General features: G+C 72.9%; 48 protein-coding genes, 2 tRNA genes and 1 rRNA gene. 16 read left to right on the top strand and 35 right to left on the bottom strand.

The window, feature by feature from the left end; translation table 11 throughout:
• Positions 1-15: 15 nt before the first annotated feature.
• Positions 16-2,655, bottom strand: a complete 2,640-nt coding sequence (locus ACIRD3_RS14740) for a valine--tRNA ligase (RefSeq protein ID WP_402215689.1) — start codon at positions 2,653-2,655, stop codon at positions 16-18.
• Between the two features lie 192 nt (positions 2,656-2,847).
• Between ACIRD3_RS14740 and ACIRD3_RS14735 the strand changes: the two genes are divergently transcribed.
• On the top strand, positions 2,848-3,651 hold the full coding sequence (locus ACIRD3_RS14735; protein WP_402215686.1) for a hypothetical protein: 804 nt from the start codon (positions 2,848-2,850) through the stop codon (positions 3,649-3,651).
• Positions 3,652-3,732: 81 nt separating this feature from the next.
• On the opposite strand, the gene clpX is transcribed toward ACIRD3_RS14735, so the two are convergent.
• From clpX to ACIRD3_RS14710, 5 genes are all read right to left on the bottom strand, one after another.
• Positions 3,733-5,022 carry an ATP-dependent Clp protease ATP-binding subunit ClpX gene (clpX, locus tag ACIRD3_RS14730; RefSeq protein ID WP_045696864.1) on the bottom strand — a complete coding sequence of 430 codons (1,290 nt, stop codon included), beginning with the start codon at positions 5,020-5,022 and terminating at the stop codon, positions 3,733-3,735.
• Between the two features lie 282 nt (positions 5,023-5,304).
• Positions 5,305-5,967 (bottom strand): ATP-dependent Clp protease proteolytic subunit, encoded by a 663-nt coding sequence (locus tag ACIRD3_RS14725; protein WP_391489865.1) that lies wholly within the window; start codon positions 5,965-5,967, stop codon positions 5,305-5,307.
• A 56-nt stretch (positions 5,968-6,023) separates the two neighbouring features.
• Positions 6,024-6,641, bottom strand: coding sequence for an ATP-dependent Clp protease proteolytic subunit (locus ACIRD3_RS14720; protein ID WP_046386806.1), 618 nt, complete (start codon positions 6,639-6,641; stop codon positions 6,024-6,026).
• A 268-nt stretch (positions 6,642-6,909) separates the two neighbouring features.
• The gene (gene tig, locus ACIRD3_RS14715) at positions 6,910-8,283 is read right to left on the bottom strand and encodes a trigger factor (RefSeq protein WP_402215682.1); all 1,374 of its coding nucleotides are present in this window, start codon (positions 8,281-8,283) and stop codon (positions 6,910-6,912) included.
• A 293-nt stretch (positions 8,284-8,576) separates the two neighbouring features.
• Positions 8,577-8,650, bottom strand: a tRNA-Pro gene (locus ACIRD3_RS14710).
• Positions 8,651-8,861: 211 nt separating this feature from the next.
• On the opposite strand from ACIRD3_RS14710, the gene ACIRD3_RS14705 reads away from it, so the two are divergent.
• Positions 8,862-8,932: transfer RNA gene (locus tag ACIRD3_RS14705), tRNA-Gly, on the top strand.
• A gap of 77 nt (positions 8,933-9,009) precedes the next feature.
• Here the strand turns inward: ACIRD3_RS14705 and ACIRD3_RS14700 are convergent.
• Positions 9,010-9,579 (bottom strand): hypothetical protein, encoded by a 570-nt coding sequence (locus tag ACIRD3_RS14700; RefSeq protein ID WP_402215679.1) that lies wholly within the window; start codon positions 9,577-9,579, stop codon positions 9,010-9,012.
• A 190-nt stretch (positions 9,580-9,769) separates the two neighbouring features.
• Here ACIRD3_RS14700 and ACIRD3_RS14695 point away from each other — a divergent pair, with 190 nt between their 5' ends.
• On the top strand, positions 9,770-10,561 hold the full coding sequence (locus ACIRD3_RS14695) for a DUF6348 family protein (RefSeq protein ID WP_402215676.1): 792 nt from the start codon (positions 9,770-9,772) through the stop codon (positions 10,559-10,561).
• A 3-nt stretch (positions 10,562-10,564) separates the two neighbouring features.
• On the opposite strand, the gene ACIRD3_RS14690 is transcribed toward ACIRD3_RS14695, so the two are convergent.
• The 4 genes from ACIRD3_RS14690 to ACIRD3_RS14675 form a co-directional block, all read right to left on the bottom strand.
• The gene (locus ACIRD3_RS14690; protein WP_030058274.1) at positions 10,565-10,762 is read right to left on the bottom strand and encodes a hypothetical protein; all 198 of its coding nucleotides are present in this window, start codon (positions 10,760-10,762) and stop codon (positions 10,565-10,567) included.
• Positions 10,763-11,295: 533 nt separating this feature from the next.
• Positions 11,296-12,435 carry a PP2C family protein-serine/threonine phosphatase gene (locus ACIRD3_RS14685; protein ID WP_402215673.1) on the bottom strand — a complete coding sequence of 380 codons (1,140 nt, stop codon included), beginning with the start codon at positions 12,433-12,435 and terminating at the stop codon, positions 11,296-11,298.
• A 396-nt stretch (positions 12,436-12,831) separates the two neighbouring features.
• On the bottom strand, positions 12,832-13,317 hold the full coding sequence (locus ACIRD3_RS14680) for a ribose-5-phosphate isomerase (protein WP_402215670.1): 486 nt from the start codon (positions 13,315-13,317) through the stop codon (positions 12,832-12,834).
• 67 nt (positions 13,318-13,384) lie between these two features.
• Entirely contained in the window at positions 13,385-13,984 is a 600-nt protein-coding gene (locus ACIRD3_RS14675; RefSeq protein ID WP_402215668.1) for a biotin transporter BioY, read from the bottom strand.
• A gap of 266 nt (positions 13,985-14,250) precedes the next feature.
• Between ACIRD3_RS14675 and ACIRD3_RS14670 the strand changes: the two genes are divergently transcribed.
• The gene (locus ACIRD3_RS14670) at positions 14,251-15,678 is read left to right on the top strand and encodes an amino acid permease (RefSeq protein ID WP_402215666.1); all 1,428 of its coding nucleotides are present in this window, start codon (positions 14,251-14,253) and stop codon (positions 15,676-15,678) included.
• A gap of 95 nt (positions 15,679-15,773) precedes the next feature.
• Here ACIRD3_RS14670 and ACIRD3_RS14665 read toward each other — a convergent pair whose 3' ends face one another.
• Positions 15,774-16,406 (bottom strand): DsbA family protein, encoded by a 633-nt coding sequence (locus ACIRD3_RS14665; protein WP_402215663.1) that lies wholly within the window; start codon positions 16,404-16,406, stop codon positions 15,774-15,776.
• 230 nt (positions 16,407-16,636) lie between these two features.
• On the opposite strand from ACIRD3_RS14665, the gene pepN reads away from it, so the two are divergent.
• Positions 16,637-19,228, top strand: coding sequence for an aminopeptidase N (gene pepN, locus ACIRD3_RS14660; protein ID WP_402215660.1), 2,592 nt, complete (start codon positions 16,637-16,639; stop codon positions 19,226-19,228).
• A gap of 188 nt (positions 19,229-19,416) precedes the next feature.
• Here the strand turns inward: pepN and ACIRD3_RS14655 are convergent, their stop codons facing one another.
• From ACIRD3_RS14655 to ACIRD3_RS14640, 4 genes are all read right to left on the bottom strand, one after another.
• Positions 19,417-20,727 (bottom strand): glycoside hydrolase family 18 protein, encoded by a 1,311-nt coding sequence (locus ACIRD3_RS14655; RefSeq protein ID WP_402215658.1) that lies wholly within the window; start codon positions 20,725-20,727, stop codon positions 19,417-19,419.
• A 151-nt stretch (positions 20,728-20,878) separates the two neighbouring features.
• Positions 20,879-23,524 (bottom strand): aconitate hydratase AcnA, encoded by a 2,646-nt coding sequence (acnA, locus tag ACIRD3_RS14650; RefSeq protein ID WP_402215655.1) that lies wholly within the window; start codon positions 23,522-23,524, stop codon positions 20,879-20,881.
• 183 nt (positions 23,525-23,707) lie between these two features.
• Positions 23,708-23,863, bottom strand: a complete 156-nt coding sequence (locus tag ACIRD3_RS14645; RefSeq protein WP_402215652.1) for a hypothetical protein — start codon at positions 23,861-23,863, stop codon at positions 23,708-23,710.
• Positions 23,860-24,897 (bottom strand): hypothetical protein, encoded by a 1,038-nt coding sequence (locus ACIRD3_RS14640; RefSeq protein ID WP_402215649.1) that lies wholly within the window; start codon positions 24,895-24,897, stop codon positions 23,860-23,862. Before ACIRD3_RS14640 ends, ACIRD3_RS14645 begins: the two co-directional genes overlap by 4 nt.
• Before the next feature lie 29 nt (positions 24,898-24,926).
• Between ACIRD3_RS14640 and ACIRD3_RS14635 the strand changes: the two genes are divergently transcribed.
• The 5 genes from ACIRD3_RS14635 (at position 24,927) to ACIRD3_RS14615 (ending at position 28,264) form a co-directional block, all read left to right on the top strand.
• On the top strand, positions 24,927-25,289 hold the full coding sequence (locus tag ACIRD3_RS14635; RefSeq protein ID WP_402215646.1) for a hypothetical protein: 363 nt from the start codon (positions 24,927-24,929) through the stop codon (positions 25,287-25,289).
• Between the two features lie 127 nt (positions 25,290-25,416).
• Positions 25,417-25,944, top strand: coding sequence for a SigE family RNA polymerase sigma factor (locus ACIRD3_RS14630; protein ID WP_402215643.1), 528 nt, complete (start codon positions 25,417-25,419; stop codon positions 25,942-25,944).
• Between the two features lie 47 nt (positions 25,945-25,991).
• Positions 25,992-27,038 carry a hypothetical protein gene (locus tag ACIRD3_RS14625; RefSeq protein ID WP_402215640.1) on the top strand — a complete coding sequence of 349 codons (1,047 nt, stop codon included), beginning with the start codon at positions 25,992-25,994 and terminating at the stop codon, positions 27,036-27,038.
• A gap of 60 nt (positions 27,039-27,098) precedes the next feature.
• Positions 27,099-27,506, top strand: a complete 408-nt coding sequence (locus tag ACIRD3_RS14620; protein WP_402215637.1) for a type II toxin-antitoxin system VapC family toxin — start codon at positions 27,099-27,101, stop codon at positions 27,504-27,506.
• A gap of 224 nt (positions 27,507-27,730) precedes the next feature.
• A complete protein-coding gene (locus ACIRD3_RS14615) occupies positions 27,731-28,264 on the top strand; it encodes a superoxide dismutase family protein (protein WP_402215634.1) in 534 nt (177 codons plus the stop codon).
• Between the two features lie 39 nt (positions 28,265-28,303).
• Here ACIRD3_RS14615 and argF read toward each other — a convergent pair whose 3' ends face one another.
• The 3 genes from argF to ACIRD3_RS14600 all read right to left on the bottom strand — a co-directional run bounded on the left by argF (position 28,304) and on the right by ACIRD3_RS14600 (position 33,820).
• Positions 28,304-29,305 (bottom strand): ornithine carbamoyltransferase, encoded by a 1,002-nt coding sequence (gene argF / locus ACIRD3_RS14610; protein ID WP_402215632.1) that lies wholly within the window; start codon positions 29,303-29,305, stop codon positions 28,304-28,306.
• A gap of 238 nt (positions 29,306-29,543) precedes the next feature.
• Positions 29,544-32,147 carry a polynucleotide kinase-phosphatase gene (locus tag ACIRD3_RS14605; protein ID WP_402215629.1) on the bottom strand — a complete coding sequence of 868 codons (2,604 nt, stop codon included), beginning with the start codon at positions 32,145-32,147 and terminating at the stop codon, positions 29,544-29,546.
• Positions 32,144-33,820 carry a 3' terminal RNA ribose 2'-O-methyltransferase Hen1 gene (locus ACIRD3_RS14600; protein WP_402215627.1) on the bottom strand — a complete coding sequence of 559 codons (1,677 nt, stop codon included), beginning with the start codon at positions 33,818-33,820 and terminating at the stop codon, positions 32,144-32,146. The genes ACIRD3_RS14605 and ACIRD3_RS14600 overlap by 4 nt, the downstream gene beginning before the upstream one ends.
• Positions 33,821-33,967: 147 nt before the next feature.
• Here ACIRD3_RS14600 and dapD point away from each other — a divergent pair, with 147 nt between their 5' ends.
• Positions 33,968-34,972: a 2,3,4,5-tetrahydropyridine-2,6-dicarboxylate N-succinyltransferase gene (gene dapD / locus ACIRD3_RS14595; RefSeq protein ID WP_402215625.1), complete on the top strand. Its 1,005-nt coding sequence runs from the start codon at positions 33,968-33,970 to the stop codon at positions 34,970-34,972.
• 188 nt (positions 34,973-35,160) lie between these two features.
• Here the strand turns inward: dapD and helR are convergent, their stop codons facing one another.
• Entirely contained in the window at positions 35,161-37,332 is a 2,172-nt protein-coding gene (gene helR / locus ACIRD3_RS14590) for an RNA polymerase recycling motor ATPase HelR (RefSeq protein WP_402215622.1), read from the bottom strand.
• Positions 37,333-37,658: 326 nt separating this feature from the next.
• On the opposite strand from helR, the gene ACIRD3_RS14585 reads away from it, so the two are divergent.
• On the top strand, positions 37,659-37,895 hold the full coding sequence (locus tag ACIRD3_RS14585) for a hypothetical protein (protein ID WP_402215620.1): 237 nt from the start codon (positions 37,659-37,661) through the stop codon (positions 37,893-37,895).
• On the opposite strand, the gene ACIRD3_RS14580 is transcribed toward ACIRD3_RS14585, so the two are convergent.
• The 6 genes from ACIRD3_RS14580 to ACIRD3_RS14555 all read right to left on the bottom strand — a co-directional run bounded on the left by ACIRD3_RS14580 (position 37,841) and on the right by ACIRD3_RS14555 (position 43,581).
• Positions 37,841-38,554: a DUF6099 family protein gene (locus tag ACIRD3_RS14580; RefSeq protein WP_402215617.1), complete on the bottom strand. Its 714-nt coding sequence runs from the start codon at positions 38,552-38,554 to the stop codon at positions 37,841-37,843. The genes ACIRD3_RS14585 and ACIRD3_RS14580 overlap by 55 nt on opposite strands.
• A 248-nt stretch (positions 38,555-38,802) precedes the next feature.
• Positions 38,803-39,177, bottom strand: a complete 375-nt coding sequence (locus tag ACIRD3_RS14575) for a nucleotide pyrophosphohydrolase (protein WP_402215614.1) — start codon at positions 39,175-39,177, stop codon at positions 38,803-38,805.
• On the bottom strand, positions 39,174-40,589 hold the full coding sequence (locus tag ACIRD3_RS14570; protein WP_402215611.1) for an AAA family ATPase: 1,416 nt from the start codon (positions 40,587-40,589) through the stop codon (positions 39,174-39,176). Before ACIRD3_RS14570 ends, ACIRD3_RS14575 begins: the two co-directional genes overlap by 4 nt.
• Before the next feature lie 262 nt (positions 40,590-40,851).
• Entirely contained in the window at positions 40,852-41,709 is an 858-nt protein-coding gene (locus tag ACIRD3_RS14565) for a putative RNA methyltransferase (RefSeq protein ID WP_402215608.1), read from the bottom strand.
• A 97-nt stretch (positions 41,710-41,806) separates the two neighbouring features.
• Positions 41,807-42,679 (bottom strand): RimK family alpha-L-glutamate ligase, encoded by an 873-nt coding sequence (locus ACIRD3_RS14560; protein ID WP_402215605.1) that lies wholly within the window; start codon positions 42,677-42,679, stop codon positions 41,807-41,809.
• Complete coding sequence (locus tag ACIRD3_RS14555; protein WP_402215603.1) at positions 42,676-43,581, bottom strand: RimK family alpha-L-glutamate ligase; 906 nt, start codon at positions 43,579-43,581, stop codon at positions 42,676-42,678. The genes ACIRD3_RS14560 and ACIRD3_RS14555 overlap by 4 nt, the downstream gene beginning before the upstream one ends.
• 226 nt (positions 43,582-43,807) lie before the next feature.
• Between ACIRD3_RS14555 and ACIRD3_RS14550 the strand changes: the two genes are divergently transcribed.
• A complete protein-coding gene (locus ACIRD3_RS14550; RefSeq protein ID WP_402215600.1) occupies positions 43,808-44,665 on the top strand; it encodes a GNAT family N-acetyltransferase in 858 nt (285 codons plus the stop codon).
• 70 nt (positions 44,666-44,735) lie between these two features.
• Here the strand turns inward: ACIRD3_RS14550 and ACIRD3_RS14545 are convergent, their stop codons facing one another.
• Both ACIRD3_RS14545 and ACIRD3_RS14540 read right to left on the bottom strand, forming a co-directional pair.
• Positions 44,736-45,164: a fic family toxin-antitoxin system, toxin component gene (locus tag ACIRD3_RS14545; RefSeq protein WP_402215597.1), complete on the bottom strand. Its 429-nt coding sequence runs from the start codon at positions 45,162-45,164 to the stop codon at positions 44,736-44,738.
• Positions 45,161-45,397, bottom strand: a complete 237-nt coding sequence (locus tag ACIRD3_RS14540; protein WP_350526055.1) for a toxin-antitoxin system HicB family antitoxin — start codon at positions 45,395-45,397, stop codon at positions 45,161-45,163. Before ACIRD3_RS14540 ends, ACIRD3_RS14545 begins: the two co-directional genes overlap by 4 nt.
• 314 nt (positions 45,398-45,711) lie before the next feature.
• Here ACIRD3_RS14540 and ACIRD3_RS14535 point away from each other — a divergent pair, with 314 nt between their 5' ends.
• Complete coding sequence (locus ACIRD3_RS14535; RefSeq protein ID WP_402215594.1) at positions 45,712-45,906, top strand: hypothetical protein; 195 nt, start codon at positions 45,712-45,714, stop codon at positions 45,904-45,906.
• An 85-nt stretch (positions 45,907-45,991) separates the two neighbouring features.
• On the opposite strand, the gene ACIRD3_RS14530 is transcribed toward ACIRD3_RS14535, so the two are convergent.
• The gene (locus ACIRD3_RS14530; RefSeq protein WP_402216336.1) at positions 45,992-47,338 is read right to left on the bottom strand and encodes a class I SAM-dependent RNA methyltransferase; all 1,347 of its coding nucleotides are present in this window, start codon (positions 47,336-47,338) and stop codon (positions 45,992-45,994) included.
• A gap of 353 nt (positions 47,339-47,691) precedes the next feature.
• Positions 47,692-49,767, bottom strand: coding sequence for an APC family permease (locus tag ACIRD3_RS14525; RefSeq protein WP_402216334.1), 2,076 nt, complete (start codon positions 49,765-49,767; stop codon positions 47,692-47,694).
• 247 nt (positions 49,768-50,014) lie between these two features.
• On the opposite strand from ACIRD3_RS14525, the gene ACIRD3_RS14520 reads away from it, so the two are divergent.
• Positions 50,015-50,683 (top strand): potassium channel family protein, encoded by a 669-nt coding sequence (locus ACIRD3_RS14520; RefSeq protein WP_402215591.1) that lies wholly within the window; start codon positions 50,015-50,017, stop codon positions 50,681-50,683.
• Positions 50,683-51,354, top strand: coding sequence for a TrkA family potassium uptake protein (locus ACIRD3_RS14515; RefSeq protein ID WP_030060763.1), 672 nt, complete (start codon positions 50,683-50,685; stop codon positions 51,352-51,354). Before ACIRD3_RS14520 ends, ACIRD3_RS14515 begins: the two co-directional genes overlap by 1 nt.
• A 146-nt stretch (positions 51,355-51,500) precedes the next feature.
• Here the strand turns inward: ACIRD3_RS14515 and ACIRD3_RS14510 are convergent, their stop codons facing one another.
• The 5 genes from ACIRD3_RS14510 to rrf form a co-directional block, all read right to left on the bottom strand.
• Positions 51,501-52,235, bottom strand: a complete 735-nt coding sequence (locus ACIRD3_RS14510) for a DUF3159 domain-containing protein (protein ID WP_402215588.1) — start codon at positions 52,233-52,235, stop codon at positions 51,501-51,503.
• A gap of 2 nt (positions 52,236-52,237) precedes the next feature.
• Positions 52,238-52,645 (bottom strand): OB-fold nucleic acid binding domain-containing protein, encoded by a 408-nt coding sequence (locus ACIRD3_RS14505; RefSeq protein ID WP_402215585.1) that lies wholly within the window; start codon positions 52,643-52,645, stop codon positions 52,238-52,240.
• Between the two features lie 65 nt (positions 52,646-52,710).
• Complete coding sequence (locus tag ACIRD3_RS14500; RefSeq protein ID WP_049657530.1) at positions 52,711-53,391, bottom strand: response regulator; 681 nt, start codon at positions 53,389-53,391, stop codon at positions 52,711-52,713.
• Positions 53,392-53,497: 106 nt separating this feature from the next.
• Positions 53,498-56,104: an ATP-binding protein gene (locus ACIRD3_RS14495; protein WP_402215582.1), complete on the bottom strand. Its 2,607-nt coding sequence runs from the start codon at positions 56,102-56,104 to the stop codon at positions 53,498-53,500.
• A 245-nt stretch (positions 56,105-56,349) separates the two neighbouring features.
• Positions 56,350-56,435: ribosomal RNA gene (gene rrf, locus ACIRD3_RS14490) — 5S ribosomal RNA — on the bottom strand; the annotation flags it as partial.

Below are 56,435 nucleotides of genomic sequence, written 5' to 3'. Positions count from 1 at the left end.
CCGGGCCGGTACGGCTCAGCCCTGCGGCAGCGCCGCGAGCTGGGCGGTGATCCGGGCGATGTCGGCCTCGGCGGCCTCCTGGCGCGCCTTGATCTTGGCGACCACCTCGTCCGGCGCCTTGGCGAGGAACGCCTCGTTGCCGAGCTTGGCGGTGGTCTGGGCCTTCTCCTTCTCGGCGGCCGCGAGGTCCTTGGCGAGGCGCTTGCGCTCCGCCGCGACGTCGATGGTGCCGGAGAGGTCCAGCGCGACGGTGGCGCCGGCGACCGGCAGCGAGGCGGTGGCCGCGAAGCCCTCCTCGGGGACGGTCAGCCGCAGCAGCGAGCGGATCGCGTCCTCGTGGGCGGCGAGCGAGGTGCCGTCCAGCCCGAGCTTCGCCGGGACGCGCTGGCCCGGCTTGAGGCCCTGGTCCGTACGGAACCGGCGGACCTCGGTGACGACCTGCTGCAGGGTGGCGATCTCCGCCTCGGCCGCGGCGTCGCGGAAGCCGCTGTCGGTCGGCCAGTCGGCGATGACGACGGACTCCGCGCCGGTGAGCGTGGTCCACAGCGTCTCGGTGACGAACGGCACGATCGGGTGCAGCAGGCGCAGCGTGACGTCCAGGACCTCGCCGAGCACCCGGCGCGCGGCGTCGGCCTGCGGGCCGCCCTTGGCCAGGGTGGTCTTGGAGAGCTCGACGTACCAGTCGAAGACCTCGTCCCAGGCGAAGTGGTAGAGCGCCTCGGAGAGCTTGGAGAACTGGTAGTCCTCGTACAGCCCGTCCACCTCGGCGACGGTGCTGTTCAGCCGCGACAGGATCCAGCGGTCGCTCGCGGTCAGCTCCTCCGGCGCGGGCAGCGGGCCCTCGACGGTGGCGCCGTTCATCAGCGCGAAGCGGGTGGCGTTCCAGATCTTGTTGGCGAAGTTGCGGGCCGCCTGGACCCAGTCCTCGCCGATCGGCACGTCGACGCCCGGGTTGGCACCGCGCGCCAGCGTGAAGCGCAGCGCGTCGGAGCCGTACTTGTCCATCCAGTCCAGCGGGTTGACGACGTTGCCGAAGGACTTCGACATCTTCTTGCCGTTCTGGTCACGGACCATGCCGTGCAGCGCGATGGTGTGGAACGGCGGGGTGCCGTCCATCGCGTAGAGACCGAACATCATCATCCGGGCGACCCAGAAGAACAGGATGTCGTAGCCGGTGACCAGGACGGAGTTCGGGTAGAACTTCGCGAGGCTCTCGGTCTGCTCCGGCCAGCCGAGCGTGGAGAACGGCCACAGGCCGGAGGAGAACCAGGTGTCCAGGACGTCGGTGTCCTGGTGCCAGCCCTCGCCGGCGGGCGGCTGCTCGTCGGGGCCGACGCAGACGACCTCGCCGTTCGGGCCGTACCAGACCGGGATGCGGTGGCCCCACCACAGCTGGCGCGAGATGCACCAGTCGTGCAGGTTGTCGACCCAGTCGAAGTACCGCTTCTCCATCTCCTGCGGGTGGATCTTGACCTTGCCGTCGCGGACGGCGTCACCGGCGGCCTGGGCGAGCGGGCCGACCTTGACCCACCACTGCATGGACAGCCGCGGCTCGATCGTGGTCTTGCAGCGCGAGCAGTGGCCCACCGAGTGGACGTACGGGCGCTTCTCGGCGACGATCCGGCCCTCGGCCCGCAGCGCGGCGACGATCGCCGAGCGGGCCTCCAGGCGGTCCAGGCCGAGGAAGGGGCCGTGCACGGTGATGACGGCGTGCTCGTCCATGACGGCGATGTTCGGCAGGTTGTGCCGCTGGCCGATCTCGAAGTCGTTCGGGTCGTGCGCGGGCGTCACCTTGACGGCGCCGGTGCCGAACTCCGGGTCGACGTGGGCGTCGGCGACGATCGGGATCCGGCGGCCGGTCAGCGGCAGCTCGATCTCGGTGCCGACCAGGTGCTTGTAGCGCTCGTCCTCCGGGTGGACGGCGACCGCGGTGTCGCCCAGCATCGTCTCGGCGCGCGTGGTGGCGACGACGATGGCGTTCTCGCCCTCGCCGTAGCGGATCGAGACCAGCTCGCCGTCGTCGTCCTGGTACTCCACCTCGATGTCCGAGATGGCGGTCAGGCAGCGCGGGCACCAGTTGATGATGCGCTCGGCGCGGTAGATCAGCTCGTCGTCGAAGAGCTTCTTGAAGATGGTCTGGACGGCCTGGGACAGGCCCTCGTCCATGGTGAAGCGCTCGCGGGACCAGTCCACGCCGTCGCCCAGGCGCCGCATCTGGCCGGAGATCTGGCCGCCGGACTCCGCCTTCCACTTCCAGACGCGCTCGACGAAGGCCTCGCGGCCCAGGTCGTGGCGGGACTTGCCCTCCTTGGCGAGCTCGCGCTCGACCACGTTCTGGGTGGCGATGCCGGCGTGGTCCATGCCGGGCTGCCACAGGGCCTCGTAGCCCTGCATGCGCTTGCGGCGGACCAGGGCGTCGATCAGCGTGTGCTCGAAGGCGTGGCCCAGGTGCAGGCTGCCGGTGACGTTGGGCGGGGGGATGACGATGGTGAACGGCGGCTTGTCGCTCTTCGCGTCGGCGCTGAAGTACCCACGCTCCACCCAGCGCTCGTACAGCTCGCCCTCTACGTCCGCCGGGGTGTAGGTCGTCGGGAGGGTGGCTGCTTCGTCCCCGGCGGAGGTGCTCACGGGGCGCTGGTTCGTCGTGTCGGTCACGACGCACAGTTTACGTAACCGTGGGGGCGGGTTACGAACCGCTTTCGGTCCGTGGACGCGCCGCGCCCGGGCGGGCCCGGGACGGTCACCGTGCGGTAGCGTGCGCGGGCGACTCGTCCGGTTGACCGGACGTGCACGGATCGACTCCACACCACGACAGGCCGCGGGTGCGGCGGGGGAGCACAGACGCAGATGTACGGCCAGGGACAGCAGTATCCGCAGGGACAGCCGCAGCCTTACGGGGGCCAGCCGCAGTACGGCCAGCCGCCGCAGCAGCCCTACGGCGCCCCGCAGCCCCAGTACGGCTACCCGCCGCAGCAGCCCTACGGCGCGCCCCAGCAGCCGTACGGCGTGCCGCCGCAGGCGCCCTACGGGCAGCCCGGCTACCCGGCGGCCCCGCCGCCGCAGAAGGGCAAGGGCGGCCTGGTGATCGGACTGGTGATCGGCGCGCTGGTGCTGGGCGGCGGCGGCTTCGCCGCGTGGAAGTTCCTCGGCGCAGACTCGGGCGGCAAGTACAAGATCACGTCGCCGCAGACCCTGGCCGACGGCTACGTCCAGAAGTCGTCCAAGGAGCAGGCCGCCGACATGAGCAAGCCCGAGGCGTCCAAGCTCGGCTCGGACCTCCACGTGCTGGTGGCCAGCTACAGCAAGGGCTCGGACGCGATGGACACCTTCTCGGTGGTCGGCGTCTACGGCGACCTCAACGACCCCGGGCAGATCATCGAGGACTCCAAGAAGGACAGCGGCGGCATGTCCCTCTCGATGACCGACTTCCCGGCGCAGGACGCCAACAACTCCTCGGCGAAGCTCTCCTGCGGCACGTCGACCGTGCTCGGCAAGCCCGGCCCGACGATCTGCGTGTGGGCGGACAAGTCCACCACCGGCCGGGTCTCGTTCACCAAGGTCAGCCTGAACGGCGGCGGCCAGCCGCTCACCGCGGAGCAGGCGGCCGCCAAGACCCGGACCATCCGCGACGCCATGGTCGTGGCCAGGTAGCACCCGCGCCGCACGGCGTCCGCAGCGAACGGAGGGGCCCCGCACCGGATCGGTGCGGGGCCCCTCCGTTCGCTGCGGACGTCAGGCGCTCTTCTCGCGGCGCTCGCGCTTGATCATGTCGCGCGGGACGAGGGTGGGGATGGCGTGCTTGGACACCACGTCCCCGGTGACCACCACGCGGGCGACGTCCTGGCGCGAGGGGACCTCGTACATCACGGACATCAGCACCTCCTCCATGATGGCCCGCAGCCCGCGCGCGCCGGTGCCGCGCAGGATCGCCTGGTCGGCGATCGCCTCCAGCGCGTCCCGGGAGAACTCCAGCTCCACGCCGTCCAGTTCGAAGAGCTTGCGGTACTGCTTGACCAGCGCGTTGCGCGGCTCGGTGAGGATCTGCAGCAGCGCCTCGCGGTCCAGGTTGTGCACGCTGGTGATCACCGGCAGACGGCCGATGAACTCGGGGATCATGCCGAACTTCACCAGGTCCTCGGGCATCACCTGGCGGAAGTGGTCGCTGGCGTCCGACTCCCGCTTGGAACGGATGTTGGCGCCGAAGCCGATGCCCTTGGCACCCGCGCGGCCCTCGATGATCCGCTCCAGGCCGGCGAACGCGCCGCCGACGATGAACAGCACGTTGGTGGTGTCGATCTGGATGAACTCCTGGTGCGGGTGCTTGCGCCCGCCCTGCGGCGGCACCGACGCGGTGGTGCCCTCCAGGATCTTCAGCAGGGCCTGCTGCACGCCCTCGCCGGAGACGTCCCGGGTGATCGACGGGTTCTCGCTCTTGCGGGCGACCTTGTCGATCTCGTCGATGTAGATGATCCCGGTCTCGGCCTTCTTGACGTCGTAGTCGGCCGCCTGGATCAGCTTGAGCAGGATGTTCTCGACGTCCTCGCCGACGTAGCCGGCCTCGGTCAGCGCGGTGGCGTCCGCGATCGCGAACGGCACGTTGAGCATCCGGGCCAGGGTCTGCGCCAGCAGCGTCTTGCCGGAGCCGGTGGGGCCCAGCAGCAGGATGTTGGACTTGGCCAGCTCGATGGCGTCCTCGCGGCCGTTGCCGCCGCTGCGCCCCGCCTCGCCCGCCTGGACGCGCTTGTAGTGGTTGTAGACGGCCACCGACAGCGCCTTCTTGGCGAGGTCCTGGCCGACCACGTACTGGTCCAGGAACTCGTAGATCTCGCGCGGCTTCGGGAGTTCCTCGAAGCGCACCTCGGAGGTCTCGGCGAGTTCCTCCTCGATGATCTCGTTGCACAGGTCGATGCACTCGTCGCAGATGTACACGCCTGGGCCGGCGATCAGCTTCTTCACCTGCTTCTGGGACTTGCCGCAGAACGAGCACTTGAGCAGGTCGCCACCGTCTCCGATGCGTGCCACGAGGTGCTTCCCCTTCGCCAGGGGCCCCGCGGGGGTTCCGGGGCCTGGTGCTGTGGACCGTCAACGCCGACGGCGCTCGGTCTCGCTATCCGACGGTACTCTGCCGGGCCCGTGATTCCGTCCTCTTCGCCGGGTCTGCCCTACGCCCTGGGCGAATTGATACCGAACAGATGCCGTGGCCCGGACCCCGCCGATGGGTGGGGGCGGGACGCGCACCGACGGTGCGCGTCCCGCCCCGGTGGGCCCTCCGCGCCCGCGGACGGACCCGGAGGACGGCCGGCCTCAGGAGGTCAGCGAGGTCTTGCGGGTGGAGATGATCTGGTCGACCAGGCCGTACTCGACGGCCTCCTCGGCGGTGAGGATCTTGTCGCGCTCGATGTCGTCGCGCACCTGCTCCACCGACTTGTTGGAGTGCTTGGACAGCATCTCCTCCAGCTGCTCGCGCATCCGGAAGATCTCCTTCGCCTGGATCTCCAGGTCGGACACCTGACCGCGGCCGGTCTCGGTGTACGGCTGGTGGATCAGGATCCGGGCGTTCGGCAGCGCCATCCGCTTGCCGGGGGTGCCGGCGGCGAGCAGCACGGCCGCGGCGGAGGCCGCCTGGCCCATGCAGACCGTGGTGATGTCCGGCTTCACGTACTGCATGGTGTCGTAGATGGCCGTCAGGGCCGTGAACGAGCCGCCGGGCGAGTTGATGTACATCTGGATCTCGCGGTCCGGGTCCATCGACTCCAGGCACAGCAGCTGCGCCATGATGTCGTTCGCCGAGACGTCGTCCACCTGCGAGCCGAGGAAGATGATGCGCTCCTCGAACAGCTTGGCGTACGGGTCGTACTCACGGATGCCCTGGGTGGTGCGCTCGACGAAGCGCGGGACGATGTAGCGGCCCTCGGCGCGCATGTCCTCGACGCGGGCCTGGGCGGCCGACAGGCTGGGGATGTTCATGGGGGTTCTAGTCCTCCGGGGCGTTGTGGCTGTGGTCTCGTGGGCCGGGCCGAGGCTCAGGCGCCCGTGCCGCCGCCGCCGGGGACGTCCGCGGCGCTGTGCATGATCGCGTCGATGAGGCCGTACTCCAGGGCCTCCTCGGGGGTGAACCAGCGGTCGCGGTCGGAGTCCCTGGTGATCTGCTCGAAGGACTGGCCGCTGTGGAAGGCGATCAGCTCGGACATCCGCTTCTTGGTGCGGAGCAGCTGCTCGGCCTGGATGCGGATGTCGGTGGCGGAGCCGCCGAGGCCCGCGGAGGGCTGGTGCATCAGGATGTTGGCGTTCGGCAGCGAGAAGCGCTTGCCCTTGGCGCCGGCGGTCAGCAGGAACTGACCCATCGAGGCGGCCATGCCCATCGCGATGGTGACGACGTCGTTCTTGATGTACTGCATGGTGTCGTAGATCGCCATGCCGGCCGAGATCGAGCCGCCCGGGGAGTTGATGTAGAGGAAGATGTCCTTTTCCGGGTCCGCGGCCAGCAGCAGCAGCTGGGCGGTGATCTTGTTGGCGATGTCGTCGTCGACCTGCTGGCCGAGGAAGATGATCCGCTCGTTCAGCAGCCGGTTGTAGACCTGGTCGCCAAGGCCGCCGAGCACGTCACCAGCGGCGGCGTGCGGCGCCATCGGGCCAGGCATCTGCATCTGCGGGAACGTCACTTAGCCACCTGCTCAGTCGATTTGGACGGTCGCTCGACGGCCGTCACGGTGTCGCACAGCTTCCGGGTATCACGTCGTGATTGTTGCTGTCCAAGGACCCTAACGCGCAGGCCGGGCCGCAGAATCCCTCACGCAGAACTGTTCGCTGTGAGCGCAGGGTCGCGGCGGCCCCCGGGCGGGAACACGGCGGGCCCGGACACCTTGACGGCGTCCGGGCCCGCTGCGTGCCTCAGGGGGCTACCGGGGCTCAGGCCTCGGTCTTCTCCTCGGCGGCCTCGACGGTCTCGGCCGTCTCGTCCTCGTCGTCGAAGTTGATCTCGTTGCCCTCGGTGTCGACGACCTTGGCGGCCTCGACCACGGTGGCCAGGGCCTTGCCGCGGGCGACCTCGCCGACCAGCAGCGGCACCTGGCCACCCTGGACGACCTGCTGCGCGAACTGGTCGGGGGTGAGGCCCGAGCCGGCGGCGCGGCGGATGAGGTGCTCGGTCAGCTCCTCCTGGTTAACACCCAGCTCCTCGTTGGCGACGATCTGGTCCAGGACGAACTGGGTCTTGATGCCCTTCTTCGCCTGCTCCTCGATCTCCGCGTCCCACTCCTCGCGGGTCTTGCCCTGGGTCTCCAGGTAGGTGTCGAGGTTCAGGCCCATCGGCTCCAGCTGGTGGTGCTCGACGTTGTGCTTGCGGGTCTGGATCTCGTCCGCGAGCAGCTTCTCGGGGTACTCGATGTCGACCAGCGCGAGGAGGGCGTCCAGCACCTTCTCCTGGGCCTGGGTGGCCTGGTCGTACTCCTTCATGCGCTCCAGGCGCTTGCGGGAGTCGCCGCGCAGCTCCTCCAGGGTGTCGAACTCGCTGGCCAGCTGGGCGAACTCGTCGTCCAGCTCCGGCAGCTCCTTCTCCTGGACGGCGGTGACGGTGACGGTGACCTCGGAGGTCTTGCCCGCCTGGGTGCCACCCTTGAGCTCGGTCTCGAAGGTCTTCTCCTCGCCGGCCGACAGGCCGACGACGGCCTCGTCGATGCCGTCGATCAGACGGCCCGAGCCGATCTCGTAGCTCACGCCGGTGGCGGTGCCGTCCTCCGGCACCTCACCGTCGACCTTGGCGACCAGGTCCACGACCACGATGTCGCCGGCGGCCGCGGCGCGCTCGACGTCCTTGACCGAGGAGAAGCGCTCGCGCAGCTGCTCCAGCGACTTCTCGACGTCCTCGTCGGAGACGGCGATCGGGTCGACGGTCACCTCGATGGAGGAGAACTCCGGCAGGGTGATCTCGGGGCGGACGTCCACCTCGGCGGTGAACTTCAGGTCACCGCCGTCGGCGATCTTCTCGACACCCTCGATGTTGGTGATGTCGGGCTGGCCGAGGACCTCGATCTTGCCCTCGTCGACGGCCTGCGTGTAGAAGCGCGGCAGGGCGTCGTTGACGGCCTCCTCCAGCACGGCACCACGGCCGAAGCGCTGGTCGATGACGCGAGCCGGGATCTTGCCCTTGCGGAAGCCCGGAACCGTGACCTGCTGGTTGATCTTCTTGTACGCCGCGTCGAGGCTGGGCTTGAGCTCCTCGAAGGGCACCTCGACGGTGAGTCGAACCCGGGTCGGGTTCAGAGTCTCGACGGCGCTCTTCACGGTTAGGTCTCCTAGGGGCTTGCGGTCAGGTTGTCTCCGCCCGGCCCCGCCGCCCGGCCGGAGCCGTACGGGTGGGTCGGACGAGACGGGCGATGGGCGGTTGGAGCTGCATCTCCCGTGGGGTGGACGGTGAGCTTGACTCCTCGCCCTCGTGCGGTTGACCTGGGTGGACGCCACAGGGACTACCGCCAGCGTCCCATCCTACCGGTACCACGAAAGGCGGACGCCAGGCGCCACCGTACCGGCTGAACAGAACAGGGCCCCGCCCCGGTGGGCGAGACCCTGCCGCACTGTCGGGGTGACCGGATTCGAACCGACGGCCTTCCGCTCCCAAAGCGGACGCGCTACCAAACTGCGCCACACCCCGTGGTGCCGAGAGGAAGCGTACACGGCGGGCCTGTTCGGCTCGCCGACTATTTCCGCCCCGGCGCGACAGGGACTTCGCGGGCCTCCGGGCCGGGTGTGCGGGGGCCGCGCGGAAAGCGTCGCGGGGGGCCGCGCGGAAAGCGGTGTGCACGCGGGCGGCCGGACCAGGTAGGCTGTCCCCCGAACTTCCGGCCGCCACGGCTGGGGGTCGCGCGGGCGTAGCTCAATGGTAGAGCCCTAGTCTTCCAAACTAGTCACGCGAGTTCGATTCTCGTCGCCCGCTCTTCGTCCGGCCCCGGTGCGCACCACGCGCACCGGGGCCGGTTGCGTTTCCGGCGGCCGTACGGGTGTCGGCGCCGCTCACAGCCCGAGGCGGGCGGCCCGGGCCGCGGCCCGGTCGAGCAGTTGGTGGACGTCGCCCTCCCGGGTGGTGGGGCGGTCGTTGAACTCGTCCGGGGAGCGCGCCGGGCGGCCGGTGCCGTGCAGCACCTCCATCAGCTGGACCCGGGCGGTGCGGACGGTGGCCGGGGTGCCGTAGCCGTGCGCCAGCACCGCGGCCTGGGCGCCGAGCAGGCAGACCCGGCCGGCCTCGTCCCACATCGCGCCCTGCAGCCAGCCGTGGGCGCCGATGTAGCGGGAGGCGAGCCGCAGGTGGTCGGCCGCGGTGACCGGGACGGGACGGGCGGGGCGGCGCAGCGCCCGGTCGAGCAGGGTGGCCCTGGGCAGCGGGTGGCCGGCGTACCAGGGGCTGGTGGTGGTGCCGTACGGACAGACGTACGGCACGGGGGTGCGGGCGGGGCCGGGCAGCGAGGCGAGGTAGGCCTCGATCTCGGCGACCAGGCCGGAGCCGTCCGGGCGGATCGGGAGCGGGCCGATCGGGAGCGGGCGGGCCGGGAGCGGAGGGGGCGTCAGGTCGGTGGTGCGGGGCATGCGGGTTCTCCGGGCGGACGGTGCGAGGGTTCCGCTGCCCAAAGTGGGGCATTCAGCACATTTCCGCGACCGGAGGGCCGGGACGTCCGGACGGTTTCCCGGTTGGGTGCCGGGCCGATAGCCTCGGCGGCGTTCGAGCGCAGTTCGAGCGCGAGCTCAGCGGCCGCGCTCCCGATGTGGAGGAGTCCCGGTGCGTCCGCAGGAGCGACTGGCCGTCATACAGCGCTGTGTGGTCCGGGAGATGGCGCGGCTGGGCCAGGTGTTCCGCCTGGACGGCGAGGTGGTGCGCGGCCCCGGGACCACGGCGGTGGCGGTGCGCGAGCATCCGGGGGACGACGGCGCCGGCCACGTGGACCTCGGCTTCGTGCTGGAACTCGGCCGGGCGGACGCGCCGGTGGTGTGGGACTGCGCGGCCGGCCTCGGCAAGACCGAGGAGGAGAAGCTCGCCAACGCGGTGAAGATGTGGGCGACGACCACCGCTTCGGTGCTGGTCGAGCTGGCGGAGGGCCGCGGGGTGCACGCCGACCGCGTGGACCTGCCCGGGCTCCCGGGCTGGGGGGCGGTCCAGGGGCCGGCCGCGGTGTTCGGCTTCGGCAACGAGCACCTGGCGGGCTGGCTCGCCGAGAACCGGGTGCTGCCGGCGCTGGCCCCCGCGCTGCGCCCGGAGCTGACCGGGCCCGGGCCGGTCGGGGTGAAGCTCTTCCTGGGCGGGAAGGCGGGCGACGACGTCGCCGAGGTCCGGGTGGGCGGCGAGGTGTCGGAGGCGGCCTCGGCGGCGCTGCGCGCGCTGGACTGGCCGCGAGGTGAACGGCTGTGCTGGGCCCGGCTGTTCGCGCTCCTGACGGCCGAGGGGACGGCACCGGAGCGGGCCGCGCCGGCGGGTGCCGCGGCACCCGCACCGATGCGCGTCCCGGCCCCGGCGGCGGCGCGCCCCCGGGGACTGTTCGCCCGCTGGCGGGAGGCCAGACGGGCCGGGCGGTGACGATCAGCCTCCGGTGATGCTGGAGATGCTGTGCGCGAGGTTGGCCAGCAGGGAGTTGATCGAGGTCGCGACCGTGGTCTCGTGCAGCATGAAGCCGAACAGGGCGGCGACGATCGCGTGCGGGATCTTCATCTGCTTGTTGCGGATGAAGATGATGCTCAGGATCGCGAACAGGACCAGCGCGGAGACGGAGAGGGCCACCCGGACTCACTTCCTCGTTTTCATAGCGGGGTGCCACCACCCGGCGACACCAGCGAAAGCCGGACCCCGGCATGTCCGTCCGACGGTCCCGAGGCGGAATCGCGGACCGTCCGACACACCGCCGGTGAGGGAGCCCGCGGTCGACCGCAGTCTGTCGTGCCGCACGTGACGCCCCCTATCCCCCGAATCCTGAACAGTCCCGCCCGGACTCAGTGTGGTCGACCGTGCCGATTGCGTAAAGGTCTGACAGTCAGCCCAACGCCGATATCCTGCGATGCGAGACGAGTTTCCGCCGACCGGGACGATAGCCGGTCGGTGCTGACGAATCGTCGGCGGGGCCGTGCTGAGCGGCCGGGAAACGGTCGGGGGCGGGGAACGGAAGCCGCTGGTCCGGTCAGCCGACGGGCCGTCCGATTTGGCCGAAGATCAGCTGCCAGGCTTGACAGCCGCTGCCCGCGGCATGTGCCGGGAGCCGAGCGCGCAGGTCACCGGCCGGTCGTGCCCGGTCGGGCCCGGACCGTCCTGATCCGCGCTCAGTCGCGCCAGAGCAGCAGCACCGCGCGGTCGTCGTTGATGTCCCGGGCCACCGTCTCGATCAGCGCCGCGGCGGCGCCCGCTCCCGCGCCCCGGCCCCCACCGGGCACCAGCCGGTCCGCCTCGCCCATCAGCCGGTCCATGCCCTCGGTGAGGTCCCGGCCGGGCGCCTCGACCATGCCGTCGGTGCACAGCAGCAGGACGTCGCCCCGGTTCAGCCGGCCGCGCACACCCTCGAACTTGGCGCCGTCGTAGATCCCGAGCAGCGGGCCCTCGGCCTCCTTGACCTCCCAGCGGCCCTCGCCCGCGAGCCGCTGCATGCCCGGCAGGTGCCCGGCGGACAGCAGCTCGTACTCGCCGGTGTCCAGGTCCAGCACCAGGTGCACGGCGGTGGCGAAGCCCTCGTCCCAGGACTGGCGCAGCAGGTAGCCGTTGGCCGCGGGCAGGAAGTCGTGCGCGGGCAGCGAGCCGACCAGGCCGCCGAAGGCGCCGGAGAGCAGCAGCGCGCGGGAGCCGGCGTCCATGCCCTTGCCGGAGACGTCCGCGAGGACCACCTCCAGCAGCCGCTGGCCGGGGCCGGTCCGGGCGGCGACCACGAAGTCCCCGGAGAAGGACTGGCCGCCGGCCGGGCGCAGCGCCATGTCCGCGTGCCAGCCGGCCGGCAGCGCGGGCACCCGGCTCTGCACCCGCAGCCGCTCGCGCAGGTCGAAGAGCATCGTGGAGCCGCCCCACCAGGGCACACCGACCCGGGCCCGGAACTGGGCCAGCAGCAGGCCGCCCACCCCGGCGGCGCCGACCACCAGGGCCGCGCCCGGGGTCACGCCGTAGACGTAGGCCTCCGGGTTGTCGCTGGCGACCCGCTGGCCGGTGTGGATCACGGACTCGGCGGACAGGCCGAGCGCGGCCAGCGCGTAGAGCACCACCAGGCTGCCGGGGCGCAGCAGCAGCGCGCCGGCCAGGATCGGCAGCACCAGGGAGGTCGGCGGGGCCCAGTCGGGGAGCCAGATGTTGAGCAGGATCATCAGCGGGACGAGCAGGGCGAGCGCGCAGAGCACCGGCCAGTCGGCGGCGCCGCCGCGGAAGTAGTCCACCCCGGCCGTGCGCAGCCTTCGGCGGACCCGGCGGAGCCTCTTGCGCAACCGGGCCGTCACGGGCTCGGACGCCGTGGCGGCGCCGGGCCTCGTCGCAGTCGTCTGGGGCGGTGCGCCCGGCGGTCTGCCAGCCATGGGGTCCGACCCTATCCACGGCACGGCCCGGCGTCGACGGCTCGGACGTCGGCGGGGGCGCCGGAGTGCGGGGCGCTCAGCGGGTTTCGGCCGATCGGAGCGGGTGCGGGCACGTCGTCAGGAGGCGTGCGCCGGTTGGGCGGAGGATTCGCGCGGACGGCGTGTGCGCCCCGCGCGCGGGGGCCGTCCGCGCGCCGCGGCCTGTGGCCGATCCCACAGGGCGGACCGGGCCGCCGGGGAGCCCGGGAACGGCGGCGGCCGACCGCACGGGAGCGTGCGGCCGGCCGTGGGCGGACGGGGGTGGCGGGATCAGCCCTGGGGGTGGTGGGCCGGGATCGGCGGGAGCTCGCCGGTGGTCTCGTACTCGCTCAGCATCTCGATCCGGCGGGTGTGCCGGGGCTCGCCGCTGTAGGGGGTGTTGAGGAAGACCTCGACGAACTTGGTGGCCTCGTCCTCGGTGTGCATGCGGCCGCCGATGGAGATCACGTTGGCGTTGTTGTGCTGACGGCCGAGCTCGGCGGTCTGCGTGCTCCAGGCCAGCGCGGCCCGGACGCCCTTGACCTTGTTGGCGGCGATCGCCTCGCCGTTGCCCGAGCCGCCGATCACGACGCCCAGCGCCTCCGGGTCGGCGGCGGTGCGCTCGGCGGCGCGCAGGCAGAACGGCGGGTAGTCGTCCTCGGCGTCGTAGATGTGCGGACCGCAGTCGACCGGCTCGTGGCCGGCCTCCTTCAGCCACTCCACGAGGTGGTTCTTCAGTTCGTATCCGGCATGGTCGGAGCCCAGGTACACGCGCATGCCATGAGTGTGGCATGCGGGTCCGCCCGGGCCCGACAACGGGGGCCGGGGGCCGGCGGCGGTCGCGTCAGCGCCGGCCGAGCAGCTTCCAGGCCAGCGGCAGGGCGCCGGCGGCGAAGGCGGCCTTGAGGGCGTCGCCGACCAGGTACGGGTAGAGGCCGAGCTCGGCGGCGCGGGCGAGCGTCACGTGCAGCGACAGGGCCAGGTACGGGACGCCGACCGCGTAGACGGCGAGGCTGCCGAGGGCCATGGTGACGGCGGTGTTCAGCGGGCTGCGGTCGGCGCCGCGGCGGGCCAGCGCACCGGTGAGGGCGGCGGCGAGGACGAAGCCGAGCACGTAGCCGAGGGAGGGCATCGCCCAGCCGGAGGTGCCCTCGGCGAACCAGGGCAGGCCCGCCATGCCGGCGAGCAGGTAGAGGGCGAGCGAGGCGGCGCCGCGGCGGGCGCCGAGCGCGGTACCGACCAGCAGGGCGGCGAAGGTCTGTCCGGTGACCGGCACCGGCGAGCCCGGGACGTTCACCGACAGCTGGGCGGCCACGCCGGTGAGCGCGGCGCCGCCGGCCACCAGGGCCAGGTCGCGGACCTGGCCGCCGAGGCGCGTGGTGGCGGCGGGCAGCAGGTCGGCGAGGACGGCGCGGCGCGGCATCGGGGTGGTGGCAGTGGCCATCGGGGGATCCTCCGTGGGGTCCAGGTGAGTGAACACCTGTGAACCTACGCGGTGATCCACTGCGCTTCGTACACGGTTTCGGACAAAGCCCCGCCCTCGGGCGTTGTCGGAACCGGCCCGAAACGGCGAAGCGTCACCGGCTCGTCACGCTCCGCTCCCGCCCGGTCCGCAATGTGGGCCCGGGCCGGACCTGCTTGGCATGGATCGAGGTGTCCCCGGATATTGGACAGCTCATGTCGCATACCGCACAGTCTGGATCCACCTCCATGGCCCCCACCTCCGCGCCCCCGGCGCCCGGGACGACCGACGCCGCAGGCCCGGCCCCGGGAAGCCAGCAGCTCTCGCACGGGCTGAAGCAGCGTCACCTGTCGATGATCGCCCTCGGCGGCGTGATCGGCGCGGGCCTCTTCGTCGGCTCCGGCGCGGGCATCGCGGCCGCGGGCCCGGCGATCATCCTGGCCTTCGCGCTCTCCGGCCTGCTGGTCATGCTGATCATGCGGATGCTCGGCGAGATGTCCGCGGCCCGCCCCGCCTCCGGCTCGTTCTCGGTGCACGCCGAGAAGGAGATCGGCCCGTGGGCCGGGATCACCGCGGGCTGGATGTACTGGGTGATGCTCTGCTGCGGCGTCGCCGCCGAGGCCACCGCCGCCGGGAAGATCGTCAACGGCTGGATACCGGGCGTCTCCGCCTGGGTCTGGGTCGCGCTGTTCATGGTCTTCTTCTGCGCCAGCAACCTCACCGCCGTGAAGAACTTCGGCGAGTTCGAGTTCTGGTTCGCCACCGTCAAGGTCGCCGCGATCATCGCCTTCCTGGTCCTCGGCGGGCTCGGCATCGCCGGGGTGATCGGCCCCGGCGCCCCCGGCACGGCCAACCTCACCGGCCACGGCGGCTTCCTGCCCACCGGCGTCAGCGGACTGATCGTCGGTCTGCTCGCCTCGGTCTTCGCGTACGGCGGTCTGGAGACCGTCACCATCGCCGCCGCCGAGTCCGACGACCCCAAGAAGAACGTCGCCAACGCCGTGCGCACCGCGGTGTGGCGGATCGCGATCTTCTACATCGGCTCGATGGCCCTGGTCGTCACCCTGGTCTCCTGGAAGGACCCGGCGGTCGTCGCGGACGGCCCGTACGTCACCGTGCTGCGCCACCTCGGGGTGCCCGGCGCCGGGGCGATCATGCAGATCGTGGTGCTGATCGCGCTGCTGTCCGCGATGAACGCCAACATCTACGGCGCCTCCCGGATGGCGTACTCGCTGGTCGGCCGCGGCCAGGGACCCAAGGCGCTGGCCAAGGTCAGCGGCGGGGTGCCGCGCCGGGCCGTGCTGGCCTCCTGCCTGTTCGGCTTCGGCGCCGTGCTGGCCGCCAAGTTCTGGCCGGACACCGTGTTCACCTGGCTGATGAACACCACCGGGGTGGCCATCCTGGTGGTCTGGCTGTTCATCTGCGCGGTCCAGCTGAGGATGCGCCGCCGCCTGGAGCGCGAGGCGCCCGAGCTGCTCACCGTGAAGATGTGGGGCTACCCGTACCTGACCTGGGTCGCGATGGCCGGTGTGGCCGGCATCCTCGCGCTGATGACCACCACCGAGGGCAACCGGGAGCAGCTGTACGCGGCCGGGGTGCTGGTCGCGGTGCTGGTCGTCGCCGGTCTGCTCAAGCAGCGCCGGGACGCCGCCGCCCGGCTGACGCCCGGCGGCTGACCCGGCGGGCGCCACCGACCGGTACCCGCCACCGGCTGTGGCACGCGGAGGGCCCGGTACCGAACCTCGGTACCGGGCCCTCCGCGTGGCCGCCGCTACTCGAAGGAGGGGCCGGCCGTCCGGGTGCGCTTGATCTCGTAGAACCCCGGGGTGGAGGCCACCAGCAGGGTGCCGTCCCAGAGCCGGGCCGCGGCCTCGCCCTTCGGGGCCGGGGTGACCACCGGGCCGAAGAACGCGACCCGCTCGCCGTCCGCGCCCTCCACCGCGATCACCGGGGTGCCGACGTCCTCGCCGACCAGGGTGATGCCCTCCTGGTGGGAGGCGCGCAGGGCCTCGTCGTGGATGTCGGTGCCGGCCGCGTCGGCCAGCTCGGCGGGCAGGCCCGCGGCCACCAGGGCGGCCTCGATGGTCTCCCGGTCCTGCGGCAGGCCCTGGTTGTGGAAGCGCACGCCCAGCTCGGTGTAGAGCCGGCCGAGCACCTCCTCCCCGTGCTTCTCGGCGGCGGCGATGCACACCCGCACCGCGCCCCAGGCGTTGTTCAGCAGCTCGCGGTAGTTGTCCGGCAGGTCCCGGTGCTCGTTCAGCACCGACAGGCTCATCACGTGCCAGCGCACGTCGACCGGGCGCAGCTGCTGGACCTCGATCAGCCAGCGGGAGGTCATCCACGCCCACGGGCAGGCCGGGTCGAACCAGAAGTCGGCGGTCTTGCGCTCAGCGGCAGTCGTCACTGCGGGTCGTCCTTCGTGAGGTGGTCGAGGTGGTCCGAGACAGGGGTACTCCCCCAGGGCCCCAACACCCGGACGACGCCGCTGATTCCGCCGTCGACGCGTCGGTCTGTGCAATGGTACCGACGGCGGGGAGCGTGAAAGGATGACCCCGCGGACGCGGCCGACACCCGCGCACAGACCGCACCACCCATCCGCGCACCACCGTGCGAGCCGGACAAAGGAGTACCGCCGTGCCGGGCAAGAACCTCAGCCGCGACGAAGCCCAGCAGCGGGCCAGCATCCTGGCCGTGGACGGCTACACGGTCCGGCTGGACGTGAGCTCGGCGCCGGACCCGGCGGCGGCCACCTTCCGCTCCACCACCACGATCGCGTTCCGCTGCTCCGAGCCCGGCGCGGCCACCTTCCTCGACCTGCTCGCCCCGGCCGTCCGCTCGGTCACCCTCAACGGGCGCGCCCTCGACCCGGCCACCGCCTACGACGGCGCCCGGGTGCACGTGGACGGCCTGGCCGCGGAGAACGTGCTGACCGTCGAGGCGGACTGCGCCTACAGCCGCACCGGCGAGGGCCTGCACCGCTTCGTCGACCCGGCGGACGGCGAGACCTACCTGTACACCCACTACGAGCCGGCCGACGCCCGCCGGGTCTTCGCGACCTTCGAACAGCCCGACCTGAAGGCCCCGTTCACCTTCACCGTGACCGCCCCGGCCGCCTGGGACGTGTGGTCCAACGCCCCGCACGAGAACGTCACGGCCCAGGACGGCGCCCGCACCTGGGAGTTCGCGCCGACCAAGCCGATCTCCACCTACCTCACCGCGGTCGTCGCCGGCCCGTACCACGTCGCCCGCGACCACTACAGCCGCGAGCTCGCCGACGGCAGCACGCTGGAGATCCCGCTCTCCGCGATGTGCCGCCAGTCCCTCGCCCCGTACTTCGACTCGGACGAGATCCTCGGCGTCACCAAGCTCGGACTCGACTTCTTCCACGAGGAGTTCGACTACCCGTACCCCTTCGGCAAGTACGACCAGGCCTTCGTCCCCGAGTACAACATCGGCGCGATGGAGAACCCCGGCTGCGTCACCTTCCGCGAGGAGTTCGTCTTCCGCTCGAAGGTCACCGACGCCGCCTACGAGGCCCGGGCCAACGTCATCCTGCACGAGATGGCGCACATGTGGTTCGGCGACCTGGTCACCATGCGCTGGTGGGACGACCTGTGGCTGAAGGAGTCCTTCGCCGACTTCATGGGCTCCTACGGCCTGATCGGCGCCCGTACCCGCTACAGCTCCGCCTGGGTGACCTTCGCCAACCAGCGCAAGGCCTGGGCGTACCGGCAGGACCAGTTCCCCACCACGCACCCGATCACCGCGGACATCCGGGACCTGGAGGACGCCAAGCTCAACTTCGACGGCATCACCTACGCCAAGGGCGCCTCCGTCCTCAAGCAGCTGGTGGCGTACGTCGGTTCGGAGGCCTTCTTCGAGGGCGCCCGCCGCTACTTCAAGCGCCACGCCTTCGGCAACACCGAACTCGCCGACCTGCTGGACGTCCTGGAGGAGACCAGCGGCCGCGACCTCAAGGCCTGGGCCGCCTCCTGGCTGCAGACCGCCGGCGTCAACGCGCTCACCCCGCAGGTCACCACCGACGCCGAGGGGCGGATCACCGAACTCGCCGTCCTGCAGGACGGCACCGCCGACGATGACGCGACTCCGTCGCGCGGCCTGCGCCCGCACCGGATCGCGGTCGGACTGTACGACCGGGACGCGGACGGCGCCCTGGTCCGCACCGGGCGGATCGAGCTGGACGTCACCGGCGCCCGCACCGTGGTCGCCGAGGCGGTCGGCCGCCCCCGTCCGGCGCTCGTCCTGCTCAACGACGACGACCTGACCTACTGCAAGATCCGCTTCGACGAGGACTCCCTGGAGACCCTGCGCACCGGCCTCGGCGACATCCGGGACGACCTGTCCCGGGCACTGGCCTGGTCCGCGGTCTGGAACCTCACCCGGGACGGCCTGATGCCGGCCCGCGACTACGTCGCCCTGGTGCTGCGCTTCGCCGGCCAGGAGGGCAACATCGGCGTGCTGCAGTCGCTGCACGCCCAGGCCAAGACCGCCGTCGACCTGTACGCCGACCCGGCGTGGCGCGGCGAGGGCGGCCGGCTGCTCGCCGACGGCGCCCTGCGCGAGCTGCGCGACGCCGTCCCCGGCAGCGACCACCAGCTGGCCTGGGCCCGCTTCCTCGCCCAGACCGCGGGCGGCGCCGAGCACCTCGGCCTGGTCCGCGGCCTGCTGGCCGGCAGCGCCCGGATCGACGGCCTGGACGTCGACCAGGAGCTGCGCTGGTCGCTGTGGCTGGCCCTGGCCGCCGCCGGCCAGGCCTCCGACGAGGAACTGGCCGCCGAGCTGGCCGCCGACAACACCGCCGGCGGCAAGCGCCAGTACACCCAGTGCCTGGCCGCCCGGCCCACCCCGGAGGCCAAGGCCGCGGCGTGGTCGGCCGTGGTCGACTCGGACGAGCTGCCCAACGCCCTGGTCGAGGCCAACATCGCCGGCTTCGCGCTGCCCGCCCACCGCGATCTGACCGCCCTGTACGCGGCCCCGTACTTCAAGCTGCTGGAGAAGATCTGGGCCGAGCGGACCATCGAGATCGCGATGCGGTTCGTCGGCGGCTTCTTCCCGAGCGCCCAGACCGACGAGCAGACCCTGGCCGAGGCCGACGCCTGGCTGGACGGCCACCCGCACGCCGCGCCGGCGCTGCGCCGCCTGGTGCTGGAGCGCCGGGACGACCTGGGCCGCGCGCTGCGGGCGCAGGCCTGCGACCGGGCCTGAGTTCCCGGCGCCCCGGTGCGCCACCCGTCGAAGGGCCCGCCGTGTGCGTCACGGCGGGCCCTTCGGCGTGGGGGGGCGGGCCCTTCGGCGTGGCGGGCCCTTCGGCGTGGCGGGCGGGCCCTTCGACGGGTGGGGGGCGGGCCCTTCGAGGCGACGGGCGGGCTCGTGGGCGTGGAACCCGGCGGGCGTCAGTCGCGGCTCAGGCCGCGGTCCAGGGCGGCGATCGCGCTGCCCCGGCTGTCGTCGCCGTCCAGCGACCACACCATCACGCCGCCCAGGTCGTTGCGGCGCACGTACCGCGCCTTCTGGGCGAGCACCTCGGCGGTGTCGTAGCTGTAGAAGGTGGTGCCGTCGTACTTCCAGGACGCGCCGTGCTCGCGGTCCACGTAGACCTTGCCCGGCCGTGCGTTGAGCTCCTGGTACGAGTGGTCGGGCGCGGCCGCGGTGGCGCTCTGGAAGAGGCCGCCGCGCCCGCCGGGGGCGACGCCCGTCCAGCCGTGGCCGTAGAGCGGGGCGCCGAGGACGAGCTGTTCGGCGGGAAGGCCGCGTTCCTGGTAGTGGTCCACCGCCTGGTCGGCGCTGCGCCGGTGGGGGTCCGGGTCGGCCGGGTCGGCGTAGAGGTTGGCCTGGTGGCTTGCCGGGCCCTTGCCCTCCCAGGGGCCGTGCAGGTCGTAGGTCATCAGGTTGAGCCAGTCCACCGAATCGCTCAGTTCGGGCAGTTCGAGCCGGTCGGCGACGGTCTCGTTGGCCGCCACGGCGGCCGTCAGCAGGTAGTGCTCCCCCTTCCGGCCGCCCAGCGCGTCCAGCTGGCGGCGGAACTCCGCCATCAGCAGCGTGAAGTTGCGACCGTCCTCGGGGCGGACCACGTTGCCCGCGTCCCCGCCGCCGCCCGGGTACTCCCAGTCGATGTCGATGCCGTCGAAGACGCCCGCGGCCGCGCCCCGGCCGCCCTCCGGGGAGCCGGCCAGGACCGGCACGTTCCCCTTGAGGTAGAGGTCGATGCAGGAGGAGACGAACTTCTTGCGGGCCTCGTCGGTGGCGGCCGCGTCGGAGAAGTACCTGGACCAGCTCCAGCCGCCCAGCGAGATGACGGTGCGCAGCCGCGGGTTCTTCGCCTTGAGCTTGCGCAGCTGGTTGAAGTGGCCCTTCAGCTTCTGGCCCGGGGCGTCGGCCACGCCGTCCACCGATTCGGCGGCGGAGAAGGCGCGCTGGTAGTCGTCGCGGGCGTCGCCCTGGCCGGCGTCGTTGCTCTCGAAGCAGGTGCCGTCGGCGGAGACGTTGCCGAAGGCGTAGTTGATGACGGTGAGCTTGGCCGCCTGGCCGGACTGCTGGACCCGCTTGGCGGAGCTGTCGGCGCCCCACTGGGTGAAGTAGCCGACCCGCTGGCCCTTCGGCCCGGGGCCGTGGTGGGCCTCGGCGGCGGTCGCGGTGGCGGTGGTGGTGGTCAGCAGTGCGGCGACGGTGGCGGCGGCGAGCATGGCGGAGGCGCGTGTGGGCATACCGGACCTGTCCTCTGAGGCATCGTCAAATGGTCTGGACCAGACGACACAGAGGTTTAGTCCATTGCGTCGGAACGCACAAGGGGAACGCAGCGGACGCACGAGAGGCCGGACCGCGGCGCGGTCCGGCCTCTCGGCGCTACTGCTCGGTTCAGCCGATCAGGCTGCGCAGCACGTACTGCAGGATGCCGCCGTTGCGGTAGTAGTCCGCCTCACCGGGGGTGTCGATGCGGACGATCGCGTCGAACTCCTTGTCACCCGCCTTGACCTTGACGGTCTTCGGGGTGCGGCCCTCGTTGAGCTCGGTCACGCCGGTGATGGAGAAGGTCTCCTCGCCGGTCAGGCCGAGGGAGTCGGCGTTCTCGCCCTCCGGGAACTGCAGCGGCAGGACGCCCATGCCGATCAGGTTCGAGCGGTGGATGCGCTCGTAGGACTCGGCGATGACGGCCTTGACGCCGAGCAGCGCGGTGCCCTTGGCGGCCCAGTCGCGGGACGAACCGGAGCCGTACTCCTTGCCGGCCAGGACGACCAGCGGGATGCCGGCGGCCTGGTAGTTCTGCGAGGCGTCGTAGATGAACGACACCGGCGCCTCGGCCTGGGTGAAGTCGCGGGTGTAGCCGCCCTCGGTGCCCGGCGCGATCTGGTTGCGCAGGCGGATGTTGGCGAAGGTGCCGCGGATCATCACCTCGTGGTTGCCACGACGGGAACCGTAGGAGTTGAAGTCGCGCTTCTCGACACCGTTGGCGGTCAGGTACTGAGCCGCCGGGGTGCCCGGCTTGATGTTGCCGGCCGGGGAGATGTGGTCGGTGGTGACCGAGTCGCCCAGCTTGGCCAGGACGCGGGCGCCGGCGATGTCGGTCACCGGGCTCGGGGTCTTGGCCATGCCCTCGAAGTAGGGGGGCTTGCGGACGTAGGTGGACTCGGCGTCCCACTCGAAGGTGTTGCCGGTCGGGACCGGGAGCGACTGCCAGCGGTGGTCACCGGCGAAGACGTCCTGGTAGCCCTTGTCGAACATGGCCTCGTCGATGGAGCCGGCGACGACGTCGGCGACCTCCTGCTCGGACGGCCAGATGTCGGCGAGGAAGACGTCGTTGCCGTCGGCGTCCTGGCCCAGGGCGTCCTTGGTGATGTCGACGTTCATGTTGCCCGCGAGGGCGTAGGCGACCACCAGCGGCGGGGAGGCCAGGTAGTTCATCTTGACGTCGGGGTTGATCCGGCCCTCGAAGTTGCGGTTGCCGGAGAGCACCGAGACGACCGCGAGGTCGGACTCGTTGACGGCGGCCGAGACCTCCTCGGGCAGCGGGCCCGAGTTGCCGATGCAGGTGACGCAGCCGTAGCCGACCAGGTTGAAGCCCAGCTTCTCCATGTACGGGAGCAGGCCGGCCTTCTCGTAGTAGTCCATGACGACCTTGGAGCCGGGCGCCAGGGTGGTCTTGACCCAGGGCTTGACGTGCAGGCCCTTCTCCACGGCCTTCTTCGCCAGCAGGGCGGCGCCCAGCATGACGGAGGGGTTGGAGGTGTTGGTGCAGGAGGTGATCGAGGCGATCACGACCGCGCCGTTGTCGATCTCGTAGGTCGAGCCGTCGGGGGCGGTGACGGCGGTCGGCTTCGAGGCCTCGGCGGAGTAGGCCGGCAGCGCCTCGGCGAACTTCTCGGCGGCCTCGGCCAGGATCACGCGGTCCTGCGGGCGCTTCGGGCCGGAGATCGACGGGACGACGGTGGAGACGTCCAGCTCCAGGTACTCGGAGTAGACCGGCTCGACCGACGGGTCGTGCCAGAGGCCCTGCTCCTTGGCGTACGCCTCGACCAGGGCGAGCTGCTGCTCGTCACGGCCGGTCAGGCGCAGGTAGTTGATGGTCTCGGCGTCGATCGGGAAGATCGCGCAGGTCGAGCCGAACTCCGGCGACATGTTGCCGATGGTGGCGCGGTTGGCCAGCGGGATGGAGCCGATGCCGTCGCCGTAGAACTCGACGAACTTGCCGACCACACCGTGCTTGCGCAGCATCTCGGTGATGGTGAGCACCAGGTCGGTGGCGGTGGTGCCGGCCGGCAGCTCGCCGGTCAGCTTGAAGCCGACCACGCGCGGGATCAGCATGGAGACCGGCTGGCCGAGCATGGCCGCCTCGGCCTCGATGCCGCCGACGCCCCAGCCCAGCACGCCCAGGCCGTTGACCATGGTGGTGTGCGAGTCGGTGCCGACACAGGTGTCGGGGTAGGCCTGGCCGCCGCGGACCATGACGGTGCGGGCCAGGTGCTCGATGTTCACCTGGTGGACGATGCCGGTGCCCGGCGGGACGACCTTGAACTCGTCGAAGGCGGTCTGGCCCCAGCGCAGGAACTGGTAGCGCTCCTTGTTGCGGCCGTACTCGATCTCGACGTTCTGGGTGAACGCGTCCTTGGTGCCGAACTTGTCGGCGATGACCGAGTGGTCGATGACCAGCTCGGCCGGGGCCAGCGGGTTGATCTTGGCCGGGTCGCCGCCGAGCTCCTTGACGGCCTCGCGCATGGTGGCGAGGTCGACCACGCACGGCACACCGGTGAAGTCCTGCATGATCACGCGGGCCGGGGTGAACTGGATCTCCTGGCTCGGCTGGGCGTCGGCGTCCCAGCCGCCGAGGGCCCGGATGTGGTCGGCGGTGATGTTCGCGCCGTCCTCCGTGCGGAGCAGGTTCTCCAGCAGCACCTTGAGGCTGTACGGCAGCCGCTCGGAACCCTCGACGGCGGAGAGCTTGAAGATCTCGTACGACTCGTCGCCCACCTGCAGCGAGCTGCGGGCGTCGAAGCTGTTCGCGGACACGACTGACTCCTTCTGGGTGCTTCGTGCGATATCCGGCCGCCACGCGGTGGTAAGGTCAGCCTTACTTAGGCTGACCTTGCCCGCATCGCCGGTGCGCGCCTCTCGGCAAGTATCTTGATGTCGAGATATATCGTAAGGGGCAGTTATCTCGATGTCGAGATAAACCATAGTGCATGCCGTGGCTCACTCGCCGTCCGGGCCGCGCCGCTTGCGCTCCAGCCTGATCAGCCAGACCGCTCCCGCCACCACCGCGGCTGCCATCAGCAGCACCACCACAAGCTCACCACCCGAATCGCCGACCGGCGAGGGGGCGACGTCCGCCAGCAGGATCGTCCTCATCTCTTCACCTCCGCTCCGTCCGCGCTCCGCTCCGTACGCGCCCGCCCGCCGACGCCGAGGACCAGCGTCAGCAGCACCGGGAACTCCAGGTAGGCGTGGTAACTCGCCAGCGCCGCGTACAGCGACCGGCCCTGGGCGTAGTCCGCCGCGAACAGCAGCGCCAGCAGCGCCCCGGCCCCCGCGCCCAGCGCCCACGCCCGCCACCCGCGCAGCGCGGGCACCCGGGCGTCGAAGCGCTCCGCCGCCTCCGGCGCGTAACGGGGCAGGAACCACACCCAGACCACGTAGTGCATCGACTGCAGGAAGGCGAACACCGCCAGGAAGCGCAGACCCGCCTCCGGCGTCAGCCAGGCCGGCGGGGTGTAGGCCGCGGCCAGCCGGTCCGTCCAGCCGCCCGGACTCCGCACCAGCAGACCGTCCAGCAGGCCGCTCAGCAGCAGGGCCGGCACCAGCAGCACCCAACCGCACTGCAGCACCAGGAACGCCGCCCGCCCGCGCCGCAGCCGGCGCGACCACTCGGCCAGGAACAGCAGCGGCACCACGTTGTGCAGATGGGCCAGCACCACGAAGTGGTACGCCGGGAAGGCGAGCGAGGCCGCACAGGCCCCGGCCAGCAGCACCGCGCTCCCGGCGAGCAGCCGCGGCCGCGAGCGCAGCCCGTGCCGGCAGGCGGCCGCCAGCAGGCCGTACGCGAGCAGGATCTCCGCCGCCTGGGACACCCGGGAGGGCGGCAGCAGGCGGCACAGCACGATGCCCGTCACCAGCGCCAGCAGCAGCCGCAGCAGCGGGCCCGCCAGGACGGCGGCGAACCGGCCCGCCACGTAGCGCAGCTCCAGCACGTTGTGCAGCAGGCCGAAGGCGGCCAGGCCCAGCACCGCCAGGCCGGTCGGCGCCCGCAGGGCCAGCGTCAGCGCCAGGACCGCCGCCAGCGCGAAACCCGCGAACGGCGCGGTGCCCAGCCGGGCCGCCGGACCGGGCGCGGGCCACAGCGGCGGGACCGTCGACGCCGGTACGGCTGCGACCTCGGTGGCCATGGTCCCCTCCCCGTGGCACGATCCCCGCCGTGCCCTACGCCCTCGCCCTGGCCCTGACCCTGCTGGTCGAGGTCCCCGTCTACACCGCCGCGCTCACCCGGGCCGGCGGCCCGCGGCCGACCCGGGCCGCCGGTGCCGCCGTCCTCGTCAACCTGCTGACGCACCCGCTGCTCTGGTGGTCCCTGCGGCCGTACGCCGCCGGGCCCGCCGCAGCGTACTGGACCGCCTTCGCGCTCGGCGAGGCCGGCGTCTGCCTGGTCGAGGGCGCCCTGCTGGCCCCGCTCACCGGGCTGCCGGCCCGCACCGCGCTCCCCTGGGCCGCCTCCGCCACCGCCAACGCCGCCTCGGTGCTCGCCGGCTTCCTGCTCGGGGGGTTCCTGCTCGGGGGATGAGGTGGGGCCGGCGGCCCTTCTCGAAGGTCCGTCGCGGGCGGGCCGTAACGCGGTGCCAGGCCTCAGGCGTCTTACCGGGCACAGGGGGTGCAGACCCCACGTCAGCACGGGGTTCGAGGGGACAGCAGTGATCTGGAAGAAGACGCGAGCAGCCGAAGACAGCGCGGAGTTCGAGGAGTTCGCGTACAGCCGGGGGCAGCACCTCTTCCGCACCGCCCTGCTGCTGTGCGGTGACTGGCACCTCGCCGAGGACCTCACCCAGGCCACCCTCGCCAAGCTCTACGCCTCCTGGTCCAAGGTGCGCCGCGCCGAGAGCCAGGACGCCTACGCCCGCAGCGCCCTCGTGCGCGCCTACCTCTCCCACCGCCGGCTGCGCCGCACCGGCGAGCGGCCCGCCCTCGGCGAACTGCCGGAGGGGATCGCCCCAGAAGGCGACCCCGCCCTGCGCGTCACCCTGCTCACCGCACTCGCCGAACTGGCGCCCCGGGACCGGGCCGTGCTCGTCCTGCGCTACTGGGAGGACCGCAGCGTCGACGAGACCGCCGCCGAACTCGGCGTCAGCGCGGGGGCGGTGCGCAGCCAGTCCCTGCGCGCCCTCGGCCGGCTGCGCGCGGTGCTCGGACCGCAGGCCGCCGACCAGCTCCTCGTCCCCTGAGCCCGTCCGAGCCCTTCACGTACTCGCCGCCGAAAGGAATCCAGAGCATGAACGAGCCCAGCACGAACCGGCCGAGCGAGGACGGCCCCACCACGGCCGACCGGCAGCTCGCCGCCGCCTTCGACCTCGCCATGGAGGGCGTCGGCCCCGCGCTGGGGCCGCTGGTCACCGGCGCCGCCGCCCGCGGCCGCTCGATCCGGCGACGCCGCCGGCTGACCGCGACCGGTGCGGCCGCGGCGGCCGTCGTCCTGGTCGCCGGCGGCGCGCTCGCCCTGCGGCCCGGCGGCTCCGCCACCGCGACCCCCGCCCTGGGCACGACCTCCACCGCCTCGCCGACAGCGGGCCGGACCTTCCCCCAGCCGCTCCAGAAGTCCGACGACGGCCCGGAGAAGCTCACCCCCGGCACCGGCGCCCACCAGGGCGCGGTGGCCCTCACCGGCCACGCGACCGTGCTCACCCTCGCCCAGGCCCTGCCACCGGCACACACCTCGAACTACGCCGGCTACGCCGACCTCGTCGGCTGGACCGGACCGGACATGACCAACGTCATCGCCCGCGGCAGCCTGCTGTACGACGACGGCACCGGCCCGGCCCAGGTCCTGGTCGAGGTCGACGGCGGCATCGGCGCCCTCTACCGCCCCGGCTCCTACCCGCCGGGCCCCGGGCGGGACCCGTTCGTCATCGGCTACGACGACGACTACGGCTGCGCCACCACCACCGGGCCGAACATCCGGGCCTGCTCGGCCGCCGTGCTTCCGGACGGCAGCCACCTGAAGCTCACCGAGTCCGCGGTCGGCGACACCCTCACCCGGACCGCCAACCTGCTGCGCCCGGACCACACCCGGGTCACGGTCACCGCCCTCAACACCGCCGAGGTGGCGGGCGCGGCCAAGGGCGGCACGATCCGGGACGGGCTGCCGCTCACCCTCGACCAGCTCAAGGCGGCCGCGATGGCCACCGGCTTCCACGAGTGGATCACCCCGGAGGAGGCCCAGCGGGCCGAGGAGGCCGTCCGGCCGTTCCACGACGACTCACCCGGTCGGGACCACCCTTCCGGCGGCCCCTCCGCCTCCGCCGCCGCCTCCGCCGGCTGAGTCCACGGGCGGGCGGTCCGGGTACGGTGGCCCCGGACCTGACAGGCAGAGGGGACTCCGGTGATCGTGGTGGACGCGTCCGCGCTGGTACTGGCGCTGGCCGACGAGGGCCCGCGCGGAGCCGCCGCCCGGGCCGAACTCGCCTCCGACGGGGAGTGGTTGGCGCCCGAGCACATCGTGGTCGAGGTGATGCAGTCGCTGCGCGGCCTCTACCTGGCCAAGGAGCTGACCGCCGACCGGGTCGCCGAACTCACCGGCGAGCTGGCCGCGGTGGCGATCCGCAAGGTCGAGGTGGCACCGCTGCTCGGCCGGATCTGGGAGCTCAAGGACAACCTGACCCCGGACGACGCCGCCTACGTCGCGGTCGCCGAGCGGTACGGGGCGCCGCTGGTCACCGCCGACCTGCGGCTGATGCGGGCCAGCGGGCCGCGCTGCGAGATCCGGGGGATCCGGCGCGAGCCGGCCTGAGGAGACCTGCGGCGGTCTGAGGGGCCTGCGGCGACCTGAGGCAGGCCGACTCGGCGCGGGGCGGCCGGCGGAGTTCGGGGCGCGAGTCGGTAGCGTCGGTGGTTGGCGGCGGTTGTCGGCGGTTGTCGGCGGTTGTCGGCGGTACGGAGGGCCACGGGGGTGTCCTCCGCCGGCGGGTGCCGTTAGCAGGGTGACCGTCGCCCTGCCCGTGGAAGGCCCGACCGATGCCCGCTCCGCTCGCCGCAGCCCTGCTGCCGCTGGCCCTGCTCGCCCCCGCCGTCCCGCCGGTCTCGGCCGTCGAGGCCGACTTCGACCCGGCCACCGCCTTCGTCCCGCCCGCCGCGATCAGCTACGCGGACGACCTGGTGCCGTACGGCTCGCACGTCCGGGTCGTCACCGACCGCTCGGTGCCGGGGCGGACGGTGCTCACCCTGACGGTGTCCGGGCTCGCCGCCGACCACGAGTTCCCGGCGCACCTGCACACCCGGAGCTGCGGGGCCGATCCGGCCTCCTCCGGACCGCACTACCAGGCCGTGGTCGACCCGGTGCAGCCGTCCACCGATCCCGCGTACGCCAACGAGCGCAACGAGCTGCGGCTGGTGCTCCGCACCGACGAGCACGGCGGGGGCACCGCCACGGCCGCGGTGGACTGGCAGCCCCGGCCGGGTGAGGCGCGCTCGCTGGTGCTGCACGCGGGCACCCCGGCCGGCCCGCACGCGGCGGGCGACCGGGTGGCCTGCGTCAAGCTGGAGAAGTAGGGCCCGTCCGGCTCCCGGGGTTCCCCGACCCCGCCGGGGTCAGGAACCGAGGGTGGCGACCAGGACCGCCTTGATGGTGTGCAGGCGGTTCTCGGCCTGGTCGAACACGATGGAGTGCGGCGACTCGAACAGCTCGTCGGTGCACTCCAGCTCGGTCATGCCGGTCGCCTCGTACATCTGCCGCCCGACCACCGTGCCGAGGTCGTGGAAGGCCGGCAGGCAGTGCAGGAACTTCACGGCCGGGTTGCCGGTGGCCCGGACGGTGTCCATCGACACCTGGTAGGGCTTGAGCAGTTCGATCCGCTCGGCCCAGACCTCCTTGGGCTCGCCCATCGAGACCCAGACGTCGGTGTAGAGGAAGTCGGCGCCGGCCACGCCCTCCGCGACGTCCTCGGTCAGGGTGATCCGGGCGCCGGTCGACTCGGCCAGGGCCCGCGCCGACTTCTGCACGTCCTCGGTCGGCCAGAGGACGCGCGGGGCGACGATCCGGATGTCCATCCCGAGCAGCGCGCCGGTGACCAGCAGCGAGTTGCCCATGTTGGAGCGGGCGTCGCCCAGGTAGGCGAGGGCGACCTCGGTGAGCGGCTTGACGGTGTGCTCGGTGACGGTGAGCACGTCGGCCAGCATCTGGGTGGGGTGCCACTCGTCGGTGAGGCCGTTCCAGACCGGCACGCCGGCGTGCGTGGCGAGCTCCTCCACGACCTCCTGGCCGTGCCCGCGGTACTCGATGCCGTCGAACATCCGGCCGAGCACCCGGGCGGTGTCCTTGATGGACTCCTTGTGGCCGATCTGCGAGGCCGACGGGTCCAGGTAGGTGGTGGTGGCGCCCTGGTCGTGGGCGGCGACCTCGAAGGCGCAGCGGGTGCGGGTGGAGGTCTTCTCGAAGATCAGCGCGATGTTCTTGCCGCGCAGCCGGGGCTGCTCGGTCCCCGTGTACTTCGCCGCCTTGAGGCCGGCGGCGAGGTCCACCAGGAAGCGGAACTCCTGGGGCGTGAAATCGAGCTCCTTGAGGAAGTGCCTGTTCCGGAGGTTGAAGGCCATGCCGGGCTCCTGGGGTGACGGGACAAGGGGATGGCTGGCAAGTGTATACGATGACCGGAATTTCTATACAGACGTGGGGTGGGTGAGGGGAGTCCCGTCCTGCGGGACTCCCCCAGCGCGGTCCTGTGGCCCGTGGTGCTGCGGCCGCGCGGCGCCGTGGGCCGGGGCGCCGTGGCCCGGGGCGCCATGGCCCGGGGCGCTGCGGCCCGTGGCCGTAACGGCCCGTGGCCCCGCGCCGTTACAGCCGCGGGTCGACCGGCTCGGACTCCAGCGCCAGCACCGCGAACACCGCTTCGTGCACCCGCCACAGCGGTTCCCCGGCCGCCAGCCGGTCCAGCGCCTCCAGGCCCAGCGCGTACTCGCGCAGCGCCAACGAGCGCTTGTGGCCCAGCGCACGCTGCCGCAGCCGGTCGAGGTGCTCGGTGTAGTCCGGGCCGTAGACGATCCGCAGGTACTCCCGGCCGCGCACCTTCACCCCGGGCTGCACCAACCCGCCCGGACGGCCCTCACCGCGCGAGGTCCGCACCAGCGAGGCCAGCGGCTTGACCACCATGCCCTCGCCGCCCGCCGCGGTCAGCTCCTCCCACCAGGCGGTGGCGGCGGCCGTCGAGGCCTCGTCCTCGGTGTCCACCAGGATCCGGCCGGTGCGGTGCAGCACCGGCTGCTCCCCGTCGTCGGCCGCCACCAGGCGGTCGATCCGGGCCAGGTGCTCGTCGTGCGGGCGCACCGCGAGGTTCGCCCCCTCGGCGGCCAGCAGCTGGAAGGGCGCCAGCCGAATGCCCGACAGGCCCTCGGTCGGCCAGCAGTAGCGCCGGTACGCCTCGGTGAACGCCCGCGCGTCCGCGGAGCGCTGCCGCTGCCGGTCGGTCAGCCCGGCCAGGTCCAGCCCGCGCCCGGCCGCCCGCTCCAGGGCGGACAGCACCTCCGGCAGGGCCGCGCCCGCCGCCGCGCCGACCGCCGCGTACTGGCGGCGCAGCAGCTCCACCGCCTTCAGCGACCACGGCATCAGCTCGGCGTCCAGCAGCAGCCAGTCGGTGCCCAGCTCCTCGAAGAGCCCGGAGCGCTCGGCGGCCGCCCGCACCCGGTCCAGCACGGCGGCGGTCAGCCCGTCGTCGTCGAGGAACGCCCGGCCGGTGCGGGTCCAGATCGCGCCCGGACCGGCCACCCCGAAGCGGCGCTCCAGCGCGGACCCGTCCCGGGCCACCAGCAGCACCGCGCGCGAGCCCATGTGCTTCTCCTCGCACACCAGGTGCCGCACGCCGTCCGCCCGGTAGGCGAGGAAGGCCTCCTCCGGGTGCTCCAGGTAGCCGTCCCGGCGGGAGGTGGCGCTGGGCGCCATGGTCGGCGGCAGATAGGCGAGCAGCCGCGGGTCCAGCGCGAAGCGGCTCATCACCTCCAGCGCGGCCGCCGCGTTCTCCTCCCGGACGGCGACCCGCCCGTGCAGGCCGGTCTCGACGACCCGGCGCCCGGCCACGTCGGCGAGGTCCAGCGGGCGGCCCTCCCTGGCCCCGGGCGCGTCGGTGATCATCGGGCGCACCGGGGCGTACCACTCGCGCTCGGCATCGACGCTCACCAGCTCGCGCTCCGGGTAGCGCAGCGCGGTCAGGCTGCCGCCGAAGACGCAGCCGGTGTCCAGGCAGACGGTGTTGTTGACGAAGCTCGCCGTCGGCACCGGGGTGTGGCCGTAGACGACCAGCGCCCGACCGCGGTACTCCTCCGCCCACGGGTAGCGCACCGGCAGGCCGTACTCGTCGGTCTCGCCGGTGGTCTCCCCGTACAGCGCGTGCGAGCGGACCCGGCCGGAGTTGCGGCCGTGGTACCTCTCCGGAAGGCCGGCGTGGCAGACCACCAGGGCGCCGCCGTCCAGCAGGTAGTGGCTGACCAGGCCGCGCATGAAGGCGCGCACCTCGGTCCTGAACTCCTCGGACTCCCCCGCCAGCTGGTCCAGCGACTCCTGCAGACCGTGCGAGACGGTGACCGTCTTGCCGTCCAGCGCCCGGCCGAGCTTGTTCTCGTGGTTGCCCGGCACGCAGATCGCGTGGCCGGCCGCGACCATGCCCATCACCAGGCGCAGCACGCCCGGGGTGTCGGGGCCGCGGTCGACCAGGTCGCCGACGAAGACGGCGGTACGGCCGGCGGGGTGCGCGGCGTCCACCGGGCGGCCCCCGGCGTCCCGGGTCAGGGAGTAGCCGAGGCGGGTCAGCAGGGTCTCCAGCTCGGAACGGCAGCCGTGGATGTCGCCCACGATGTCGAACGGGCCGGTCAGGTGGCGCAGGTCGTTGTACCGCTTCTCCAGCTCGATCTCGGCCGACGCCACCTCGGCCTCGCCGCGCAGGACGTGCACCTTGCGGAAGCCCTCGCGCTCCAGGCCGCGCAGCGAACGGCGCAGCTCGCGGTTCTGGCGCGGGATCACGTGGGCGGGCAGCTGGCGGTCCGGACGGGAGCGGTTGCGCTCGGCGCACACCCCCGGCGGGACGTCCAGGACGATCGCGATCGGCAGCACGTCGTGCTCGCGGGCGATCCGGACCAGCTGGCGGCGGGCCTCGGGCTGGACGTTGGTGGCGTCCACCACGGTCAGCCGGCCGGCCGCCAGACGCTTGCCGACGATGTAGTGCAGCAGGTCGAAGGCCTCGGCGGAGGCGGACTGGTCGTTCTCGTCGTCGGACACCAGGCCGCGGCAGAAGTCCGAGGACACCACCTGGGTGGGCAGGAAGTGACGGCGGGCGAAGGTGGACTTGCCCGCGCCGCTGGTACCGATCAGGACGACGAGGGAGACGTCGGTGACGGGGAGGCGGCGGGGTGCGGTGCGCTCGGTGGTCTCGTCGGCGGTGACGTCGGTCATCGGGGTTCGCCTCCTTCGGGCGTCGTCGGTGCGGCGGTCGCCGGTGCGGCGGTCGCCGGTGCGGCGGTCGCCGGTGCGGCGGTCGTGCTCGGGGCCGCGGTGGTGAACAGGGCGAGCTGGGTCGGCGCGCCGACCTCCTCGTCCACCGGGCCGACCGGGCGCAGCACCACGGTGTAGCCGTAGGCGGCCGCGACCTTCTCGGCCCAGGCCCGGAACTCGGCGCGGGACCACTCGAAGCGGTGGTCGGCGTGCCGGACGCGGCCCGCCGGGAGGGTCTCCCACCGCACGTTGTACTCGGCGTTCGGCGTGGTGACCACGACGGCCCGCGGACGGGCGGCGCCGAACACGGCGTACTCCAGGGCGGGCAGCCGCGGCAGGTCCAGGTGCTCGACCACCTCGCACAGCACCGCCGCGTCGAAGCCCTTCAGCCGGGCGTCGGTGTAGGTCAGCGCGCCCTGCGCCAGCTTCACCCGGGCCGCCTGCCGCTCGGGCAGCCGCTCCAGGCGCAGCTTGCGGTTCGCCGCCTGCAGCGCCCGCACGGACACGTCCACGCCCAGGATCTCGGTGAACCGGGCGTCCTTGAGCAGCTCGCCGATCAGCTCGCCCTGGCCGCAGCCGAGGTCGGCGACCCGGGCGGCGCCGGTCTCCCGCAGGGCGTCGAGGATCGCGCCGCGGCGCTGCTCGGCGAGGGACGGCGGACGCGGCTGCTGCTCCGGCTCCGCGGGCCCGAGGTCCCCGGGGTGCTGGGGGTGTCCCGGGTGCTGCGGATGCCCGGGGTACTGCCGGTGTGCGGGGTGCTGCGGGTCGTCCCCGGCGGCTCCCGGGCCGGCCTCCTCCTCGGGGCGGTCGTCGACCGCGTTGTCGATCTCCTCGACCTCGCGGTCGTCCGCCTCGGCGAGCCGGGCCAGCTCCAGGCGCTCCATCGCGGCCCGGGTCAGCGACCAGCGCCGCGCCAGGTAGCGACGGGTGATCAGGGCACGCTCCGGGTGGGTGGCCAACCAGCCCTCGCCGGCGGCGAGCAGCTTGTCCACCTCGTCCGGGGCGACCCAGTAGTGCTTGGCGCCGTCCAGCACCGGCAGCAGCACGTACAGCTGCTGGAGCGCCTCGGCGAGCCGGACGGTCCCGGAGGTGAGCGCGATCCGCACGTACCGGGAGTCGCCCCACTCCGGGAACGCCTCGTCCAGCGGGATCGCCGCCGCCTCGACCCGCCAGCCCAGCGGCTCGAACAGCCGGGACACCATCGCCGGACCGCCGCCCTCGCCCGCGCCGTTCGCGGGCACGGCGGGCAGCTCGATGCGCAGCGGACGCGCCCGGCCCGGCAGTTCGGGGCGGGCCGGGCAGTCGCCCTTCATCGCGGACCGGAACACCGTCCGCAGCGCCACCGCGAGCAGCGAGGACGCGGCGTACGGGCGGTCGTTGACGTACTGCGAGAGCGCGAAGTCGGGCGAGCCGCCCCGCCCCCGGCCGTCGCCCCGGCCCTTGCGGACCAGCGCGACCGGGTCGATGTCCAGCAGCAGCGCCGCCGTGCAGACCTCGTCCCCCGCCTCGGGGTAGAAGACGTGGGCCTCGCCGTGCGACGTCGTGAACCGCTGGACCTTGCCGGGATGCTTGTGCAGCAGGAACCCGAGATCCGTGGCCGGGTCCTCGGCGCTGCCGGTGGTGGAGATCGACATGAACACCCGCCGAAGTATTGCCGAGCGAACGGCCGCTGAGCACCGGGTTTTCCCGCCCGGCGCCCCGGTGGCCGGGACATCCGCCGGGCATGTCCGGACGGTGGTCGTGTTCGGCACCGGAGCCCCGGATTGGTTAACGTGCACGATGTGACTGCTGAATCCACCTCCCTCGAATCGACCTCCCCGGTGACCGGCGCCGTGGCCACCGGTCTGGCCACCATCGCCGCCGACGGCACCGTCCTCGACACCTGGTTCCCCGCCCCCGCGCTGGCCGCCGAGCCCGGCCCGGCCGGCACCGTCCGCCTGACCGCCGAGCAGGCCGAGGCCGAGCTCGGCGCCGGCGCGGCCGAGGCGCTGCGCGCCGACGCGCGCCGCGGCGTCGAGGTGGTCGCCGTGCGCACCACCATCGCCTCGCTGGACGAGAAGCCGCTCGACACGCACGACGTGTACCTGCGCCTGCACCTGCTCAGCCACCGTCTGGTCAAGCCGCACGGCCAGAACCTGGACGGCATCTTCGGCCTGCTGGCCAACGTCGCGTGGACCAGCATCGGCCCCGTCCCGGTGGACAAGGTCGAGCAGGCCCGCCTCGCCGTGCGCGCCCAGGGCGGCCAGCTGGCCGTGTACGGGATCGACAAGTTCCCGCGGATGACCGACTACGTCGCCCCGTCCGGTGTGCGCATCGCCCACGCCGACCGCGTCCGGCTCGGCGCGCACCTGGCCGTCGGCACCACCGTGATGCACGAGGGCTTCGTCAACTTCAACGCCGGCACGCTGGGCACCTCCATGGTCGAGGGCCGGATCAGCGCGGGCGTCGTCGTCGGCGACCACAGCGACATCGGCGGCGGCGCCTCGATCATGGGCACCCTGTCCGGCGGCGGCAAGCAGGTCGTCTCGGTCGGCGAGCGCTGCCTGCTCGGCGCCAACGCGGGCATCGGCATCTCGCTCGGCAGCGACTGCGTGGTCGAGGCCGGCCTCTACGTCACCGCCGGCACCCGGGTCACCACCCCCGACGGCACGGTGGCCAAGGCCGTCGAGCTGTCCGGCCAGGACAACCTGCTGTTCCGCCGCAACTCGCAGACCGGCGCGGTCGAGGTCATCGCCCGCTCCGGCTCCTGGGGCGGCCTGAACGCCGATCTGCACGCCCACAACTGACCTGTGGACAGGGGCCGTTGAGGCCTGATCGGGGTCCGGCGCCGCGGGTGCCGGGCCCCGATCGTGCTTCCGGGCCACCGGTCCGCCGCCTCGCTCTCCACCTTCTCCGGCCTCCGTCTCCTTCGTTCTCCACTCCGCTCTCCGTCCCCTCCGCTCTCCGCCTCCTCCGCTCTCGGCCTCCTCCGGCCTCACGAACTCCTGAGGACCACCAGCCGCTGGGTCGCCCGGGTCATCGCGACGTAGCGGTCGACGGCGCCCTCGACGCCGTCCCCGAAGGCCTCCGGATCGACCAGGACCACCAGGTCGAACTCAAGCCCCTTCGACAGCTCCGGGGTCAATGACCGGACCCGCGACCGGATCTGCGGCCGGGCCCGGAAGTCGGGGGCACCGATCACACAGGCCACGCCCTCGGCGTGCTCGGCGAGCCAGCCGTCCAGCACCGCGTCCAGCTCCGACACCGACCCGTGCACGACGGGAACGCCGCTGCTGCGGACGGAGGTCGGCACGTTGGCGTCCGGCAGCGCGGCCCGGATGGCGGGTTCGGCCTCGGCCATGACCTCCTCCGGCGTCCGGTAGTTGATGCTCAGCGAGGCCACCGTGGTGCGGTCGAGCCCGATCCGCTCCAGCCGCTCCTGCCAGGACTCGCTGAAGCCGTGTCTGGCCTGCGCGCGGTCCCCGACGATGGTGAAGCTCCGGGACGGGCAGCGCAGCAGGAGCATCTGCCACTCCGCGTCGGTCAGCTCCTGCGCCTCGTCCACGACGATGTGCGCGAACGGGCCGGCCAGCGGCTCCGGATCGGCGACGGGCAGGGCGTTCTCGTCCACCAGGCTGTCCTGCAGGTCCCGCCCGCGCAGCATCGTCACCGCGCCCTCGCCGTCGTCGTCCGCCTGCAGCAGGTCGCCGATGACATCGGCCATACGGGCGCGCTCCGCGGCGGCCGCGGCCTCGCGCCGGCGCCGGCGCCGCACCTCCTCCGGATCGCCGAGCCGCTGGCGGGCGGCGTCCAGCAGCGGCAGGTCGGACAGCGTCCAGGCCTGGGGGGCGTCCTTGCGCTGCAGCGTGCGGACCTGCTCGGGGTCGAGCCAGGGCGCGCACATCCGCAGGTAGGCGGGCACCGACCAGAGGTCGCCGACCAGATCGGCCGCTTCGAGCAGCGGCCACGCGCGGTGGAGGGTCTCCACCAACTCCCGGTCCTGGCGCAGCGAGCGGCGGAACAGCTCGGGTGACACCTCCTCCTCGTCCGTGTCCAGCTTGTCCATCAGGATCGTGGCGAGCTCCTCCCAGATCTGCTCGCGCGCCTCGTTGTGCGGGGTGCCCGGATCCGGCGCGTCGAACGCGTCGGACCAGTCCTGGGCGCTCAGCCAGAGGTCGGACCAGTACGTCGTGACCGTCATCCCCTCGGTGGGCGGCTCCTCGTAGAACCGGACGGCCTTCTCGATCGCCTTCACCATGTCGACCGAGGACTTCAGCCGGGCCACCTCCGGATCGGCCTCGGCCCGTGCCTGCGCCCCCTCGGCGACGAGGTCCCGCACGGTGCAGGTCCGCACGCCCTCCTCGCCGAGGCTCGGCAGGACGTCGGCGACGTAGGCCAGGTACGGCTGGTGCGGGCCGACGAACAGCACGCCGCCGCGCCGGTGGCCGAGCCGCGGGTCGGAGTAGAGCAGGTACGCGGAGCGGTGCAGCGCGACCACGGTCTTGCCGGTGCCCGGCCCGCCGTCGACCACCAGGGCGCCCCGGGAGCCGGCTCGGATGATGGCGTTCTGGTCGGACTGGATGGTGGCCAGCACGTCCCGCATCCGGGGCGAGCGGTTGCCGCCCAGACTGGCGATGAACGCGGACTGGTCGTCCAGCGCGGCGTGGCCCTCCCGGGCCTCGGCGCTGAACACCTCGTCCCAGTAGTCGCCGATCCGGCCGCCGGTCCAGCGGTACCTGCGCCGGCTGACCAGACCCATCGGGTCGGCGTGGGTCGCCGCGAAGAAGGGCTCGGCGGCGGGCGAGCGCCAGTCGACCAGCAGCCGGCGCCCCTCGCTGTCGGTGAGGCCGAGCCGCCCGATGTACACCGGCTCCGGGTCGTCCGCACCGACGACGCGGCCGAGGCACAGGTCCAGACCGAAGCGACGCAGGGCTCGCAGCCGCCCGGTCAGCTTGTGGACCTCGATGTCCCGGTCCATCGCCTCCCGACCGAGGCCGCCCGGCGCCCGGCGCAGGGCGTCGAGGCGGTCGGACAGCTCGGCGATCGTCCCCTCCAGGCTCTCCGCGATGGCCGCGAAGTGCCGCTCGTCGCCACCGATCAACGCCGGGTCGGCCTTGGCTGCGAGACGGTCGGGAAGGTCGAACGCGCTGGTGGTCAGGGGGTTCATGGCATCAGCTCCGATCTGAGGCCTGCGATTGTGCGCCACCACGGGGGCCTTGCCGCAAGACCCCCTGTGCGCTATACGTTGAGAGTGGCAAGGGGTGGGTTTTCCCCCTTTCCGCTCTCCTTCCGCTCCTTCCGGTCTTCCGCCGGGCCTGGCTCGGACGGCGGCGCGCCTAGCCCAGACGGCGGTGCGGTGGCAACCCCGGCTCACCCGAGAGGCTTACCGCGCACCGGAGTCGGACCGCATCGGGTGGTCGGCGGTGACCGGGTGTCGGAACGGTTCGTTGGTCGCTGCGGCACACCGCACCACCGATCCGAAGAGGTCCCGCCATGTCCGAACCCTCTGCCACGCCGCAGCTCCCGAGCAGCCCTACCGGCTCGGCCGACGGCGTCTGGGCCGGGCCCGCCGCCCCCACGAGCCTGTTGGAGCAGATGCAGGAACTGCTGGCCTCGGTCACCGCGGACCTCGCCGCGCTGCAGGCCTTCGGCGTCCGGGACGCCGAACCCTGTACCTATCCGACCGGCACCGACACCTCCGAGACCCCGGCCGCACCGGGCACCCGGTAGCCGGCCGCCCGCTCCCGCTCCGACGGCCCGACCACCCCCGGCGGGCCGTCGTCGTCCGGAGGCCCGTCGGCCCCCGACTGGCCGTCGCCCCGTGCCCTGTCTACCCGTGCCCTGTCGCCGTCGGGCGGGCCGAGCCGGACGACGAGTAACGGCGAGCCGCAGTCGGCCGGTTCGGGCTCCGCCCCGCCGAGCGCAGTACCTTCCGCTACCCCGGCCCGCTCCGCCGCCTCGCGCAGCCGCCCGGTGAGGTCCTTGCACTCCGACATCGCGTCGACGCCGTCGATGCACGTCCAGTAGAGGCTCTCGGTGTCGGCCCCGCAGGCCAGCACGACGAGCGTCTCCCCGACCTCCTGCAGCAGCCCGTCCAGCGCCCCCAAGGCCTCGGCCGGCTCGCCGAGTTCGGTGAGCCGCGCGGCCCGGCCCCCGCCCACCAGGGCGGCGCGGACGACGGAACGGTCCAGGCAGACCGCCGCGTGCGCCCCGGCCTCGGCGAGCTGCTGACCCAGCCCGGTCAGCTCCTCGTCCTCCGACTCCGCCAGCCGGACGCCCACCGCCTCGGTGAGCAGCGCGGCCTGTCGCGCCTCGGCCAGCACATCCGGTACGTGCCTGGCCTCGGCCAGCGCGTGCCGGGCCGTCTTGATCAGTCGCAGCGCCTGCATGGCCACCGCTCCTCTCGCTCGCTGTCGCCGTCGACCCGGGGCCGCCGCGGTGGCGGCCCCGGGTGGTCACGGCGACAGCGTGCGAGGCGGAGCGCGAAGCCGCATCCGCCTTGTCAGAACCTGTGGACAAGTCAGGGGTTGTGGATAACTTTCGTCCCCCACAAGAGTGGTTCGCCACACTCAAGTTGACGTCAGTCGGTCCCGTAGGCGTCAGTCGGGCCCGTCGACGTCAGTCGGGCCCGTCGACGTCAGTCGCTCCCGTCGACGTCAGCCGGCCCGTCCGGCACCGGGAAGCGGAGTTCGTTCCGCTCGATCTTGGCCGCGAGGGCCTCCAGCGGCTCCACCCCGACCGCCGTGCAGAACTGCAGCAGGTACGCCAGGACGTCCGCGACCTCGTCGCGCACCCGGTGAGCGCGTTCCGGCTCGGCCATCACCGCGGCCGCCTGCTCCGGCGTCAACCACTGGAAGATCTCCAGCAGCTCCCCCGCCTCCACGGACAGCGCCGCCGCCAGGTTCTTCGGCGTGTGGAAGGGCTGCCACCGCCGGGCTGCCGCGAAGTCCACCAGCCGCTGTCGCAGGTCCTCCAGGGTCGGCTCCCCCGGTCCCGTCACTCGTTCGCTCACCCCTCAAGGTCTACCGCATCGCCGCCCGCCACCGCCCCGGGCCCCTCCACCACCGGCCCGACGCCCTCGACCGCCCGGCCCTGCGCCACCCGGCCCTGCGCCACCCGGCCCTCCGCCGGCACCGCGTCCCCCACCACCACGTCCCCGTCGGCCGCCTCCCCGCGCCCGCCCTGGGCCGGCACCCGGCCCGGTGCCGGGACCGTCTCCGGCCGCAGCACCGTGAACCCCGAGGCCGGATCGCGTCGGCACTCGACCACCAGCACCCCGCCCGACCGCGCGCCGCCCGCGTCCAGCGCCGCCCGCACCGCCGTCGGCTCCTGCAGCGCCGCCAGCACCCGCAGCTGGCTGCGCTCCGCCATGTCCCGGGCCAGCCGCAGCAGCGTGGCGGTCTGCTCGGTGGAGAGCCCGGCTCCCAGGTCCTCGGCCAGCACGGTGAGCTGCCGCTGCGCCCACGGCACCTCGGCGGCCACGTCGAGGTCGAGCACCCCGGCCCCGGTCAGCAGCACCGCGGCGAACGCGAGGTGGCGCAGCATGCCGTCGGAGGCCTGGTCGGCCCCGGTGCGCCCGAGGACGCCCTCGTCGAAGACGGCCAGGACGCGCCGCACACCCGCGTCGGTCTCCCGTTCGGCCACGGTGAGCCCGAGCAGCGGGTGCGGCGCGGCGGACTGCACGACGCGCAGGAGCTGCCCGTACCGGCGCTGGCACTCCTCGCTGAGTCGGGCGATGACGGCGGAGATGTTGGCGGCGTTGCCGCGCAGCCGGGCCTGCGGGTCGGCCGTGGCCCAGCCGCGCATCAGGGCCGGGACGGGGTGCAGGGGGAAGACCTCGCGCAACGCGGTGAGCAGGTCCTCGGCGGCGGCCAGGACCAGGCACTCGCCGGCCGACGAGCCCGCGACCCGCAGCGGCAGCTGCGCGGTGATCATGGTGCCGCTGGGGAAGGGCGCCCGGATGTCGCCCTGGCGGGTGTCGTTGTGCCAGCAGACGTTGACCCGGTGGCTGCGGAGGTCCTGCTCGCCGGTGTCCACGAGGGTCCGGCCGCCGAGGGTGAGCGACTCCCGGGCGATCCGGACCGGGCCGTCGGTGCGGATCACGACGTCGAGCCGGATCCGGCCGTGCGGGGAGCGGACGGTGCAGCCGAGGATGATCGCGTCCCGTCCGTGCGGCACGCAGCCGGCCAGGCCGCCCCGGACGGGCAGGGCGAGCGGTCCGGTGCGGTCGGGCAGCCCGTCCAGCGAGTCGGCGATCTCCTCGCCGAGCGCGAGCCGGGACAGCACCGCGAGCGCGTCGAGGGCGTTGGACTTGCCGACCCCGGCGGGCCCGTGGAGCACGGTGAGGGGCGCGAGGGGCAGGACCGCGCGCCGGTAGGACTTGAACGAGGTCAGCCGGAGCTCCTCGACGGTGGGGCGTGGCACGGGCGACCGGTCGGGCCCCGGGGCACCCGGTCGGAGGGGGGCCCGCCCAGCGGGCCTGGTGGCGTCGCGGTTCACCCGTCGGACGTTAGCCGCAGGCCGACCGGCAGAAACGTGCCTGCTCGGCAGATTCATCCCAACGAGGCGCCCCACCCCGACCGGCTGACCATCCACCCCGACCGGGCGCACAACCGCCCCGGAACGCCCCCCCCGAAGGATCCCCGGAACCCGCGCGGAAGCGCCCCTGCGGCGTCCCCGCACGCCCTCAGCGCCGGTACGCGGCCACCGTCACGGAGGCGGTCACCTCGACCGGGTCCGGCAGCGCGGCGAGCGCGGCACCGAGCCGCTCCGGATCGGTGTGCCAGGCGCTGGGCCCCATGCCGACGACGGTGCGCACGTCCTGCGGGCCGAGCCGCAGGGTGAACTCGACCTCCCGCCGCCCGGCGGGCGTCAGGTACGGTCCGAGCTTCTCGTCGATCCGCCGCTGCTTCTCCTCGTCCACCGACAACAGCCCCAGCGCGTCCACGAGTTCGCGCAGGTGGCGGGCGGTGGGCGAGACCAGCAGCAGGGTGCCGCCGGGGCGCAGCACCCGGCGGATCTCGGGCCCGTTGCGCGGCGCGAAGACGTTCAGCATCAGCTCGGCGGAGGCGTCGCGCAGCGGCAGCGGTCGCCAGGCGTCGCAGACCACGGCGCCGATCCGCGGGTGCGCCTTGGCGGCGCGCCGCAGCGCGTACTTGGAGATGTCGAGCGCGGCTCCGACCCGGTCCGGCAGGGCGTCCAGGACCTGGGCCAGGTAATGACCGGTACCGGCACCGAGGTCGGCGACCAGCCCGTCCGGCCCGCCACCCGGCACCTCGGCCGCGGAGGCAGCCGCGGCCGCGGCCTGCGCGAGGGCGTCCGCGATGGGCCGGTAGTGCCCGGCGGCGAGGAAGTCCGCCCGGGCGGCGACCATCTCCGCGGTGTCCCCGGTGCCGGTGTGGGCGTCACCGGCGAGGAGGCTGACGTAGCCCTGCTTGGCGAGGTCGAAGCTGTGCCCGGCGGGGCAGCGCAGGCTGCGGTCGTGCCGGGTGAGGGCCTGCGCGCAGAGGGGGCAGGCCAGGTAGGGCTCGATGTCCTGCAGCAACGTTCCGTCTTCTCTCGCCGTACGCCCCGGCCGGTCGGGGCGCCAGCCAGCCTAACGACCCGGCCCGCCCGACGACGACGCCCGCCGACCCGCCCGGCTACCACCCACCCGCCACGAGCGCCCGCCCCCGCTCCGCCGCGACCCGCAGCGCGAGCTCGGCGAGCGCCTCGGGCGCGCCGGGCCGGCCCCGGACGCCGGGGAAGGCGTTGACGTCCACGATGACGGGCTCGGCCGCCCCGTCCAGCAGGTCGACCCCGTACACGTCGAGCCCGAACACCTCGCCGACCCGCAGCGCGAGCGCGGCCCGGTCGGCGGGCGGCTCCCAGTCCTCGGCCGGCCCCGACCGTCCCGACGCGGAGGCGAGCTCGGACCGCCGCCGGGCCGCGAACACCCGTCCGTCGATCACCCACAGCTTCTGGTCCCAGCCGGTCCCGGGGACGAACGGCTGGGTGACGACGGGTTCCTCGGGCCACTGCTCGGCGAGTTCGCGCAGCCGGCCCGGGCCGTCGACCCGAGCGACCAGGTCGTGACGCCTGCTGCGCCGGCTCTTGACCACGAACGGGTAGGCCGGATCGGCGAGTTCGCCCAGCCGACCGGCGTCGACCGTCGCCGCGAAGGGCAACCCGGCGGCGCGCGCGAGGTCGGCCATCCGCACCCGGTCCTGGCAGAGCTCGGTCGCCGCCGCCGAGTTCACCACGGGCGCGCCCCGCCGTTCCAACGCCCCGGCCAGCGCCAGCGCCCGGGGCGTCCGGGCCTTCAGCAGATAGACGTCCGCGAGCCCGCCGTCCCCGCCCGCGCATCCACCGTCCCCGCCCGCGTACTCACCGTCCCCGGCCGCGCGCCGACCGCCCCCGTCCACGGGCTCCACCGGCGGGACGGCCACCACCTCGTGCCCCCGCTCCACCAGCAGTGCGGCCGTCGCCGCCAGCACCGGGTGCGCCGGATCCCCGGCGATCAGCCCGACCCTCACAGCAACTCCCCCTCGCCGAAGCCCAGTTGCCCGTACGCGGCGCCACCCGCGTTCACCAGCGCGGCGGGCTCGCCGGGCACCGACACGGCGGTGCCGCTGCGTGCGAGCCGCAGCACCGCCCGGGCGACCCGGGCGACCGCGTCCGGCACCTGCCGGAAGCTCGGGAAGTCGTTGATGTCGACCACCACGGGCCCGTCCGGCCCGAGCAGCACGTCGACCCCGTACAGGTCGAGCCCGAACACCTCGCCGACCTGCGCCACGATCCGTGCGACGCTCCCCGGCAGCGGCACCTGCCGCTCCCGGACGCCCTGTCCGGGGTGCAGCGGAGAGGAACGTTCCGTCGCGTAGAACTCGCCGTCGACGCAGTACACCTTGAGGTCGGTCCCGGAGTTCGGCACGTACGGCTGCGCGATCAGCAGCCCCTCCCCGGCCAGCTCCGGCCCGACCTCCAGCAGGTGGTCGGGGCTGCGCACCAGCCGGACGGCGCGCCCGGAGCTGCCGTCGGCGGGCTTGACCACCAGCGGGTACTCGGCGGCCGGGATCTCCGCCAGCCGCTCCCAGCGCGCGGCCGCGTACGTCACCGGGACGGGCAGCCCGCGGGTACGGCCGATCACCGCGGCGAGCGCCTTGTCCCGGACGCCGCGGATCGAGCGCACGTCGTTCACCGTGGTGAGACCGACGGCGGCGGCCGCCTCCAGCAGGGTCAGCCCGGGGCCGCCGGAGACGGTCTTGAGCACCCAGGCGTCGTGGCTGCCGGCCCGGACCGCCTCGGAGATCGCCAGCAGCGAGTCCCCGGGGCGCAGCACGTCCACCCGGTGCCCCCACGCGGTGAGCTGGCGTACCACGTCGAGCGGCATGCCGTCGTGCCGGTAGTGTTCCTCCACCAGAAAGCAGAGCCTCATGGGCCTGTCTTCCCCCTTGCCTCGCCGAGTGCAGACGTCCGCCGTCCCCCTCGGCAGAGCTGTAAAAGCATCAGCATGCACGCTGTGTGCGCACAAGATCGCTGCGAGCGGGTAAGCGTTCGGCAACAATCGGCGCCCGGACCGCGTCGGAACCGCCCCCGGACCACCCGGACGGACCACGGTTAATCGGTGGCGGCCCACCCGCACCCCTGCTTGGATGCACGCCGTGACTTCCGCCGATCATGCCCATGACCTGCCCCTCCTCGACCAGATCGAGCGCTACTACGACGCCGCACCGCGCAGCGCCGCCCGAGCCGAGGACTTCGGCCCGCTGACCCTCTTCGTCCGCCGGGGCGAGACCGGCTGGCACTACTACGCCCGCCCGACCCTCGGCCACGACGGCCCGGCCGCCACCGCCGAGGACGTCCGCCGGGTGCTGGAGCGCCAGCGCGAGCTGGGCGCGCCGGAGGCCTTCGAGTGGGTGGCCGAGCAGAACCCCGAGCTGCGCGCGGCCGTGGAGGCGGCGGGCCTGGCGGTGCACGAGCACCCGCTGCTGGTGCTGAGCCCGCAGGACGAACCGGCCCCCGCGCCGGTGCTGCCGGACGGGGTGGAGGTACGGGTGCTGGGTCCGGACGCGCCCGAGCTGGCGCAGGCGGTGGCCGTCCCGCACGTGGCCTTCGGCTCGCTGGGCACGGCCGTCGGCGCGGCCGGCGCGCCCGAACTGGCGCAGAGCGTGGCGGCGCTGCAGGCCGAGGGCGGCGTGGCGCGGATCGCTCGGCGGATCACGGACGGGATCACCGTGCTGGCCGCCGCGCTGAGCGGCGACTCGGCGCTGTGCGCGGGCCAGTACATCCCGGTCGGCCCGGTCGCCGAGGTGGTCGGCGTGGGCACCCTGCCCGTCGCGCGCCGCCAGGGCCTCGGCCTCGCGGTCACGGCGGCCCTGGTCGCGCACGCCCGGGCCCACGGCGCCCGGACGGTGTTCCTGTCCGCCGCCGACGAGGACGTCGCCCGGATCTACCGCCGGGCCGGCTTCCGCCCCTTCGCGACGGCCCTGATCGCGGAGCCCGCCGCACCCCGGGCCTGACCGGTCCCGGAACCGGCCACCCCGGACGACCGGACGGGGACGGGGACGGGGACGGGGACGGAGGCGACGGTCAGTCGTCGTCCTCGTCCTCCTCGTCCGCCCCGCTGACGCCCTCCCCCTCCGCCTCGTCCACCACCCACGCCGCCAGCCGCTCGGCGACACCGGACACCCCGAGCCGCCCTTCGCGGATGGCCCGGGAGAGGCTGCGCACCTCGCGGGCGGTGGTGGCGACGGTGCAGCCGCTCGCGACGAGGTAGGCGTACGCGACGGCGGTCGCGAAGAGCTCGTTGGTCTTCTCCAGGGCCGGCACCCGGATCAACTGGTGCATCAGCGCGGCGGCACGGTCCTGGGGTTCGGGGTAGACCGCGATGTCGAATATCTCGGCCTGGTGCCGAGTGACGGCCGCGAGCAGTGAGCCGTAGTCGGTGACCTGCGGGTCACCGGGCGTGTACTGCTCCGCGGTCATGAGCAGCCATGAGAGGTCGACCTCCAGGTTCAACGGCGCACGTCCTGGAGGTCGCCCGGCTCCCCGAACTCGGCGAGGAAGGCCGTCTCGTACTCCTTCATGAACTGCGCGGCCGCGTCGACGAAGGCCCGGCCGGACTCGCCCATGTCCTGCTGGACCAGGCGTTCGATGTACTGGTTCATGCTGATCCCCTGCTGCTCCGCCCGTTCCCGGGCCATCTCCGCGGTCGTGGCGTCCACACGGACGTTCAGCTGCTTCTTGGCCATGCCCCTCAAGCTAGCGCTGAAGTGCTAGCACAACAAGGGCGCGCGCACACCGCCCGCACACCTGCCGCACGCCCCCACGCAACCTCCCCGTCACCGAGCCCTCACCGAGCCCTCACCCGTCACCGCCCGGACCCGTCACCGGGACCTCGTCCGCCACCGCACCGGGCAGCGCCGGGCCGCCCACCTCCCATACCCGCCCACCGCCGCCCCACCCCCGGCAGGACGAGCGAGACTTGAAGAGTCCTTCACCATCCGGGACTCTGAACTCCCCTGAGCGTTCCCCCGAGCGGCACCGACCGGTGTGGAGGCCGGCAATGACAGCCATGTTCGACCAGGAGTTGCGCGAGCAGCTCGCCCGGGCCCGAGAGGACCTCGCGGCGGCACGGGCCGAAGGGGACGCCGACGGCGTCCAGGCGTACGAGGGCCGGGTCGCCTCGCTCCTGCGGCTCGCCGCCCAGCACGGCATCGACCTTCCGCACAGTGTCGACGAAGAGGAGCACAACGAGTAGCCGGCGCACAACGAGTGACCCGCGCCCCGAAACGCCGAGGAGGCGGCCCCCGTACGCCACGGGTGCCGCCTCCTCGACCGTCCGGTCACTCCCCGGCGGGCTCCAGGATCGCCACGCACTCGAAGTGGTGCGTCATCGGGAACAGGTCGAAGGCCCGCAGCGACACCGGCCGGTAGCCGCCCTCGCGGAAGAACTTCAGGTCCCGGGCGAGCGCCGCCGGGTCGCAGGCCACGTACGCGATCCGGCGCGCCTCCAGGCCGACCAGGTGCGCCACGGTCTCGCGCCCGGCGCCCGAGCGCGGCGGGTCCAGCACGATCAGGTCGGTGGCGGTGATGCCGGTGCGCGGCAGCAGCGTCTCGACCCGGTCGCACTCGATCCGCACGTTGTCCAGCGCGGCCAGGTTGTGCCGGGCGTCGACCACGGCCTGCTTGGCGGACTCGATGCCGAGCACCGCGCCCTCCTCGCCGACCCGGTCGGCCAGCGCGCCCGCGAACAGGCCGACGCCGCAGTACAGGTCGAGCGCGTTCTCGCCCCACTGCGGGTCCAGCCCGTCCAGCACGGCGTCCACCAGGGTGTCCGGCGCCTCCGGGTGGATCTGCCAGAAGCCGCCGTTGCTGACCCGCCAGGTCCGTCCGGCCGCCCGCTCGCGGACGAAGCCGCGCCCGTGCACCTTGTGCACGTCGCCCTGGTCGTCCACCCGGGCGATCGACACCGGCTTGTCCAGCTCGACCAGCGGCAGCTGGGCGCCGTCGCGCGGGGTCAGCACCACCTGGCGGTCCGAGGAACCGGTCGCGGCGATCGCCTCGACGCTCGCCACGCCCGGCCAGTCCCGGGCCTCGATGCCCAGCTCGGTGACGCCCTCGGCGGCGATCAGGCAGCGGTCCACCGGCTGCACCTCGTGCGAGCGGTGCTTGCGCAGACCGACCTTCCCGCTCTCCGGGTCCACCGCGTACTGGACCCGGGTGCGCCAGGCCGGCACCTGCCCGGCCGGGAGCTTGCCGCCGACCGGCTCGACGCTGCCGTCCCAGCCCGCCTCGGCCGGGGTGAGCCCGGCCAGCTTGGCCAGCTGCTCGGTCAGCACCGCCGCCTTGAGCTTGCGCTGCCCGCCCGGGGTGACGTGCTGCCAGTCGCAGCCTCCGCACTTGCCCGGCCCGGCGAACGGGCAGGGCGCCTCGATCCGGTCCTTGGCGGGCTCCAGGACCTCCACCGCGTCGGCCCGCAGGAACCGCGAGGTGGTGGTGCCGTCGGTCACCAGCGCGACGACCTTCTCGCCGGGCAGCGCGTGCCGCACGAACAGCACCCGCCCCTCGTACCGGGCCACGCAGTGCCCGCCGCCGTGCGCGACCGGTCCGACCTCGACCTCGTAGCGCTGGCCGGCCAGCGGCTCACCGGACGGCGCCTCGGGCCGCCGCGCGGGCGCGGACGTGCGCAGCGCCTTGGGCGGCCGCACCGCCTGCTTGCGCGGCGCCTTCCGAGCGCCACCGGCGCCACCCGCGGCGCCCTTGGCCCCGGCAGCACCACCCGCGGCGCCCTTGCCGGCCCCGCCCGTCCCGGCAGCCTTGCCCGCGCCCTTGGGGGCCGAGCCCCGGTTCGGCTTCCGGTCCTCCGACGGCGTCTGTTCCCCCGGGACGATCGGCGCCGTCCGCGCGGTCAGGCCGTCGCGGTCGGTGGCCTCCGGACGGGACGGCCGGCCCCAGCGCGGCCGGGCGACCTGCCCGGGCTGGGAGCCGCCCCGGCGGGAGCCCTTGCCGGAGGAGCCCGAGGAGCGGGGCGGAGTGTTGCGGGTCACTGGGAGGAGTCCTTGCTGGGATCGGAGGTTTCGCCGGTGCTCGCACCGGCGGAGACGGAATCCTTCGACTGTACGGCCTTCGGCGCCCGGGGCTCGCCACGCCGGACGGCACCGGGCGCCGACCAGGCCTTCTGCGGCTTGCGCCGCTCCGAGGACTCCAGTTGCCAGGGCACCGAGGTGACCATCACACCGGGCTTGAACAGCAGCCGCCCCTTGAGCCGCAGCGCGCTCTGGTTGTGCAGCAGGTGCTCGTACCAGTGGCCCACCACGTACTCGGGGATGTAGACCGACACCACGTCGCGCGGGCTGCTGCGGCGCAGGTTCTTCACGTAGTCCAGGACCGGCCCGGTGATCTCGCGGAACGGCGAGTCCAGCACCTTCAGCGGCACCTCGATGCCCCGCTCGTCCCACTCCTGGCGCAGCGCCGCCGTGTCGGCCGGGTCCACGTTGACCGTGACGGCCTCCAGCGTGTGCGCCCGGGCCAGCTTGGCGTACGCGAGGGCGCGCAGCGCCGGCTTGTGCAGCTTGGAGACCAGCACGATGGCGTGCACCCGGGTGGGCAGCACCACGTCGTCCGGCTCCTCCGCCGCGATGAGCTCGTCGGAGACCCGGTCGTAGTGGCGGCGGATGCCCTTCATCATCACGAACAGCACGACCATCGCCGCGATCGCGATCCAGGCGTGGCTGATCTTGGTGACCAGGACGACGATCAGCACGGCCATCGTCATCACCAGGCCGAAGGTGTTGATCGCCCGGCTGCGCTGCATGTGGCGGCGCTTGGCCGGGTCGGTCTCGGTGCGCAGCAGCCTGGTCCAGTGCCGGATCATCCCGGACTGGCTCATGTTGAAGGAGACGAAGACGCCGACGATGTAGAGCTGGATCAGCCGGTTCGGGTCCGCGTCGAAGGCGATGATGAACAGGATCGCGGCGATCGCCAGCAGGATGATGCCGTTGGAGAAGGCCAGCCGGTCGCCGCGGGTGTGCAGCTGACGCGGCAGGTAGCGGTCCTGGGCCAGGATCGAGCCGAGCACCGGGAAGCCGTTGAAGGCGGTGTTGGCGGCCAGCACCAGGATCAGGCCGGTCACGGCGGCGACGAAGTAGAAGCCGGGCGTGAAGTTGCTGAACACGGCCTCGCTGATCTGGGCCAGCGCGGTCTTCTGGTGGTAGTCGGACGCGGCCCCGCCGAGCTGCTCGGCCGGGTTCTCGGCCATCTGGACGCCGGTCAGCCGGGCCAGCCAGATGATGCCCATGAACATCACCACGGCGATGCTCGCCATCATCAGCAGCGTGGTCGCGGCGTTCTTGCTCTTGGGCTTGCGGAAGGCCGGCACGCCGTTGGAGATCGCCTCCACGCCGGTGAGCGCGGCACAGCCGGAGGAGAACGACTTCAGCAGCAGGAACACCAGCGCGATCCCGCCCAGCGAGGCGTTGCCGGGGGTGGCCTCCAGCGTGAAGCCGGCGCTCTCGGCGGGCATGTCCTGGCCGAGCAGGAAGTGCCGGAAGACCCCGTACCCGACCATTCCTATGACGCCGATCATGAAGGCGTAGGTGGGGATGGCGAACGCGGTGCCGGATTCGCGCACCCCGCGCAGGTTCATCCCCATCAGCAGGATGACCACGATGATCGACACGGTCAGTTCGTGGCCCCGCAGCGCGGGTACGGCGGAGACGACGTTGGCGACGCCCGAGGTGGTGGACACGGCCACGGTGAGCACGTAGTCCACCATCAGCGCGCTGGCGACCACCAGACCGGCGGCGGGCCCGTGGTTGACGGTCGCGACCTCGTAGTCACCGCCACCGCTCGGGTAGGCGTGCACGTTCTGTCGGTACGAGGCGACCACGGCGAGCATGACGATCGCGACCACGAGGCCGATCTGCCACGAGAAGTGGATCGCCGAGGCGCCCGCGACGGAGAGCGTGAGCAGGATTTCCTCGGGGGCGTACGCGACCGAGGAGAGCGCGTCCGAGGCGAACACGGGCAGCGCGATCCGCTTGGGAAGAAGGGTTTCGCCCAGCTTGTCGCTGCGCAGCGCTCGCCCGATCAGGATGCGTTTCGGAAGGTCTTTCGGCATAGGCACGTTAAGGAATCGTAGGGGCTCCCCGGACAAGGCTCCGCCGTTTGTCCCCCCCTTCGTCGCGACTGCGTTCTACGGACCGGCTAGCGTGTCGGATACGAGTCGGTGGGCAACACTCGGATTGTCGGGTGTTGCCGGGGCCGGCGCCCCACGAGAACGCTCGCCCCGGGTAGCCGGGCGGGAAAGGGAGATGAACGGTGTTTGCGCAGGTCAGTACCCCGACGGAACGGGTGAGGTAGCGCCGGTGCACATCGTCATCATGGGCTGCGGCCGCGTGGGCTCGGCCCTCGCGAGAGCGCTGGAGAAACAGGGCCACTCGGTGGCCGTGGTCGACCAGGACCCGACCGCCTTCCGTCGGCTGGGCGCCGGGTTCAACGGGCGCCGGGTGACCGGCGTCGGCTTCGACCAGGACACCCTGCGCGAGGCGGGCATCGAGGAGGCCGGCGCGTTCGCCGCCGTCTCCAGCGGTGACAACTCCAACATCATCGCCGCGCGGGTGGCCCGGGAGAACTTCGGCGTCGAGAACGTCGCCGCCCGGATCTACGACCCCCGCCGCGCCGAGGTGTACCAGCGCCTGGGCATCCCGACCGTGGCGACCGTCCGCTGGACGGCCGACCAGATGCTGCGCCGGCTGCTGCCGAGCGGCGCCGAGCCGCTCTGGCAGGACCCGAGCGGCAGCGTCCAGCTGGCCGAGGTCGCCTACGACCCCCGCTGGATCGGTCACCGGTTCGGCGAGCTGGAGGAGGCCTCCGGCGCCCGGGTGGCGTTCGTCACCCGACTCGGCGAGGGCATCCTGCCCACGCCGCAGACGGTGGTGCAGGAGGGCGACCTGGTGCACGTGATGCTGCGCCGGGCCGACCTGACGGCCGTCGAGGCCGCGTTCGCGCAGGGGCCGAAGGAGGAGGGTCACTGATGCGGGTCGCCATTGCCGGGGCCGGAGCCGTGGGCCGCTCGATCGCGGGCGAGCTGCTGGAGAACGGCCACGAGGTCCTGCTGATAGACAAGAACCCGAACTCCATCTCGGTGGAGCGGGTCCCGATGGCGGAGTGGCTGCTGGCCGACGCCTGCGAGATCACCTCGCTGGACGAGGCCGCTCTGCAGCGCTGCCACGTGGTGATCGCCGCGACCGGCGACGACAAGGTCAACCTGGTCGTCTCGCTGCTCGCCAAGACCGAGTACGCGGTGCCGCGGGTGGTCGCCCGGGTGAACAACCCGAAGAACGAGTGGCTCTTCAACGAGTCCTGGGGCGTGGACGTGGCCGTGTCCACGCCGCGACTGATGTCCGCCCTGGTCGAGGAGGCGGTCAGCGTCGGCGACCTGGTCCGCCTGATGCGCTTCAGCCAGGGCAACGCCAACCTGGTCGAGCTGACCCTGGCCTCGGACACCGAGCTGGTCGGCACCCGGGTCGGGGACGTGGCCTGGCCGCAGGACACCGCGCTGGTGACCATCATCCGCGAGGGCCGGGTGCTCGTGCCGGGCAAGGACGACACCCTGGAGGGCGGCGACGAGCTGCTCTTCGTCGCCGCGCAGGAGCGCGAGGAGGAGCTGGAGGAGCTGCTGTCGGCCACCTCCGGCGCCCAGTAGCGGCCCCGCGGTCCGCGCGCGGACCACACGGCGAAGGGCCCGCACCCCGGTGGGTGCGGGCCCTTCGCCGTGTCCGGTTCGCGGTGCCGGGTTCGCGGTGCCGGGCTCGCCGTGTCCGCGGCGCCGACCGGCTCCGGTGGAGGCGGCTACTTCGCCGGCTGCTCCTCGTCCTCGTCCTCGTCGAGCTGCGCCTTGATCGGCGGCGGCGCCTTCAGCAGGATCTGCCAGGTGACGTACATCGCCAACAGCATCGGCGGGATCCCGAGGGCGACCTTGAGCCAGCCGAGCAGGTTGACGTTGTGGGTGAAGTACAGCGGGAAGAGGATCACCGGCTTGAGGCCCATGATCACCACCCAGGCCCAGGTCGCCTTGGTGTAGGCGGCGAGGCGGCCCGGGTTCTCCTTGCGCCAGGTGAACATCTCACCGGTGATCGGGCCGAGCATCACGCCGATCATCGGCCAGCGCACCAGCGCGGAGGCCGCCAGGGCGATGCAGTAGCCGACGTTCCAGAGCAGGCCGGGCAGGTAGAAGTCCTCGGCCTTGCCGCTCTTCATCGCGATCCAGGCCCCGAGCGCGACCCCGAAGACCCCGCTGAAGGCGTGCTGGATGGTCTCCCGCTTCGCCAGCCGGACCACCACGAACAGCCCGCTCAGGCCGAGCGCGGCCCACGCCGCGGCACTGACCTGGTGGGTGAGGTTGTAGGTGACGATGAAGACCAGGCCGGGCAGCGTCATGTCGATCATGCCGCGCACGCCGCCGAAGGCCTGCAGGACGGTGTCGGCGGCCTCCTTGGAGGCGGCCTTGCGAGCGGCTTCCTCCGCTGCCGGGTCAAGAACCGGGTCGAGCTGGGCGGCGGCGTCGCCGCCGGGCTGGTTGCTCACGCTCATTCGCTCCCGTGTCCGACCGGACGCAGCTCGTAGCGGGGGTTGAACAGCACGCGGCGCCCGCGTGCGTGGCTGATCCGACCGCTGGCGACCAGCTTGCGGCCCGGCTCTATGCCCGCGATCGAGCGGCGGCCGAGCCAGACCACGTCCAGGGCTTCGGTGCCGTCGAAGAGTTCGGCCTCCAGGGCCGGCACCCCGGCCCGGGGGCGGAGCGTCACCGTGCGCAGCGTGCCCGCGACGGTGACCAGCTCACGGTCCGCGCAGCCGGCGATCGGCGTGCATCCCGACTCCGCGGCGCTCTCCTGGCGCAGGTCCTCCGCGTCCAGTTCCTCGGCCGAGGAGGTCAGCCGGCTGAGCATGCGGCGGAACCGCCCCTGCGGCTGGCCGCTGCTGTTGTCACCACTCATGCCGGAAGGGTACCGGTTTCCGGGCCCCCGGCGGCAGGCCGTTCAGCCGCCGGGGGCAACGGCGGTCAGCTCTCGAACCGGTATCCCATGCCCGGCTCGGTGATGAAGTGGCGCGGGTGCGAGGGGTCGCGTTCCAGCTTGCGGCGCAGCTGGGCGAGGTAGACCCGCAGGTAGTTGGTCTCGGTGCGGTAGGCGGGGCCCCACACCTCCTGGAGCAGCTGGGTCTGGCTGACCAGCCGCCCGGCGTTGCGGACCAGCACCTCCAGCAGGTGCCACTCGGTCGGGGTGAGGCGGACGTCTGCGCCGTCCCGGTTGACCTTCTTGGCCGCGAGGTCGACCGTGAAGCTCTCGGTGACGACCAGCGAGTCGGCCTCCCCGGCCACCGGCTCGGCCCGCCGCACGGCGGCCCGCATCCGGGCGAGCAGCTCGTCCATGCCGAACGGCTTGGTCACGTAGTCGTCGGCCCCGGCGTCCAGGGCCTCGACCTTCTCGTCCGAGGCGTGCCGGGCCGACAGCACGATGATCGGCACCCGGGTCCAGCCACGCAGTCCGCGGATCACCTCGACCCCGTCCATGTCGGGCAGGCCCAGATCGAGGACGACCACGTCCGGATGGCGGGCGGCGGCCAGCTCCAGCGCGCTCGCGCCGTCGTGGGCCGCGTCCACTTCGTACTTGCGGGCCTTGAGGTTGATCACCAGCGCGCGGACGATCTGCGGTTCGTCGTCCACGACGAGGACCCGGGTCATTGACGGGCTCCGCCTTTCAGGGCTGTCTGACGTGAGGACTGTGGGACTGGCTTGCGGTACGACGTACGGCACCCGGGAGCCGGAGGCCCGGCCGGTGCGCCGGTTCTCATGTGATCAGCTCCGGCAGCGGACCGCTGCCGTCGCCGTGCGCCCCGCCCGGCTCCTCCGGCTCCTCCGGCTCCGGCGGCCGTTCGACGGCGGGCAGGCTGACGACCATGGTGAGACCGCCGCCGGGGGTGTCCTCGGCGGTGACGCTACCGTCCATCGCCTCGACGAAACCGCGCGCCACCGCGAGCCCGAGGCCCACGCCGGCGCCGCGCGGCGCGTCGCCGTAGCGCTGGAACGGCGCGAAGATCTTCTCCTTGGCCCCCTCGGGCACCCCCGGCCCGCGGTCCACGATCCGCAGCTCGACCCGGTCCGGCACCCCCGGCTGCTCCAGGACATCGGCCTTCACCAGCACCTTGACGCCGTCCGGGCTGTACTTGACGGCGTTCTCGACCAGGTTGGCCAGCGAACGCTCCAGCAACCCGCCGTCGGCCCGGACCATCGGCAGCGTCTCCGGGACGTCCAGCCGGACGGCCCCCGGCGGCACTCCTCCGAGCGCGTACGGCACCACCTCGTCCAGGTCGGTCTCCTGGATCAGCGGGGTGACGGTCCCGGTCTGCAACCGGCTCATGTCGAGCAGGTTGTTGATCAGGTGGTCCAGCCGGTCGGCCCCGGCCTCGATCCCCGCCAGCAGCTCGGCCTCGTCCTCCGGGTCCCACTCGACGTCCGCGGCGCGCAGCGAGGTCACCGAGGCCTTGATGCCCGCGAGCGGGGTGCGCAGGTCGTGCGAGACGGCGGCCAGCAGGGCGGTCCGGATCCGGTTGCCCTCGGCCTCCCGCCGGGCCGCGGCCGCCTCCCGGGAGAGCCGGCGGCGCTCCAGCACCACGGCGGCCTGTGCGGCGAAGGCCCCGAGCAGCCGCCGGTCCGCCCCCGGCAGCACCCGGCCGCGCAGCACCAGCGCCAGGCTGTCGCCGACCGGCACGTCCACGTCGGCCTCCTCCGGCCGGTCCGGCGGCCGCGGGCCGGCCGTGGCCACCGGCACCCACGGACCGAGCGGATCGGGGCGCTCCAGCAGGGCGGCGCTCTCCTGCCCGAAGGTCTCCCGGACCTGCTCCATCAGCGCGGTCAGCACCCCGTCGCCGTTCGGCGCCCCGCGCAGCACCGTGCCGGCCAGCGCGCTGAGCGTCTGCGCCTCGGTCTGGCTGCGGGCCGCCTGATGGGTACGCCGGGCCGCCAGGTCCACCACGGACGCCACCGAGATGCCGACGATGGTGAATATCGCCACCGCCATGATGTTCTGCGGCTCGTTGATGGTGAAGGTGTGCACCGGCGGGGTGAAGTAGTAGTTCAGCACCGAGGAGCCGACCAGCGCCGAGCCGATCGCCGGCAGCAGCCCGCCGACCAGGGCGGCGCACACCGTCAGCGACAGGAACAACAGCATGTCGGTGGAGAGCCCCAGCCCGCCGATCGCCGTCAGCACGATCGCCATCAGCGGCGGACCGGCCAGCCCGATCAGCCAGCCGGCGACCGTCCTGGTCCGGCCCAGGTCGGTGATCCGGCGGACGGGCACCCGGCCGCGCCCGTGCCCTGCGTGCTCATGGGTGACCATGTGGACGTCGATGTCCCCGGCCTTCTGGGTGACCGTGGTGCCGACGCCGGGCCCGTACAGGAACTGCCAACCGGGCCGGCGGCTGGTGCCCAGCACGATCTGGGTGGCGTTGACGCCCCGGGCGAAGTCCAGCAGTCCCACGGCCGGGTCGTCGCCCAGCACGGCGTGGAACGAGCCGCCGAGACTCTCCACCAGCGCACGCTGCTCGATCAGGGCCTGCGGCGAGCCGGCGCCCACCAGGCCGTCCGACCGGGAGATGTGCACGGCGAGCAGCTCACCGCCGGAGACGCGGGCCGCGATCCGGGCAGCCCGGCGGATCAGGGTCGCCCCCTCGGGCCCGCCGGTCAGGCCCACCACGATGCGCTCCCGGGCCTGCCAGATGCCCTCGATGCCCTGCTCGGCGCGGTACTTCTGCAGGTACTCGTCCACCCGGTCGGCGGTCCACAGCAGCGCGAGCTCGCGCAGCGCGGTCAGGTTGCCCGGGCGGAAGTAGTTGGCGAGGGCCGCGTCGATCTTCTCCGGCGCGTACACGTTGCCGTGCGCCAGTCGGCGTCGCAGCGCCTGCGGGGACATGTCCACGAGCTCGATCTGGTCGGCCCGCCGGACCACCTCGTCCGGGACGGTCTCGCGCTGGCGCACCCCGGTGATGCCCGCGACGGCGTCGCCCAGCGACGCCAGGTGCTGCACGTTGACGGTGGAGATCACGTCGATCCCGGCTGCCAGCAGCTCCTCGACGTCCTGCCAGCGCTTCTCGTTCCGGCAGCCGGGGACGTTGGTGTGCGCCAGCTCGTCCACCAGCGCCACCTGCGGTCGGCGGGCGAGGACGGCGTCCAGGTCCATCTCGGAGAACCTCGCGCCGCGGTGCAGCACCTGCTGCCGCAGCACGACCTCCAGGCCGGCGACCATGTCCGCGGTACGCCGACGGCCGTGGTCCTCCACGAAGGCCACCACGACGTCCGTGCCGCGTTCCCGTCGCCGGTGCGCCTCGGCGAGCATGGCGTACGTCTTGCCGACCCCGGGGGCCGCCCCGAGGTAGATGCGCAGCCTTCCTCGTCCCATGAGCACCATTCTTGATCCGCCCATGCCCGGGAGCCACCCCCGGACACCTGTTCCCCTTCCCTTCGAGACTACGGCGTGAGCAGCGATTTTCCGCTGATCGGTCCACTGATCGGGCGGTTTTAGCGGCATATTGACGGTGGAGCAGCCACTCGGCGGGGGTCACTCGGCAGGGGTCCGGTCGGCTTTCGCCGGAAATGCGAAGAACCCCCATCCGGTGACCGGATGGGGGTTCTTCGTGAATGATTGTTCGGCGGCGTCCTACTCTCCCACAGGGTCCCCCCTGCAGTACCATCGGCGCTGTGAGGCTTAGCTTCCGGGTTCGGAATGTAAC

Origin of the sequence: Kitasatospora sp. NPDC093550 (assembly GCF_044764985.1) — a bacterium.
In the GTDB taxonomy this organism is placed as follows: domain Bacteria; phylum Actinomycetota; class Actinomycetes; order Streptomycetales; family Streptomycetaceae; genus Kitasatospora.
Note: the sequence above shows the minus strand (reverse complement) of the source record. Positions and strands in the feature narration are given on the sequence as shown.

Excerpts from the sequence above, each read along its gene's own strand:
- ACIRD3_RS14735 (WP_402215686.1), top strand. The coding sequence starts at position 2,848 with ATGTACGGCCAGGGACAGCAGTATCCGCAGGGACAGCCGCAGCCTTAC.
- ACIRD3_RS14725 (WP_391489865.1), bottom strand. The coding sequence starts at position 5,967 with ATGAACATCCCCAGCCTGTCGGCCGCCCAGGCCCGCGTCGAGGACATG.
- ACIRD3_RS14720 (WP_046386806.1), bottom strand. The coding sequence starts at position 6,641 with ATGCCTGGCCCGATGGCGCCGCACGCCGCCGCTGGTGACGTGCTCGGC.
- ACIRD3_RS14700 (WP_402215679.1), bottom strand. The coding sequence starts at position 9,579 with ATGCCCCGCACCACCGACCTGACGCCCCCTCCGCTCCCGGCCCGCCCG.
- ACIRD3_RS14680 (WP_402215670.1), bottom strand. The coding sequence starts at position 13,317 with ATGCGCGTGTACCTGGGCTCCGACCATGCCGGATACGAACTGAAGAAC.
- ACIRD3_RS14675 (WP_402215668.1), bottom strand. The coding sequence starts at position 13,984 with ATGGCCACTGCCACCACCCCGATGCCGCGCCGCGCCGTCCTCGCCGAC.
- ACIRD3_RS14670 (WP_402215666.1), top strand. The coding sequence starts at position 14,251 with ATGGCCCCCACCTCCGCGCCCCCGGCGCCCGGGACGACCGACGCCGCA.
- ACIRD3_RS14655 (WP_402215658.1), bottom strand. The coding sequence starts at position 20,727 with ATGCCCACACGCGCCTCCGCCATGCTCGCCGCCGCCACCGTCGCCGCA.
- ACIRD3_RS14645 (WP_402215652.1), bottom strand. The coding sequence starts at position 23,863 with ATGAGGACGATCCTGCTGGCGGACGTCGCCCCCTCGCCGGTCGGCGAT.
- ACIRD3_RS14640 (WP_402215649.1), bottom strand. The coding sequence starts at position 24,897 with ATGGCCACCGAGGTCGCAGCCGTACCGGCGTCGACGGTCCCGCCGCTG.
- ACIRD3_RS14625 (WP_402215640.1), top strand. The coding sequence starts at position 25,992 with ATGAACGAGCCCAGCACGAACCGGCCGAGCGAGGACGGCCCCACCACG.
- ACIRD3_RS14615 (WP_402215634.1), top strand. The coding sequence starts at position 27,731 with ATGCCCGCTCCGCTCGCCGCAGCCCTGCTGCCGCTGGCCCTGCTCGCC.
- argF (WP_402215632.1), bottom strand. The coding sequence starts at position 29,305 with ATGGCCTTCAACCTCCGGAACAGGCACTTCCTCAAGGAGCTCGATTTC.
- ACIRD3_RS14605 (WP_402215629.1), bottom strand. The coding sequence starts at position 32,147 with ATGACCGACGTCACCGCCGACGAGACCACCGAGCGCACCGCACCCCGC.
- ACIRD3_RS14600 (WP_402215627.1), bottom strand. The coding sequence starts at position 33,820 with ATGTCGATCTCCACCACCGGCAGCGCCGAGGACCCGGCCACGGATCTC.
- helR (WP_402215622.1), bottom strand. The coding sequence starts at position 37,332 with ATGAACCCCCTGACCACCAGCGCGTTCGACCTTCCCGACCGTCTCGCA.
- ACIRD3_RS14585 (WP_402215620.1), top strand. The coding sequence starts at position 37,659 with ATGTCCGAACCCTCTGCCACGCCGCAGCTCCCGAGCAGCCCTACCGGC.
- ACIRD3_RS14580 (WP_402215617.1), bottom strand. The coding sequence starts at position 38,554 with ATGCAGGCGCTGCGACTGATCAAGACGGCCCGGCACGCGCTGGCCGAG.
- ACIRD3_RS14555 (WP_402215603.1), bottom strand. The coding sequence starts at position 43,581 with ATGAGGCTCTGCTTTCTGGTGGAGGAACACTACCGGCACGACGGCATG.
- ACIRD3_RS14540 (WP_350526055.1), bottom strand. The coding sequence starts at position 45,397 with ATGGCCAAGAAGCAGCTGAACGTCCGTGTGGACGCCACGACCGCGGAG.
- ACIRD3_RS14535 (WP_402215594.1), top strand. The coding sequence starts at position 45,712 with ATGACAGCCATGTTCGACCAGGAGTTGCGCGAGCAGCTCGCCCGGGCC.
- ACIRD3_RS14525 (WP_402216334.1), bottom strand. The coding sequence starts at position 49,767 with ATGCCGAAAGACCTTCCGAAACGCATCCTGATCGGGCGAGCGCTGCGC.
- ACIRD3_RS14515 (WP_030060763.1), top strand. The coding sequence starts at position 50,683 with ATGCGGGTCGCCATTGCCGGGGCCGGAGCCGTGGGCCGCTCGATCGCG.
- ACIRD3_RS14505 (WP_402215585.1), bottom strand. The coding sequence starts at position 52,645 with ATGAGTGGTGACAACAGCAGCGGCCAGCCGCAGGGGCGGTTCCGCCGC.
- ACIRD3_RS14500 (WP_049657530.1), bottom strand. The coding sequence starts at position 53,391 with ATGACCCGGGTCCTCGTCGTGGACGACGAACCGCAGATCGTCCGCGCG.
- ACIRD3_RS14495 (WP_402215582.1), bottom strand. The coding sequence starts at position 56,104 with ATGGGACGAGGAAGGCTGCGCATCTACCTCGGGGCGGCCCCCGGGGTC.